Genomic DNA, 57,671 nt, shown 5'->3' with positions numbered 1-57,671 from the left:
ACCGAATGCTGACCCGGTCTGCTCGGGCTTGCGCCAGTAGCCGGCGGAGACGTTGTCGCCGTGGACCCAGATCTCCCCGACGGTGCCGTCCGCGCACAGCCGGCAGGTCTCGGAGTCGACGATGCGTAGCAATGGTGAGCGCGGGATCTGGTAACGCAGCAGTTCAGTCCCACCGGGTTTGCGCACCGCCGTGTTCTGGCTCAGCCGGTTGGCGTCGAACTCGACGGTTTCGGGCGCCCGCTCTGCGCCACCGCTGGCGACGAACACCGTCGCTTCGGCCAGGCCATACGACGGCACGATCATCTCGGGGCGAAACCCGTTGGGCGCCAGGCGTTTGTTGAAGCGGGACAACGTCTCGGGGTGAATCCGTTCAGCGCCGTTGATCACCCCGACGACACCGCTGAAGTCGAGGTACTGCAGCTCCTCATCGGTGGTGCGGCGTGCGGTGAGATCGAAGGCGAAGTTGGGCGCACCCGACCACGCCCTGGGCTGGCGGGCCATGGTCTCCAGCCATCGCGCCGGGCGGGACAGGAACGCCAACGGGCTCATCAGGTCGGCCGGGTGTCCGCTGAGGATCGGCGCAGCGATCCCGAGTATCAGCCCCATGTCGTGGTAGAACGGCAGCCACGAGACCAGCGTTGTCCCCGGCGGGAACTCCCCGCCGTGGTGAGGCATGTATTCGGCCATCAGCTGCTCGAAGTTGGCACACACATTGCGATGCGAAATCATCACGCCCGCGGGCAGCCGGGTCGAGCCCGAGGTGTACTGCAGGTAGGCGACGTCCGGCCCGGCAGTGACCGGGGCGCCCAATGGCTGATGGGCGTCCAGGTCGAGCATGTCCACGGCGATCACGGCGATCACGGCTGCGCCGTCGTCGACGTACTGCGCGGCGATATCGGCCACCGCGGCGGTCGTCAGCACCACGGCGGGCGAGGTATCAGTCACCACGGCGCTCACGCGTTCGTCGTGGGAACCCGCCACTGGCACCGACAGCGGAACCGCGATGAAACCGGCCCACATCGCGCCCAGAAACCCGACGACGTAAGGCAACCCCTGCGGAGCGATGATCAGCGCCCGGTCGCCGGGAGAGCCGTGCCTGCCGAGCTCCTCGGCCACGTTGACGGTGCGCCGGTAGAGTTGCCCCCACGTGACGCGGTCAGCGATACCGTCGGCGTCCTGGTCGTAATCGGTGAACGTGAACGCGACGTCGTCCGGAGTCGAACTCGCCCGCTCACGCAACACCGACAAGAGTGAGACATTCGACATGGCGACAGGTTACTCAACCGTTAATATGTTCGCGCCCTGGCAGGGCTAAGGACCATCTGTGAAAAAGATCGCGTAGGGACGACGCCGGGCAATGACGGGCCTGACGTGCCATGATTGGGAGCAAATGGGCAATACCGAATTGAGTTCGAGTTCGCTGCGTGAGGCGTTCGGCCACTTCCCGACCGGTGTCATCGCGATCGCCGCCGAAGTGGGCGGAACCAGGGTGGGACTGGCCGCCTCCACCTTCGTCCCGGTGTCACTGGATCCGCCGCTGGTGTCGTTCTGTGTGCAGAACACCTCGGAGACCTGGCCCAAACTTCAGGACCTGCCGACGCTGGGCATCAGCGTGCTCGGCGAGGCGCACGACCAGGCAGCCCGCACGCTCGCCGCCAAGACCGGCGACCGCTTCGCCGGGCTGCAGACCGAGTCACGCAACGGCGCGGTGTTCATCCACGGCACCAGCGTGTGGCTGGAGAGCGCCATCGAGCAGCTGGTGCCGGCCGGCGACCACACCATCGTCATTCTCCGCGTCACCGACATCACCGTGCACGACGACGTTGCGCCGATCGTGTTCCATCGCAGCGCATTCCGCAGGCTGGGCAGCTAGCCCAGTCTGACCGGCGCCGTGGCCGTCAGGGCCGCTCGGCGAGTTCGTCGCGATAGCCCGCGATGCGCCTGTCGAGTTCGTCGGCGTCCTCGGACCGGCCCTCTTTTCGGGCCAGCTCGGCGCGCGCCGACAACTCGCGGATCGCGGTGCGAATCTCGTTGATGCTGTGGGAGGTTCCCATGTTTGGGAGGCTACCCACATGCCAACGAGCGTGAACCCTCTACCGAATACTGGCAGTGGATTCACGCTCGTGGAAAAGGCGTCTACTTCCGTTTGAACAACTTATTGCCGAGCCACACCACCGGGTCGTACTTGCGGTCGACCACGCGCTCCTTCATCGGGATCAGCGCATTGTCGGTGATCTTGATGTGCTCGGGGCACACCTCGGTGCAGCACTTGGTGATGTTGCAGTAGCCCAGACCGAAGTCCTCCTGGGCCATGTCCTTGCGGTCCAGCGTGTCCAGCGGGTGCATGTCAAGCTCGGCGACGCGCATCAGGAAGCGCGGGCCGGCGAACTCCTGCTTGTTCTCCTCGTGGTCACGCACCACGTGGCAGACGTTCTGGCACAGGAAGCACTCGATGCACTTGCGGAACTCCTGCGAGCGCTCGACGTCAATCTGGGCCATCCGGTACTCACCGGGCTGCAGATCCTTCGGCGGCGCGAATGCTGGGATCTCGCGGGCCTTTTCGTAGTTGAACGAGACGTCGGTGACCAGGTCGCGAATCACCGGGAAGGTACGCAACGGGGTGATGGTGATGGTGTCGGTCTCGGCGAACGTCGACATCCGGGTCATGCACATCAGCCGCGGTCGGCCGTTTATCTCCGCAGAACACGAACCGCACTTGCCTGCCTTGCAGTTCCACCGCACCGCGAGGTCCGGGGTCTGCTCGGCCTGCAGGCGATGGATGATGTCGAGGACGACCTCACCCTCGTTGACGTCGACCGAGTAGTCCTGAAGGCCACCGCCCTCGTCGTCGCCGCGCCACACCCTCAGCTTCGCCAGATAGCTCACTGCGTCCTCCGTCCCGGATGCTGCGCCAATTCCTCTTCGGTGAAGTACTTGCCGAGTTCTTCGACCTCGAAGACCTCAAGCAGATCCTCGCGCATCGGCGGCTGAACTTCTTTGGTGACCGTCACATCGGGCACCACAGCGTCGCCTGCGGTCCGGCAGACCAGCAGCGTGCGCCGCCACTCGGGATCCATCTGCGGGTAGTCGTCGCGGGTGTGACCGCCACGGCTCTCGGTGCGTGCCAGTGCGGCCTTGGCCACGCACTCGCTGACCAGCAGCATGTTGCGCATGTCGATGGCCAGGTGCCAGCCCGGGTTGAACTCGCGGCCGCCGCTGGACTCGATGTTGTGGTAACGGACCTTGAATTCCTCGATCTTGGCCAAGGCCTCGTTGATCTCGGGTTCGGTGCGGATGATGCCGACGAGGTCGTTCATCGTCTGCTGCAGCTCAGCGTGCAGGGTGTAGGGGTTCTCCGGCTTGGCTTCGCCTTGCGGGCCCTTGAACGGCTCGAGCGCCAGTTCGGCGGCGGCCGTCACGGACTCCTCCGACACCGCCGGCCGGCTGGACAGCGCCCGCACGTAGTCGGCGGCGCCGAGCCCGGCGCGACGGCCGAACACCAGCAGATCCGACAGCGAGTTACCGCCCAGACGATTGGAACCGTGCATACCGCCGGAACACTCGCCCGCGGCGAACAGGCCGGGGGTGGCCGCGGCGCCGGTATCCGGGTCGACCTCGATTCCGCCCATGACGTAATGGCAGGTCGGTCCGACCTCCATCTCGTCCTTGGTGATGTCGACCTCGGCCAGCTCCAGGAACTGGTGGTACATCGACGGCAGACGCTTCTTGATCTCCTCCGGCGTCATGCGGGTGGCGATGTCGAGGTACACGCCGCCGTGCGGGGTGCCGCGGCCGGCCTTCACCTCGGTGTTGATGGCGCGGGCCACCTCGTCGCGGGGGAGAAGGTCAGGCGTGCGGCGCGCGGAGTCGTTGTCCTTGAGCCACTGGTCGGCTTCTTCCTCTGTCTCGGCGTACTGGCCCTTGAAGACCGAGGGGATGTAGTCGAACATGAAGCGCTTTCCTTCGGAGTTCTTCAGAACTCCGCCGTCACCGCGCACACCCTCGGTGACCAGGATGCCCTTCACCGACAGCGGCCAGACCATCCCGGTCGGGTGGAACTGGATGAACTCCATGTTGATCAGCGCCGAACCGGCCCGCAGCGCGAGCGCGTGGCCGTCACCGGTGTACTCCCAGGAGTTCGAGGACACCTTGAACGACTTGCCGATACCGCCGGTGGCCAGCACGACCGCGGGCGCCTCGAACAGGATGAACTTGCCGGTCTCGCGCCAGTAGCCGAACGCGCCGGCGATTTTATCGCCGTCCTTGATCAGCTCGGTGATCGCGCACTCGTGGAAGATCTTGATCCGGGCTTCGTAGTCGCCGAGCTCGGCCTTGTCCTCCTGCTGCAGCGACACGATCTTCTGCTGCAGGGTGCGGATGATCTCCAAGCCGGTGCGGTCACCCACGTGGGCCAGCCGCGGGTAGGTGTGGCCACCGAAGTTGCGCTGGCTGATCCGGCCGTCTTTGGTGCGGTCGAACAGGGCGCCGTAGGTTTCCAGCTCCCACACCCGGTCGGGGGCTTCCTGGGCGTGCAGCTCGGCCATCCGCCAGTTGTTGAGGAACTTGCCGCCACGCATGGTGTCACCGAAGTGCACCTGCCAGCTGTCCTTGGTGTTGACGTTGCGCATGGCCGCCGCGCAGCCGCCCTCGGCCATCACGGTGTGGGCCTTACCGAACAGCGACTTGCTCACCACGGCGACCTTGAGGCCCCGTTCGCGAGCCTCGATGACTGCGCGCAGACCCGAGCCGCCGGCACCGATCACGACAACGTCGTAGGAATGCCGTTCGACTTCAACCGTCATGTGTCCTCACTCAAACTATGTGTATAAAACTGCTTGTCAGCCAATGAATCTCAGGTCAGAGATAGTGCCACTGGCCACGAGCATGACGTAGAAGTCGGTGAACATCAGGCTGCCCAGGGTGATCCAGGCGAACAGCTTGTGGCGGGTGTTGATCTTGCTGATCTGGGTCCAGGCCCAGTAGCGAACCGGGTGCTTGGAGAAGTGCTTGAGCCGGCCGCCTGCGATGTGGCGGCAGGAGTGGCAGGACAGGGTGTAGATCCACAGCAGCACGACGTTGGCCACCAGGATGACGTTGCCCAGCCCGAATCCGAAACCGCTGGCGGTCTTGTCGGAGTGGAAGGCGACGATGGCGTCGTAGGTGTTGATGATCGAGATGATGCCGGCGATATAGAAGAAGTACCGGTGGGTGTTCTGGATGATCAGCGGAAGCCGGGTCTCCCCAGTGTATTTCGCGTGCGGCTCGGCCACGGCGCAGGCGGTCGGAGCCTGCCACACCGAGCGGTAGTAGGCGCCGCGGTAGTAGTAGCAGGTCAGCCGGAACAGCAGCAGGAACGGCAGCGACAGCAACGCATAGGGCAGTAGCGACAGCACACCGGTGTCGGGCAGGATCTGCGGCCAGAAGTCACTGGCCTCCCCACACGCCTTGCTCAGACACGGTGAGTAGAACGGCGTCAGGTAGTGGTACTGCGGCACGAAGAAGTGGTCGCGCTGGAACGCCCGCACCGTCGCGTAGATGATGAACGCGGCGAAGCCGAGGTCGGTGACGATCGGTGACTTCAGCCAGTTGTCGGTCCGCAGCGTGCGCTGCGAAATCTGGGCGCGACCCGGTGAGAAGACGCCGGTCGCAGGGCGGTTACCCGCAGGTGCGCTCATCTACTGTGATCCCCTTCGCATGAACTGTTCGGAGGGTACCTAGATCACGGCACCCGGTAAAAAGCGGGTCAGTGACGGTTGTGCCCGCCGACACCCTCGTCATCGACGTCGCGCCAAAAGGCGCTGTCGTATGGAGTGTCCGGGATCGGGATCTTCTCGCCGGACACCACAATGGTTTGCTGGCTCAGTTCGAGCTCATTGGCATCTATATCGAGAAGCTCGACGTCATTGAGGATTCGCTCGGCGTCGTTGACTATTCGGCGCATTGCCGGGGAGTCGCCGTACTTCGACTTGAGAGACGTCACGCACCGCCGCAATCCGCCGATGAGATGGTGCAGTTCGGTCAATTCGGTGGTGGTGGACAACGGACCTCCTCGAGGCTGAAGGTGTTACGGATCACAGTACGACACCCGATGTTAGCCACGTCCTGAAGGAAACGTGAGACAAGTCACGTCCGGTAAGAGTCTCGACAGCGCCGTGTTGCACCACCCAACCCACAGATGAACAGAAGGAGTGCTGCCATGACCGACCACACCATCCTTGCCGACCGCGCCGAGGTGTTGTTGGCGCTACATCAGCCCGGTAATCCCGTGGTTCTGCCGACGGTCTGGGATGCCTGGTCGGCCAAGCTCGCCGTCGACGCCGGATTCCGCGCGCTGACCGTTGGCAGCCACCCGGTCGCGGACTCCATCGGCAAGCCCGACAACGAAGGTATGACGTTCGACGACCTGTTGGCGCGCGTCGCCCAGGTCACCGCGGCGGTCGACGTCCCGATCTCGGTCGACATCGAATCGGGTTACGGGCTGGCGGCCGCGCGCTTGATCGACGGCCTGCTCGGCGTAGGGGCGGTCGGCCTCAACATCGAGGACACCGTGCATTCCGAGGGCGGCCGACTGCGGTCCGCGGCGGAGCATGCCGAGTTGGTGGGTGCATTGCGCGCTGCCGCCGACGCGGCCGGGGTCCACGTGGTGGTCAATGCCCGCACCGATCTGTTCCTGCGCCAGGACGGCGATGCCTCCGATCGGGTGGAGCGTGCCATCGCCCGGCTCGCCGAAGCCGCCGCCGCGGGTGCCGACGTCCTCTATCCGGTCGGCCGGCATGACGACGACACGCTGCGCCGGCTGGCCACCGAACTGCCACTGCCGATCAACGCGATCGCGCTGCCGGAGTCCGACGACCCGGCCACGTTCGGGCCGCTCGGTGTGGGACGCATCAGCTTCGGACCGTTCTGGCAGGCCGCACTGGCGGTGCGGGCGCGCGAGATCCTCGGCCGCTGGCAGTAGTTACGCCCCGGCGTGCACTTCCGCGGTGTCCGCGTCGCTGGCCGGCGATGTGGGCGGCGTTGTCTGCGGCGCCCGGAAGTGGTTGTTGCCGCGTGGGTAGACCACCTGGGGCCACCAGAACCAGCGGCCGAGCAGGGTCGCGATCGAGGGCATCAGCAGTGACCTGACGATGAAGGTGTCGATCAGCAGGCCGATGGCGATCGTCGACCCCATCTGGGCCAGCACGGTCAGCTGGCTGAACATCATCCCCGCCATCGTCGCGGCGAACACCAGCCCGGCCGACGTCACCACGCCGCCGGTGCCGGCCATCGAGCGGATGATGCCGGTCTTGAGCCCGGCATGGATCTCGTCTTTGAACCGTGAGACCAGCAGCAGGTTGTAGTCGCTGCCAACCGCCAGCAGGATGATGACCGACATCAGCATGACCAGCCATTGCACCTGGATGCCGAGGAGGTTCTGCCAGATCAGCACCGAGATACCGAAGGACGCGGCGATCGAGCTGCCCGCGGTGCCGACGATCACGGATGCGGCGACCACGCTGCGCGTCAGGATCAGCATGATCATGAAGATCAGCGTCAACGACGACACCACCGCGATCAGCAGGTCATACCGCGCGCCGTCGGACATGTCCTTGTAGGTCGCCGCGACTCCGCCGAGATAGACCTTGGCGTTCGACAGCGACGACATCTTGAGCGCCTCCTGGGCGGCCTTGCGCTCGGCGTCGACTCTGGCGATGCCGTCCACGGTCGCGGGATCGCCTTCGTGGGTGATGAACATTCGGGTGGACTTGCCGTCCGGCGACATGAACATCTTCAAACCGCGCTGAAAGTCCGGATTCTGGAAGGCTTCCGGCGGCAGGAAGAACAGGTCGTCGTTCTTCGCCTGGTCGAAGCTCGAGCCCATGGCCAGCGCGGTGTCATTACTGGCCTGCATCTGGTCGAGCAGTGCCTTCTGATTGTTGTACGACGCCAGCGCGAGGTCCCGGCTGACCTTCATCGACGCAATCGTCTGGGGCAGTAGGGCGGTCAGCTGCGGCGCGAGGCTGGCCAGCTGGTCGGTATTGCCCTGCACCGCTTGAGTTTTGTCGGTCACCTCGTCGATGCCGTCCAGGGAATCGAACAGGGATTTCGTCGCCGAACAGAGCGGGATGTCGAAGCAGTGCGGTTCCCAGTAGAAATAGTTGCGCAGCGGCCTGAACTGGTCGTCGAAGTTGGCGATGTTGTCCCGAAGCGCCTTGGTGGTCTCCAGCAGGTCTGCCGACTTGGCCGCCGAGTCCTGGGTGAGCTGAGTCTGCTTGAGCGACAACTGGTACTGCTTCTCCAGGATGTCGAGAGAGGTGTTCATCGCGTCGACGGTCTTGAGCTGGTTGGCCAGTTGATCCTGCTGGAACGGCAGGTTCATGTTGGTGGTCTGGCCGGCGACACTGGTCTGGAACGGGATCGAGCTGTGCTGGATCGGAATGCCCAGCGGCCGGGTGATGCTCTGCACCATCGCGATGCCGTCGGTATGCATGACGTTGCTGGCGATCTTGTTGAGCACCAGCATGTCCGCGGGATTACGCATGTCGTGATCGGCCTGGATCATCATGATGTCGGGGTTCATCCGGGCCTGGGTGAAATGCCGGTCGGCCGCGGCGAATCCGATGTTGACCGGCGCGTCCGTGGGCATGTAGTAGCGGTCGTTGTAGGCCGGCTTGTAACCCGGGATCGCAACCAGGCCGAGCAGCACCACCAGTAGGCTGGCGACGAAGATCGGTGCGGGCCAGCGCACCACCGCGGTGCCGACCCGGCGCCAGAACCGGCTCTGCGGCGGCCTTTTCGACTCATAGAGCCCCACCCGGCTGCCCAGGTAGAGCACGGCGGGGCCGAGCGTGACGGAGATCGCCACGACCACGAGCATGCCGATCGCCACCGGAGCTCCCATGGTGGTGAAGTACGGCAGCCGGGCGAAGCTCAGACAGTAGGTCGCTCCCGCGATGGTCAAGCCGGATCCGACGATGACGGGTGCGACGGATTTGAACGTGGCGTAATAGGAGTCGTCGCGGTCCAGGCCCATCCCGCGGTCTTCGCGGTATCGGCCGAAGATGAAGATGCCGTAGTCGGTGGCCGCCGCGATGGCGAGCATCGTCAGGATGTTCCCGGCGAAGGTCGTCAGCCCGAAGGCGTTGTTGTAGGCGAGCACAGAGACCACACCGCGTGCAGTCAGCAGCGCGAGGAATGTCAGGAACAACTGGATCAGCGTGGTCCGGATTGAGCGGTAGACCACCAGGAGCATGACCGCGATCGCGATCAGCGTGATCAAGGTGATCTCGGCGAGACTGGCGTTGCCGATGACGTGGGTGTCGTGGGTCAATGCGGCCGGGCCCGCCACATAGGCCTGCACCCCGGGGGGCGCCTTCGTGCCCGCGATGACGTCGCGCACGGCTTGGACGCCCTCGTTGGCCAGGGTCTGACCCTGCTCGCCGGCGAGGTTCAGCATCACGTAGGCCGCCTTGCCGTCGGCGCTCTGGGCACCCGCCGCCGTCAGGGTGTCGCCCCAGAAATCCTGGATGTGCTGGATGTGTCCGGGATCCTCGCGCAGCTTGCGAATGATCTCGTCGTAGTAGGCATGCGCCTCGGGGCCCAGCGGCTGCTGGCCCTCGATCACGACCATGATCGTGGCGTTGGAGTTGAACTCCTGGAAGTCGGCACCCATCTTCTTCATCGCGATCATCGATGGGGCGTCGTAGGGAGCCATCGGCGCCGCGTGCATCTCACCGACGACTTCCAGCGCGGGTGCGAGCATGTTGACGGCGACGGCGGCGGCGATCCAGAAGAGGATGATCGGCACCGCGAGGATGCGGATCAGGTGCGGCAGCGCCGGGCGCTTCTGGTTCGCGCCGGGTTCGGTGGCGATGGTGTGGGTCATGCGGACTTCACCAGGCAGTAGGTCTGGGCATTGACACCATCGGCTGATTTCTCCTCGCGGACAACACCATTGACTGTCACTCTGCATCCGATCTGATCACCGTCGGTCTGTGCCATCAGGCTGGCGCTGACGGCGGGAAGGGTGGTCGACAGGGTGACCGACCACGGTAGTGGAACGCTGACCGTGTGCACGTTGGCCTCCGGATCGAAGTAGCTGATCTGGGCGGTGGTTCCCGGCGTGCCGTAGACGTCGTAAACCAGCACCTTGGGGTTGAACTGGACGATCTCGATCCCCGCACCCGCGCTGGCGTTGAGATTCTGGGATGCGAACATCTTGTGCAGTCGGGACACGACAAGCCCCGAGACCGCCAGCACCACGATCAACACCAGCGGAATCCACAACTTCTTCAGGCCGCGGACCACCGGAACCGCCTTCATCTCAACACCTTTCGATACCTTCTGCTAGAGAGTCGGCCGTCGGACCTACTCGGTCTCCATCGTGGGTCCCGCGCAGTCGTTCGCCGCGCTGTCGGCGCTGGCGGCGAGCTTGTGGATGATGGGCAGTACCACCTGGGCCGAATGCCACAGCGTGCACTGCTCCTCGGGGGTCAGGGTGGCAAGCAACGTGGTCAACCGCTGCCGGCGCTGGCGACGTCGCTGGTCGAGCAATGTCCTTCCGGCGTCGGTGATGTCGATCAGGGCGGCCCGGCCGTCGCCGGGGTCGGGCAGCCTGGTCACCAGTCCGGCGCGTTCGAGTCGCTGGATGAGTTGGGTCATCGAGGGCTGGCTGATTCCTTCACGGGCGGCCAGGGTGGTCAGCCTGATCGGGCCCTCGCGGTCGGTCCGGTTCAAGGTGTACGCCGCAGTGGTGCTCAATTCGGCGCGGTCGGCGAGGAATCGGGCGGTGAGATCGATGGCGTGATCCAGAAGCTCACCGACGCATTCGCTGACATCGCTGTCGGTTAGCTGGATACCCACCAGGAATCTATATCACGGGCGTTATATAGCTGCAATAGCGGCCCCGCCTGCGGTTTCACAGCGACTTGCCAGCAACACGGCGCTGCTGCGGAAGCCCCTGATCCGTCTCTCGAACGCGTCGAACCGGCAGTTTGCGGCGGCAATCGTACGAAACATGCTGTTGTGCAATCACTGTCAGGACCCAAACTCAGGGTCTATCGCGATCCAGCCGGAATTCGTCAGCCGACGATATATATACCGCACTATGGAGCTGGCGTCACCACACGTCGCCGTCGCGCCAATCGCAGGCGAGTTCGGCATTCGGGTCCATGTTCAGCTCGACCGGCAGGACGAAGATCGACCCGTCGTCGTCGGGCGTGCGGATCGGTCCGGTCGGCGTCAGCACCGACGTGGCCCCCTGCCACTGCAGCCAGCCCCGTGGCCGGTAGATCTTCTCCCCGGCGGGACTCGCGCTGAGCGCACCGACCTGATAGGCCCCGCGGATCACTTGTTCGATGGCGTCCATGACGGCGTGGCCCAGCCCCTGCCCGCGCCAGTCCTCGCGGACGGCCACTGCCTCGACATAACCACACCGCAGCGCGGTGCCCTGATAGAGCAGGCGTCGCTGGACCACCGCCGCGTGGGCGATCAGAGCCCCGCGATGCACGATGACGGCGTGCATGCCGCCGAGCGCATGCTCCCAGTCGGAATCGGTGAACTCGGCGAATCCGCCGAATGCCTCGGTCAGCAAGTGGTGGGCCTGCTGCCGAATGTCGTTGTCCAGGTCGCTGGTGTGAATCAGCCGGGCGGTGTGAACCTGCGCGTGCACACCGACAGCTCTACCAGTCCGCGGGCATCCCCGCTGAGATACGCGGCCGGGTCCAGTGCAGGCGCACCTTCTGGCCGGGCCGGATCTGGGCCATCGTGTCGGTGTCGGCGTCGGTGACCACCCCGATCACGGGGTAGCCACCGGTCACCGGGTGGTCGGGGCCCAGGATCACCGGTTGGCCGTTGGGCGGCACCTGGATGGCCCCGCGGGTGGCTCCCTCGCTGGGCAGCTGCCGGTCGGGCCAGCGTGGGGTCAGCGGCGGGCCGATCAGCCGGGTGCCCACCCGGTCGCTGCGGTCGCTGACGGTCCAGTCGGTGTGCACCAGGGCGTCGGCGTCGGTGAACCAGTCGTCGCGAGGGCCGGGGACCACCCGCAGTTCGATCAGGTCATCGGCGATGGCGGCCACGGGCGCCTGGTCGAGCTCGGGATAGTCATCGGTGTGCGGCCCGACGGGCAGGATGTCACCGACCTGCAGCGGCCGGGGCCCGATCGCCGACAACATGTCGTAGCTGCGTGAGCCCAGTACCGGGTCGACGGTGATCCCGCCACGCACCGCGAGGTAGGACCGTACGCCGGCGTGCGGCGCGCTCAGCGAGATCACCTCACCGTCGCGGACGTGATGAATGCTGTTGGTGCCGAACGGGACTCCGCTCACCGCGGGATCGGTGTCGGCACCTGTCACCGCGATGTCGAGGTCGCCGCCGCGGACGCGGGCCGAGAATCCGCCCAGCATCACCTCGACGGTGGCCCAGTCGTCGGGGTTGGCGACCAGCCGGTTGGCCAGTTTGTGTGCCCGCCGGTCGGCGGCTCCGGATCGGGTGACTCCCATGTGTGCGAGCCCGGGGCGGCCGAGGTCTTCGACGAGGGCCAGCGGACCGGTGCGCAGAATCTCCAGGGTGATCACATCGCCTCCTCACACCGCCCGGAACTGCACCCGCATGCCGGGCAGCAGCAGTGCCGGCTGGGGCCGGTTGATGTCCCACAGCACCGCTTCGGTACGGCCGATCAGCTGCCACCCGCCGGGCGACTGGCGGGGATAGACGCCGCTGAATTCTCCTGCCAGACCGACTGATCCGGCGGGGACTTTCGTGCGTGGCTCGCTGCGCCGCGGCACGTTCAGCCGTGCGTCACCGTCGATCAGATAGGCGAAACCTGGTGCGAATCCCCCGAATCCGACCCGCCAGGGTGTCGCGGTGTGCGCCTCGATGACACCGGCGATGTCCAGGCCGGTGTGACGGGCGACGTCGACAAGGTCGGCGCCGTCGTAGACGACGTCGATCACTACGTCGATGTGGCCGTCCCGCCCAGCGGACTCGCCGGACTCGTCGATGGCGAGCCTGCTCAGGTGCTGCCGCGCGGTGCTCTGGTGGCGCGGCCCGGCGAGCTTGACCAGCACGGTGCGGGCACCGGGCACGATGTCGAGCACACCGGTGATCTGCGCGCGGTTCAGTGCTGCGGTCAACGTCAGCACCTCGTCGGTGGACTGGCATTCCAGCAGCAGTGCGTGATCGCCGTAGTCACGGATCGTGTTGGACACCATCAGATCTGTCGTCACACTCATTCGCCGACGGTAGATCCGTCTTCGGTTGGGGTTCGCGGGTTTTGGAGCACTGCCAGAGCTGCCTTACCAAAGACTCAGAGCTGCCAGATTGCCCATATTTATCGCGGCCGTCACACCATGGCGGTGTAGGTGGGTTCGTGTCGCTTGATGTAGGCGATGACGCGATAGGTGACCGGCAGCATGACCACCTCGACGGCGGTCTTGTAGATCCAGCCCAGCGCGGTGTAGGTGGCGAAATCGCCGAAGCTGGTGATGCCGATGGCTCCGGCGGCGATGCTGCAGAACACCAGGGTGTCGCCGAGTTGGCCGGCGAAGGTCGAGCCCACCAGCCGCGCCCAGAGGTGTTTCTCCTTGGTGCGTTCCTTGATCTTGACAACGGTCCAGGCGTTGATGGTCTGCCCGACGATGAATCCGGCCAGTCCGGCGACGATCAATTGGGTGTAGGCGTGCACGACGTTCTCGAAATGTTCTTGATTGGTGTAGAAGTCGGCGGCAGGCAGGTAGATCGTGACCCAGAAGGCCAGAGCGGCCAGGCCGTTCATCGCGAAGCCCAGGATGATGGCGCGCCGGGCGGCCTTGAAGCCGTAGACCTCGGAGAGCACGTCGCCGATCACGTAGGTCAGCGGGAACACGATGAATCCGCCGTCGGTGATGATCGGCCCGAACGCCACACCTTTGGTCGCGGTCACGTTGGAGATGATCACCAGGGCGGTGAAGACGGCGACGAGGACCGGATAGTAGCGAGAGCCGACCTGTGCGAAACCCGGGATGGGTGCGTCCTGTCGTGCGGCGTCGGTCTGGCTGCTTGTCACGGGTGTTATCCAAGCATGCTTCGCTCAGCCGAGCGCGCGCGAGAGCAGCGGCGGCAACTGGTCGGCCACCACGGGATAGGACAGCGGCGAGGCGAAGGCGATCGCCCCGGCCAGGTCTTTGCCGGTGAACACGTTGCGGTTCTTCCTGGTTGCGCCCAGTGCGGCGACGCCGGGATCGGCCAGCAGTGCGGCCTGGTCGGCGTCACTTTCGGTGGACCAGATGAGTACGTCGGCGCCGTCGAGGGCCTCGCCCAGTTTGTCGCGCGGGATTGCGGCGCGGTGGTCGTCGACGGCGAACGCGCCGAGGCCGTCGGGAATCTGGAAGCCCATTTCGGTCAGGAATTCGGTGCGCCACCCGGGCAGGGTCGCGGTGAGGGTGCCGCCGTAGAAGCTGCCGGCCAGCAGCAGTGCCTTCTTGTCTTTGAAGCCGGGATTGCTCTTGGCCACGTCGGCGAACCTGGTGTCGACGCCCGCGATCACCTGCTTCATCTTGTCGGGTTGGAACACTGCGGTGCCGACGGCGGTGGCCTGGTCTTTCCAGGGTTCGAAGAAGGCGTCGCCGCCGGATTGGGCGATGGTGGGTGCGATGGCGGTGAGCTTCTGGTAGGTGTCCGCATCGAGTCCGGCGTTGATGGCGACGATGAGGTCGGGTTTGAGTTTGGCGATCGCATCAACCTGAATCCCGTTGTCCAGGTTGAGTACAACGGGTTGTGCGCCGCCGAGTTTGGGCGCGGCCCAGGGCCATACGCCGAAGGGCTGATCCCCGAACCAGTTGGTGACGGCGATCGGGACGACGCCGACGGCCAGCAGGTCGTCGGCCTCGGTGAACCCGGCGCTGACCACCCGTTTGGGCGGCGCCGTCAAGGTGGTCTCGCCGAAGATGTGTTTGACGGTGACCGATTTGGGAGTGGAGCCCCCGGAGCCGTTCGTCGAACATGCCGTGGCGAACAGCAATCCGGCCGCTCCGGCGACTCCCAGGAATCCACGCCTGCTCAAGTGCGTGCCCACGGCGCGACATTAGCTCAAATGCAGGGTCGGACCGGACTCAAGTGGGTCGATGGTGACTCGATCAGGTGACGACCAGGGAGATACCCAGTCCGATCATGGTCGCCGCGATCACGCCGTCGAGGATCCGCCAGGTGACCGGGGTGGCGAACAGTCCGGCCAACCGGCGTGCTCCGAACCCCAGGGTGGTGAACCACACCAGGCTCGCGCTGGCCGCACCGACGCCGAACAGCCATCGGCCCTGCGCGTGCTCGTTAGCGATCGTGCCCAGCAGCACGACGGTGTCGAGATATACGTGCGGGTTGAGGAAGGTCAGGGCGAGGCAGGTCAGGAGCACCGAGATCAGCCGGGCCGGCCCGTCGGGGGTTGCAGTCATCGTCGACGGGCGCAGGGCACGACGGACGGCCAGTGCCCCGTAGCCGAACAGGAACGCCGCGCCGCCGAACTTGGCGATCGTGACGGTTTGCGGATGGGCGGTGATGAGGGCACCGACGCCGGCGATGCCGGCTGTGATGAGCAGCAGGTCGGAGATGGCACAGACGCTGACCACTGCCAGAACGTGTTCCCCCCGAATGCCCTGTCGCAGCACGAACGCATTCTGTGCGCCGATGGCCGCGATCAGAGTCATGGCGGTCACGAAACCGATGAGCAGGGGTGAGGTCACGTCCTCGACGCTAGGGACGCCCACTGGTGAAGTCCACCTAAAGATTCTTCATCAGAGTTAGAATTACTAATGTGGCGATCGACGGCGACCAACTGGTGGCTTTCGCCGCGGTGGTCGAACTGGGCAGCTTCGACGCGGCCGCCAACCGGCTGCACGTCACCCCGTCGGCGGTGAGTCAGCGGATCAAAGCTCTGGAGCAGCGCGTCGGCCAGGTTCTGGTGGTGCGCCGGAAGCCCTGTGCGGCAACCGAGGCCGGCGTGCCGCTGCTCCGCCTGGCCGCCCAGATGGCGTTGCTCGAGTCCGAGGCCCTGCGGGAGACGGGCGCCGACGGTCAGGTGGCCCGGGTGTCGATCGCCGTGAACGCCGACTCGATGTCGACCTGGTTCACCGCGGTGTTCCAGGCACTGCCGGAGGTGCTCCTGGACGTCCGGATCGAGGACCAGGACCTCTCGGCGCGCCTGCTGCGGGAGGGAACGGTGATGGGTGCGGTCACCACCGAGCGGACTCCGGTGGCCGGCTGTCGCGTGCGGCCGCTGGGAGTGATGCGGTACGTGCCGGTGGCCAGCCCCGGCTACGTCGAGGGTTACCTACCCGGCGGATTCACCGCCCGGGCCGTGGCCGGCGCCCCGTCGATGGCGTGGAATCGTGACGATGCCCTACAGGACATGTTGATTCGCAAGGCTTTCCGTCGGGATATCGACCGGCCGACGCACTACGTTCCGACTGCGGAGGGATTCGGCGCCGCGGTTCGCGCGGGCCTCGGGTGGGGGATGTTTCCGGAGATGCTGGCCGCACCCGACCTTGCGGCGGGCTCATTCGTCCGGATCAGCGACGAGCACCTCGACATCCCGCTGTTCTGGCAGTGCTGGAAGCTGGACAGCCACTTGGTGCGGGTGATCACCGATGCGGTCGTCGCGGCCGCCGATCGGTCCGCCCAGCCTGTTCTTGCCAAGCGGCCGCCCACTGCTTAATCTGAACAGGTGTCCGGAAAAACGTCCGCCGAGGTTGTCGACCCGCCGGTCCGTCGACGCAAGAACCTGCGGTCTGAACAAAGTATCCGCAAGGTGCTCGATGCGACGGTCCAGGAGCTGACCGAAGTCCCCTACAGCGATCTGACGGTGCGCTCGGTGGCGGCTCGGGCCGGTGTCTCACCGACGACCGCCTACACCTACTTTCCGTCCAAGGAGGCGTTGGTCGCCGAGGTGTACCTGCGGTTGCTGCTCGACGCCCCGACGTTCACCGACGTCAACGACAGCGCCGCGACCCGGGTCAAGGCGCAGCTGCGCAGCCTGCTGCTGCTGATGGCCGACCGGCCCTATCTGGCCGACGCCTGCACCATCGCGATCATCGCCGACGACCCCGCGGTCGCGGCGGTCCGAATGAAGATCGCCGGTGAAGTCGGTCGGCGGATCAACGCCTCACTGGGGCCAGGCCATCCGCCCGTGATCGCCGCGACGCTGCACATGGTCTTCTCCGGAGCATTGCTGCATGCCCGCTCGACACCGGGTGGTTACGGCGCGATGACCGGAGCGTTGGACGAGGCGGTGGATCTCGTGTTGACCCAGTCCGGCGAAAAACTCTGAGGCAGTGGGACTCTCATGACATCTGGACATCCGCTCGACCGCTTCGCCGGATCATGGGCGTTGGTCACCGGTAGCGCCCGCAGCGAGGGGCTGGGTTACGCGCTTGCCCGTCAACTGTCCCAGCGCAGGATCAATGTGGTTCTGGTCGACGTCCTAGACGAGGATCTTCTGGCCAGGGCCGCCGAACTGCGTCAGGCATACGGCATCGAGGTGCGGCCGATCGCCGCGGACCTCGCCGAACTCGCATCCTACCCGCGAATCCTGAACGCGCTCAGCGATATCGACGTCGATGTGCTGATCTGCAACCACATGTTCACCCCCAAGGACACTCCGAAGATCCTCGACATGGATCTCGATGTGCACAACGCGATGATCGACATCAACGCCCGGGCCTACGTGAATCTCATTCACCCGCTTGCGAACCTGATGGTCACTCGGGGAACGGGTGCGGTGGTCATCGTGTCCTCGGCCGCCGGGCTGACGCCTACGCCGTACACCGGGGCCTACGCCGGTAACAAGGCCTTCCAGATCGCCTTCGGCGAGGCGCTCTGGTTCGAGTTACGCAACACCGGGGTAGAGGTCCTCGTGGTATCGGCGGGCCTGATGAACACCCAGGGCGACGCGCTGTCGAAGTACCCGAAGTGGCAGATCGCCGATCGCGATGACTGTGCAGCAGAGATACTTTCGGCCATCGGGCGCAAGCATATGGTGACCCCGGGCCGGGCCAACCACGTGTTCACGCTCATCAACACCCGCCTGATGAGCCGGCGCCGTGCGGTGGAAACCGTCGGCAGGTTCATGGTCAAGGGGCTCGGGAAGTAGCTCTCAGATGTTGGTCGCCGCACCGAGCGAGACGGCGGTGATCGTGGCGACCAAGGTGTCCTCGTCGGTGTCGATGTCGCCCTGCAGCCAGCCGGTGATGAGCTCGGTGGTGGCGGTGACCAATGCCCGTGTCGCCAGCACCCGGTCCACCGAGGGCTTCGGCTTGCCCGTCATCGGCAAGCCCTGCGCCGCCATCAGATCGGTGATCTCTCGGACCGCGCGCTGTTGGCGTGCCCGCAGCCGGGGAAATCCGGGTGACTCCATGTAGAGGCGTGCATCTGAGGGACTGGAGGCCAGCAGTCGCAGTGTGAGGCGAACCGAGCGGTTCACCCGCTCGTCCATCGGGGCCGTGCGCACCACCTCGGCCGCGCCGGCGTGGATCCTGGTGTACAGATCGTCGGCGTAGGCGTCGAGCAGATCGTCCTTGGTCGCGAATTCCTTGTAGAAGTAGCGCTTGCTCAGGGCGGCCCGCTGGCAGACCAGGTCGACGGTCAGCGGGGCGACGCCGACCTCGGCGACCAGCGTGCGTGCGGCGTCGAGCAGCCGTTTGCGGCGCTCCTGCGAGCGCTGCTGCGCGGTGAGCCCGCCGTAGGTGCGGCCGTCGACTGCCATGGGTCCATCCTTGACCATTTGTGGTCCCGGTCATAATCTGGAACGAGTTCGTTCTAGATTACATCCGATCACCGCCCGGCGAGGAGCAACAACAGATGACCACACGGATCATGGACCCGGCCGGGCGCGTGCTGGCCGACCCGACGTCCTACACCGACGAGAAGCAGCTGCACGAGGCGCTGACTCATCTGCGTGCCCAGGCCCCGGTGTCCTGGGTGGACGTCGACGGCTTCGACCCGTTCTGGGGGATCACCAAGCACGCCGACATCATGGACATCGAACGCCAAAATGACCTGTTCACTAACGACCCGCGGGCGGTGTTGCTGCCTGCGGCGCTGGATGCGCAGATGCGGGCGGACCGTGCGGCGGGCGCCGGGCTGGCCACGCTGATCCACATCGACGATCCGCATCACCGCGATCTGCGCAAGATCGGCGCCGACTGGTTCAAGCCGTCGGCGCTGCGGGTGTTGAAGGCGCGCTGCGACGAGCTGGCCAAGCGGTACGTCGACCTCATGGTCGAGAAGGGGCCGGAACTCGACTTCGCCCAGGAGATCGCGGTCAACTACCCGCTGTACGTCATCCTGACGCTGCTCGGCCTTCCCGAGTCGGACTTCCCTCGCATGCTCAAGCTCACCCAGGAACTGTTCGGCAGCGAGGACTCGGAGTTTCAGCGCGACATCGACCAGGAGGCACTGCTGGCCACCCTGATGGACTTCTTCGCCTACTTCGCCGCACTTACTGCCTCGCGCCGTGAAACTCCGACCGAGGACCTCGCCTCGGCGGTCGCCAACGCGACGATCAACGGCGCGCCGCTGTCGGACATGGACACGCTGTCCTACTACGTGATCGTGGCCAGCGCCGGGCATGACACCACCAGCGCGGGCATCGCCGCCGGGCTCCTCGAGCTCCTGCGCAACCCCGGCGAATTGGCGCGGCTCAAAGCCGATCCCAGCCTGATGGGCACCGCGGTCGAGGAGATGATCCGTTGCGCGACGCCGGTGCGTGAGTTCATGCGGACCGCACAGGCCGACACCGAGATTCGTGGCGTGCCGATCGCCAAGGGGGAATCGGTTCTGCTGTCCTATGTTTCGGCCAACCGGGACGAGGACGTATTCGTCGACCCGATGCGATTCGATGTGGGCCGCGACCCGAACAAGCATCTGTCGTTCGGCTATGGCGTGCACTTCTGCCTGGGCGCCTCGCTGGCCCGTATGGAGATGAACAGCTTCTTCTCCGAACTTATCCCGCGGATCGAGTCCATCGAGCTGGCCGGGGAAGCTCAAATCGCCGCCAGCACTTTTGTCGGCGGCGTCAAGCACCTTCCGATTCGGTACTCGCTGCGCTGATCTCGACGGCATCTCCGACGCGGATCGTCCCGGAGGTCAGCACCCGGCACGCCGAGCCGGCCCGGCGTCGTAACGCCGCCGCCGCCCCCGGGCCGACGCTGTCGTCGAGTAGCCGGCACGGTGCCGCCACCCGGACCACCTCCAGTTCGGTGTCGCCGATCCGCAGCCGGGTACCGGGCCGGGTGGGGATCTCGCCGGTATCCACGGTGATGTTGCGCCGGGTGGCACCAGGGTCGAACGCGTAACCGAGATCGGCCGCCGCCTGGTCGAGGAACTCCTGGGACTGGATGGTGACCTGCCGGTTCCGTGTGCCGTGGTAGCGGTCGCCGACCAGACCCTTGCCGGCCTCGGCGGCCACCGCGTCGACGGACTTGACCGGAAGCCGAGTGCCGGGGGCGAGATGGATGGCGAGGACTTTCACGACCGGAGTTTATCGGCGGTGTCGGCGTGGCATGGTTGTCCGCATGGCTGAACTCGCAGAGCGGGCCGGAAACCCCGCGCCTCGCACCCTCTTCGGGCATCCCATCGGTCTGGCGAACCTGTTCGGTGTCGAACTGTGGGAGCGCTTCTCGTTCTACGGGATGCTCACCATCCTCGGTTACTACCTGTACTACTCGGTGACCGAGGGCGGCCTGGGGCTGCCGAAAGCGACCGCCACTGGCATCGTCGGCGCCTACGGCGGCCTGGTCTACCTCTCGACGGTGCTGGGCGGCTGGATCGCCGACCGCGTCCTCGGCATGGAACGCACCGTCTTCTACGGCGGGGTGGTCGTCATGTGCGGTCACATCGCCCTGGCGATCTTGCCCGGGCTGACCGGGGTCGCCGTGGGCCTGGTGCTGATCGCCCTGGGATCGGGGGCGTTGAAGGCCAACGCGTCCTCGCTGCTGGGCACGCTGTACGACGAAGGCGATCCGCGCCGCGACGGCGGGTTCACCCTGTTCTATCTGGGGATTAATCTGGGCGCCTTCATCGGTCCGCTGATCACCGGCCTGCTGCAGACGAATCTCGGCTTCCACTACGGGTTCGGTGCTGCCGCGATCGGGATGGCGCTCGGGCTAGCCCAGTATGTCGCGTTCCGGCGAAACCTGGGCGAGCACGGCAGGACCGTGCCACATCCGTTGTCGCGCAAAGATTTCGTGCGCACCGCCGCCGCGGTCGGGGTGGTGCTCGCGGTGGTCGTCGTCGCGTTCGCCGTCGGTGTGATCACCTTGGCCAACCTGTCCCAGGTCACCACCGGCATCATCGTTGTGGCGTCGATCGCCTACTTCGCGTTGATGCTGAACAGCCCGCGGGTCGATGCACTCGAGCGCACCCGGGTACGGGCGTTCATCCCGCTGTTCATCGCCAACGCGGTGTTCTGGTCGCTGTTCCAGCAGATCTTCACCGTCCTGGCGGTGTACTCCGACGAGCGGATGAACTGGTCGATCTTCGGCTGGACGGCGCCGTCGAACTGGATCGGCTCGATCGAGCCGGTCTGGATCATCCTGCTGTCCCCGCTGTTCGCGCTGATGTGGACCAAGCTGGGCCGGCGCGCACCGACCACACCGCGCAAGTTCGCCTACGGCGTCATCGGGATGGGCGCGGCGTTCCTGCTGTTCCTGCCGATGGCCGCCACGAGCGGGCGCAGTGTGCCTGCACTGCTCGTCGTCGCCATCATGGCGGTGTTCGCCGTCTCGGAGCTGATGCTGTCTCCCATCGGGCTGTCGGTGACAACTCAGTTGGCGCCCAATGCCTTCCGGGCCCAGATGATGGCGCTGTACTTCTTCTCGGTCGGCCTGGGAACGTCGATGTCAGGTGTTCTCGCGAAGTACTACGACGCCGAGCACGAGGTGGCCTACTTCGGCATCCTGGGGCTGGTCGCGATCCTCGTCGGTGTGGTGGTGTGGGTGGTGGCTCCTCGCATCAGCCGCCTGATGGAGGGCGTTCACTGAAGGCCGAGCAGCCGGGCCCCGCACGCGGACCCTAGGCCCGCGTGACCGACGGTCCCGACGCCTCGTACCGGCCCGCCTCGGCCGCTGACAGCTCGGTTCCGGTCACGATCGATTCGAAATCCGACACCTCGGCGAACCGGCAGAAGCTGTTCGCGCCAAACTTCGAATGGGCCGCGACGAGGATGCTGCGGCGGGCCACCTTGACCGCCGTGTGCTTCACCGCCGCCACCGCGGGATCGGGTGTCGTCAGGCCATGCTCGATCGAAATACCGTTCGTGCCAAGGTATGAGACATCGAGCACCAGGCTGCCCAGCATGTCGGTGGCCCAGTGGTCGACGGTGGCCAGGGTTCGCCCGCGTAGCCGGCCGCCCAGAAGCAGCACCGTGACCGTTTGGCTGTGCGCCAGCACCTCGGCCACCAACAGCGACGAGGTGACGATGGTCAGGTCCCGCTCGGCGAATCGTTCGGCGATCAGCCGTGGCGTGAAACCCTCGTCCAGATAGACCGTTTCGGCCCCGTGCAGCAACTCGGCCGCGGCGGCGGCGATGCGGTGTTTCTCGGCCAGGTCGGCCTGGCTGCGGTACTCAACGGTCGACTCGAAGGCCACCGTCTCCAACGGAATCGCCCCACCGTGCACCCGCTTGATCAGTCGCCGGCCGGCCAGCACCTTCAGGTCGCGCCGGATCGTCTCCGTGGCGACGTCGAGTTCTTCGGCGAGCGAGGCCACCTCGACGCGACCCCGGGTGCGGGCGAATTCGACGATGCGGCTTTGGCGGGTTTCGGAGTCCACCTCGACATTCTCACTTGCCGGGGCCGGCGAGTACCTCCCGGACCTCTTCGGGTGTCTGGGCCGCGCGCAGCCGCGCCACCTCGTCCTTGCTGAGGAATACCCCGGCGATCCTGGTCAGCAGGTCCATATGGTCCTTGCCGGCACCAGCAATGCCGACTACGAACTCGGCCGGCTTACCGTTCCAGTCGATCGGTTCGGCATAGCGCACGAACGAGATACCGGACCGCTTGATCGCGGATTTGGCGTCGTTGGTGCCGTGCGGAATGGCCAGGCCGTTGCCCATGTAGGTCGACACCGAGGCTTCGCGTTCGTACATCGCCTCGACATAGGCCGGTTTGACTGCGCCTGAGGCGACCAACAGCCGTCCCGCCTCGCCGATCGCACCATCGCGGGTGGTCGCTGTCCCGGCCAGCACGATGGCTTCCATGCTCAGCACATCCTCGGGCGGTGAGTCACCGGACGGCTCGACCACGGCGGGCTCGGTGCCGTTGCCGGCGTGGCCGAGCAGTTCCACGATCTCGTCGTACTGTGGCGCGTTCATGAAGTTGTCCACCGAAACATGCACGGCCGACGGGGTTTTCTGCTTGGCACGCGCCGTCAGGTCCTGGTGGGTCACCACCAGGCCGTAGCTGTCGGTGAGATTGGCGATCGACGCGTTGGTGACCTTCACGTCGGAGAATCCCGCGGCCTGGACCTTTTTGCGCAGCACCGACGCGCCCATGGCCGATGAGCCCATGCCGGCGTCGCAGGCGAACACGATCGTGGTGATCGGGGCGCTGCCCGCTGAACCCAGCAGGGCGGCAGACACGCTCGACTTCTTGCCCTTGAGCGCCTCCATGTCGGCGGTGGCTCCCCCCAGGTCGCCGTCGTCATCCGAGCGGTCGGTCTTGAGCAGCAGGGCGGCCACCGCGAATGAGACTGCGGCGGCGCCGAATACCGACAGCGTGACACCGAGGAAGCTACCGCTGGCGGTTTGGGCGTAGACGGCGATGATCGAGCCCGGGGCGGCGGGTGCGCGCAGGCCGGAACCGAACAGCACGTTTATGAAGATGCCCGTCATGCCGCCGAGAATCGTGGCGACGATCAGCTTGGGTTTCATCAGGACGTACGGGAAGTAGATCTCGTGGATCCCGCCGAAGAACTGGATGATCGCAGCGCCCGGAGCCGATGCCCGCGCGGCACCCCGCCCGAAGGCCATGTAGGCCAACAGGATTCCCAGACCGGGTCCCGGGTTCGCCTCGAGGAGGAAGAGCACCGACTTGCCGGTCTCCAGCGCCTGAGTGGTGCCCAGCGGGGTGAGCACGCCGTGGTTGATGGCGTTGTTGAGGAACAGTACCTTGGCGGGCTCGATGAAGATCGAGGTCAACGGCAGCAGGTTGTGGGCCACCAGGAAATCGACGACATGCCCAGCGCCCTTGGAGAATGCCGTCACGATGGGGCCGATCCCGAAGAAGCCGAAGACCGCCAGGATCAGCCCGATGATGCCCGCCGAGAAGTTGTCGATGAGCATCTCGAAGCCCGGACGAATCTTGCCGTCCCACAGCGCGTCGATCTTCTTGATCACCCAGCCGCCGAGTGGGCCCATGATCATCGCGCCGAGGAACATCGGGATGTCCGAACCGGCGATGACGCCCATGGTGGCGATGGCGCCCACCACGCCGCCGCGGATCCCGTAGATCATCCGGCCGCCGGTGGCGCCGATGAGGATCGGCAGCAGGTAGGTGATCATCGGCGCGACGATGCCGCCGTGGGCGAAGTCACCCCAGCCGCCGATCTTGGCCACCCAGCCGTCCGGGCTGCGCAGTCCCTCGAACAGGCCGGTGAGCCAGCCCGCCTTGATGAACAGCGCGGTGATCAGACCCCAGGCGATGAACGCGCCGATATTGGGCATAACCATGTTCGACAGCGACGTGCCCAGCTTCTGCACGTGCACACGCGCGCCGGTCCGTGGCTTGGCTTCGGTGGTTGTCACTGATGGCCTCCGATCTGGGGTCCCGTGATGCGAGTCACATCGTTTCACCAGTAAAACCCACAAATGGGCACCGTGGCAAGCAAACGGGCATAAATGGGCAAAAATAGTAGTGGTTTTATGCCCGTACTGGGTTAGAGTGCTGTGTGACGCACTCGACCAGCGGAAGGACGACCACGATGAAAGCCCTGCGTTTCTACGCGCCGGAGGATGTCCGCCTCGAAGACGTGCCCGAACCCCAGTGCGGTCCCGACGAGGTCAAGATCCGGGTGCGCAACTGCTCGACGTGCGGCACCGACGTCAAGATCTTGCACAACGGTCACCAGAACCTGACTCCGCCGCGGACCATCGGTCACGAGGTCGCCGGCGAGATCGTCGAGGTCGGAGCCAAGGTCAACGCGACGTACGGCAGCGACTGGAAGGCAGGCGATCGTGTTCAGGTGATCGCCGCGGTGCCCTGCGGCGAGTGCTACGAATGCCGCAAGGGCTGGATGGCGGTATGCCAGAACCAGACGTCGGTCGGCTACCAGTACGACGGCGGATTCGCCGAGTACATGATCGTGCCCAGCCAGGTGCTCAAGGTCGACGGACTCAACCGGATTCCCGACAACGTCGGCTTCGACGAGGCGTCGGCCGCTGAACCGTTCGCGTGCGCCATCAACGCCCAGGAACTGCTCGGCATCGAAGAGGGCGACACCGTCGTCGTGTTCGGCGCCGGCCCGATCGGGTGTATGCACATCCGCATCGCCCGCGGTGTGCACAACTGCGGGCCGGTCTATCTGGTCGACGTCAACGACAGCCGCCTGAAGATGTCGGCCGACGCCGTGCACCCCGACGAGGTCATCAATGCCGCCGAGGTCGACGTCGTCGAGAAGGTGATGGAACTGACCGGCGGACGCGGTGCCGACGTCGTCATCACCGCCACGGCGGCCAACATCACCCAGGAGCAGGCCATCGCGATAGCCGCACGCAACGGCCGCATCTCATTCTTCGGTGGCCTGCCCAAGACCAACCCGACGATCACCTGCGATTCCAACGTCGTGCACTACCGCCAGCTGCACATCCACGGCGCCAACGGGTCCGCCCCGGAACACAACAAGCGCGCACTCGAATACATCTCCACCGGTCAGGTGCCCGTCAAGGACCTGATCACCTGCCATATCGCCCTCGACGACGTGCTTGACGCATTCGGCATCGTCAAGAGCGGTGAGGCCATCAAGGTGACCGTCGAGCCGTAGGGCACCAGCCGTTGAGTGAGTACTGACGGGTCAGGTATCGGCTGAATTGCCGACCTCAGTACTCACTCAATCTGTAGCGCCGCCGCGCAGGTACACCGTGGTGGTGTGGGTGAAGAACTCGCGGGCCGCCTGCCCCTGTTCTTTGGGGCCGAGGCCGCTCTTCTTGGCGCCACCGAACGGGACGTGCGGGTCGGCACCCGCCGACTCGGAATTGATGTGCAGCACACCGACGTCGACGAGCTCGACGGCCTGCAGTGCACGGGTCACATCCTGGGTGAAAACCGCTGCGGACAAGCCGAATTCGCTGTCGTTGGCCAACGCGAACGCTTCCTCGGCATCGGCGGCGCGACGCAGTGCGACAACCGGGCCGAATAGCTCCTCGCCCCAGATGTCAGCGCCGTCTGCGACTTCGACGATCGTCGGTGCCACGAAGAAGCCGTCGGCGAGCAGTCCGTCCCGGTAGGGCACGCCGCCGGCCAGGACGCTGCCGCCCTGGGTCACCGCCGAGTCGACGCCCGCCTGAATGCTCTTCTGCGCCGACCCGCTGATGACCGGACCCATCTGGGTGGTGTCGTCGATCGGGTCGCCGACGGTCAAGTCGCGCGCCCGCTCAGCCAGATCGGCCACAAATCGGTCTGCGATCCCATTGGTGACGATCAAACGTGATGTGGCGGTGCATTTTTGGCCGGTGGAGCGAAACGCGCCCAGCATGACCTGCTCGAGGGCCAGCTCCACGTCGGCGTCGTCGAGCACCACGGCGGCATTCTTGCCGCCCATCTCGGCCTGCACCGGCACGCCCCGCGCCGCCGCTGCGGCCGCGATTCGCCTGCCCACCCCGGTGGAGCCGGTGAACGTGATCGCGTCCACGCCGTCATGGTTGACCAGCCGGTCGCCGATCGCCGACTCGCCGATCACGACGTTGAGCACGCCCGCGGGTAGACCTGCGTCCTGCAGCGCCTCGGCGAGCCGGATCGCCAGCAGCGGAACGGTACTCGCCGGTTTCCAGACGACCGTGTTGCCGTACACCAGGGCGGGGGCGATCTTCCAGGCCGGGATGGCGATCGGGAAGTTGAACGGGGTGATCACCGCGACCACACCGATCGGCTTGCGGGTCACCAGGATCTGCTCACCCGTCCGCGGTGAAGCGAAAATCTCGCCGGCGGATCGGTCGCCCTCATTGCCGTAGTAGCGCAGAATCTGGGCGGCGCGCCGTACCTCGCCGACCCCCTCCGCCCGTGTCTTACCCTCTTCGAGCGCCAGCTCGAGGCCCCAGTCCTCGGCATTGCGCTCGACCACCGCTGCGGCGTCGAGCAGGATCGCTCCCCGCTGGTGGATCGGGGTCGCCGCCCACGCTCGCGCCGCACCGCGGGCAGCCGCGACCGCCTGGTCCAGGTCGGCGTCGCTCGCGCAGACACCCTCGGCGACAACCACACTGGGCCGTGTGGGGTTGATGCTCGTCAGCTCCGAGCCGCCGCCGCGATGCCACTCCCCGGCAATGAGATGCCGGAGTTCCACAGCTGCGGTCATATCAGCGGAACGCGGCGTGACCGGTGAGTGCGCGACCGATCGACAGCAGGTGCATCTCGGAGGTGCCTTCGTAGGTCAGCACCGATTCGAGGTTGTTGGCGTGCCGCAGCGGCGAGTACTCCAGGGTGATCCCGCTGCCGCCCAGCAGGGTTCGGCATTCGCGGGCGATGGCCAGTGCCTCACGCACGTTGTTGAGCTTGCCCAGGCTGATCTGTTCGGGCCGCACTCCCTCGGCGTCCTTCATCCGGCCGAGATGGATCGCCAGCAGGGTGCCCTTGCCGAGTTCGACGGTCATGTTGGCCAGCTTCTCCTGCGTGAGCTGGTAACTCGACAGCGGACGATCGAACACATCGCGGGACTGGGTGTAGGCGATGGTGGTCTCCAGGGCGTCCCGGGCCGCGCCGAGCGAGCCGAAGACGATGCCGAACCGAGCCTCGTTGAGGCACGACAGCGGAGCGCCCAGGCCCTCGGCGAGCGGCAACTGCGCCGAGGCCGGCAGCCGGACGTTGTCGAGCACCAGCTCCGAGGTCACCGACGCCCGCAGCGACAGCTTCTTGTGGATCGCGTTGGCGGTGAAGCCCGGCGTGTTCGTCGGTACCAAGAAACCCCGAATGCCGTCGTCGGTCTGCGCCCACACCGTGGCGACGTCGGCGAGGTTGCCATTGGTGATCCACATCTTGGTGCCGTTGAGCACCCAGTCCGCGTTGTCTCCGGCGCCAGAGCGCCTCGCGCGCGTGCGCATACCGGCCGGGTTGGAGCCGAAGTCCGGTTCGGTCAGCCCGAAACAGCCAATGGCATCCCCGGCAGCGAGCCGGGGCAGCCACTCGTTCTTCTGCTCCTCCGAGCCGTATCGGTAGATCGAGAACATCGACAGTGAGCCCTGCACGGAGACGAAGCTGCGGAACCCGCTGTCGCCGGCCTCCAGCTCCATGCAGGCAAGGCCGTAGCTGACGGCGTTGGTCCCCGCGCAGCCGTAGCCCTGCAGGTGCATCCCCAGCACGCCCATCTCACCGAACTCCTTGGCCAATTCCTTTGGCAGGGTCGCCGATTCGAACCAGTCCTCGACGTTCGGCCGCAGCCGGGTGTCGACGAACTTGCGCACGGTGGCGGCGATGTCGCGTTCGTCGGAATCGAGCAGACGATCGATCGCGAACAGCTCGAGCGGAGCGTAGGTGTCCTTCTTGGGCGGTGCTGTAGTGGTGCTCATGATCATCCGATCCGGATCAGCTTCTTGTTGACGAACTCGTCGATGCCGAACCGGCCCAGCTCGCGGCCGTAACCGGACCGCTTCACGCCGCCGAACGGCAACTCGACACCGTCGGCGCCGACGAGGTTGACGAAGACCATTCCGGCGTCGATCTTGTCGGCTACCCGCTGGGCCTGCTCGCTGTCGGTGGTGAACACATACGAGCCCAACCCGAACGGGATGTCGTTGGCGATCTCGAGGGCCTCATCCTCGGAGTTGGCCTTGAACACCATGGCGACCGGACCGAACAACTCCTCGCGGTAGGTGGGGGAGTCGGGGGACACCCCGGTGAGCACACCGGGCGGGAAGTAGGCGCCCTTGCGTTCACCGGCCGAGACCAGGTTGGCGCCGTCGGCCACCGCACGGTCGATCTGCTCGGCCAGCCGCTTGGCGGCACCCAGCGAAGACAGCGGCGCCAGTTCGTCAGCGGTGTCGAGGACCTTCTTGGTGAATTTGTCCAGGAACTCGTCGTAGAGGTCGGCGGCCACGATGAACCGCTTGGCGGCGTTGCAGGCCTGCCCGGCGTTCTCGAACCGTCCGGCGATCGCCGCTTCGACGGTTGCATCGAGGTCGTCGGTGCTCAGCAGGATGAACGGGTCGGAGCCACCGAGTTCGAGCACGACCTTCTTGAGGTTGCGGCCGGCGATCTCGGCGACCGCCGCACCGGCGCGCTCCGAACCGGTGAGCGAGACGCCCTGCACCCGCGGATCGGCGATCGCCTGCGCGATCTGCTCGTTGGTGGCATAGACGTTGACGTAGGCGCCCGCGGGGAAGCCGGCGTCGTCGAAGATCTGCTGGATGGCTTCGGCGGACTCCGGGCACTGCGGCGCGTGCTTGAGCACGACGGTGTTGCCCAGGGTCAGGTTCGGTCCGGCGAAGCGGGCCACCTGGTAGTAGGGGTAGTTCCACGGCATGATGCCCAGCAGCACGCCGACCGGGCCGCGCTTGATCACCGCGCTGCCTTCGCCGTCGAGCAGGTCGATCGGCTCGTCGGCGAGGAACTTCTCGGCGTTGTCGGCGTAGTACTCGTAGATCGCGGCGCTGAAGTCCACCTCGCCGAGCGCCTGGTCGAGCTGCTTGCCCATCTCGCGGTGGATGATCTCGGCGAGCTTCTCGCGGCGCTCGGTATGCAGCTCGGCGACGCGCCGAATCAGGGCGGCCCGCTCCGCCACCGTGGACGTCTTGGACCACTCGCGGTATGCCTTGGTGGCAGAGGCCAGTGCCTGCTCGATCTGCTCGTCGGTGGCGGTCGGATACTCCCGCACGACGTCTCCGGTCTTGGGGTCGACCACTGCGTACAGACTCATGTCCCGTCCTGGTGTTTAGTAGTGTAAAACTACAGAAGTTATATACCGCTAAACTTTGACTGCGCAAGGCCCAGCGGCCGACGAGCGAAGGTGAGGTGCCCCGCATGTCCCGCAATGCAGCCGCTGCTGACGACGTCACGGACAGCACCGACGGGTGGATGACCCGGCTGGGACCCAAGCTGCGCGCCCTGCGTAAGGATCGGGAGCTGACGCTGGAAGCCGTCGCCGACCGTGCCGGTCTCACCAAGGGCTTCCTGAGCCTGGTGGAGCGCGGCCAGACCACCATCTCGGTACCGAACCTGCTCAAAGTCTGTGACATCCTTGGTGTTTCGCTCGGCTCCCTGTTCGACTACCCGGAGTCTGCGGTGGTGCGTGACGGCCGTGGCGCACCGGTCGAGATGGGCGGCAGCGGGATTCGTGAATACCTGTTGACGCCGCAGACCGAGCCGAACCTTCAGGTGATGCGCTCGGTGCTGCAGCCCGGCGGCGGCACCGGCGGCGGGTACACCCTGGACTCGGAGACGATCTTCGTGTTCGTCGTCCGTGGCTGCCTTCGCCTGCTTGTCGACGGCCAGGAGTCCTTGCTCGAAACCGGTGACAGCTACACCTTTTCGGCCCGCGCGGTGCACTCCTGGGACAACCCGGGTGACGAGGAGTCCGAGGTGCTCTGGTCGATCGTGCCGCCTATTCCGCGGGCGGCCGCTGCGCCGAGCTGAGCAGATTCGGTCCCGTACTGCACGGTGACGTGCTGTACTGGCACAATTGAATCCCTCAGGGGGAGGTTGTCACATGGCCAAGCCGGTCAAGATCTTGCGCCGCAAAGACGGCGAACAGGCTGTCGCGGTAGACCAGCGCGTCCGCGTCCACGTCGACTCCGATGACGAAACCCGCGGCGTCGTGGTCGAAGACTTCGGCGATCTCGCCGGGCAGAGTGTCGATCTGGGCGATACGCATATCGCTGACGCCGCCCGCCGCTGGGCCGTTCTCACCGACGGCGGGACGTTGGTCTTCGTCGATAGCCACCAGCTAGCGCCCGAGTAGCACCGCCGCCAGCGCGCGGCATACCGCGCCGATATCCCGCCCCGCCTTCCACACCGTGCGGTCGGGCCGAACCACGGCCGCATCCGCATTCCCGCTCTGGAGCCATGCGCGCAGCGCAGATCCTGGCTCGGCGATGAGAACCTCTGCGCCGCAGCGCTCGACGTCGGCCCGTTCGGCGTCGGTGAGTTCACGATCGGTGACCACCGTGAAACCGGCGCCCAGGATGTCGTCGAGCCGCTTGCCGTTGGGCGTCATTGCATTGGGGCACAACATCCCACCGAGCGACGTTCCGCCGAGGGCATGTGGCCGCACATCGTGGTGCACCAACGCCGACCGGCGCAGCCGGGGCGTCTGTGAGTCGACGACTCGCTCCCGCAGTCCGGGCAGAAGATGCATTCGCGGAACCAGCTTCCGGCGCAACAGATCACCGACGTCGCCACCTGCGGTCATCGCCCGGCCCACCATGAGTGCGAGACCGATCATCTTGCGGGCGTGAGGTTTCCGTTCACGCTCGTAGGTGTCCAGCACAGCGGCGGGCAGGGTGCCGTCGAGGACCCCGGCGAGCTTCCAGGACAGATTCATGGCGTCGCGCAGCCCGGCTCCCATTCCTTGTCCGACGAACGGGGGAGTCAGGTGCGCGGCATCGCCGAGCAGAAAGATGTTGCCGCTGCGCCAGCGGTCGGCGATCTTGGCCCGGAAGGTGTACTCGGCGACACGGATCAACTCGAGCTCGTTGTCGGCGATCTGGCCGACCCATGGCGCGATGAGGGGTCGTAACGCGGTGATCGCCCGGAAATCGTCCGCGGTCTCGCCCGGTAGCAGACGAAACTCCCAGCGATAGCGGACATCGCCGATCTGCATGAAGGTGCCGGCTCGATGGGGATCACACAGTTGATGCACGCCGCCCCACTGGCCGAGGTCGGCGGTGGTGGCCACGTCGGCGACCAGCCAGCGTTGTTCGAAGTTCAGGTCCCGCATCCGCGCACCGATCCGCGACCGCACCAGGCTGTTGGCCCCGTCGCAGCCCAGCACGTAGTCGGCCTCGACGGTGTGAGTCCCGCCGTCGACACGGTCGGTGTAGGTGACGCGGGCGCGGCCCGACCGATTGTCGTCGATGTCGGTGACCTCGACGTTGCCGCGCAGGGTGGCCTGCGGGTAGCGCTCCAGGTTGGTGCGCAGCAGTGCCTCGAGCTCGGGCTGGTCGAACATGTTGGCTTCGGGATGGCCGTGTCTGCTGTGCGCGGGGTCGCGCTGGAATTCGGTGAGCACGGTGAACCGGGGGTCCAGGAGCCGCAGACCGAGTGCCGGCCGAGAGATCTTGGCGAACTCCTCGGCGATGCCCAGCCGGTGCACGATGCGGTAGACCTCGTCGTCGAGGTGGACGGCCCGCGGCTGCGGGTAGACCTCGGCCCACCGGTCCAGGACCAGGGTCTCGACGCCGTACTGGGCGAGCAGGGTAGCGGCGGTGACTCCGGTCGGTCCGGCCCCGACGATCACGACCCGCGGTTGCTTGGCCTCGTTCATCACCACTCCCTCAGTAACTGACGAAATCGTCACATGCGTGGGCGGTCTCAGTCAAGTCTTTCTGATGAAATCATCAGTAGTGAGTCTTCGCTGTAGGATCAGCGCCGTGGCTGAGGATTCCGAACCGTCGATCAATCGGCTTGAACGGCGTAAGCAGCGCACCCGCGCGGCCCTGATCAGGTCGGCGCAGGCCTTGATCGCAGCGGGCCGGCTCAATGTGCCGGTGCTGGAGATCACCCAGGCCGCCGACGTCGGAATGGGGTCGTTCTACAACCATTTCGAGAGCAAGGAGCAACTGTTCGAGGCGGCTGTCGTCGACGTCCTGGACAGGCATGGCGCCGTGCTGGACCGCCTGACGGCCGATATCGACGATCCCGCCGAGGTCTTCGCGTGCAGCTTCCGGCTGACTGGCCGATTCTTCCGGGAACGCCCGCAGGAGAGTCGCATTTTGCTGGCCAACTGGGGTGCGTTGTTGTCCTCCGACCGCGGCCTGGCTCCCCGCGCGTTGCGCGACATCAAAGCGGCGGTGTCGGCCGGGCGTTTTCACGTCGAGGACCCGGAGCTGGCGCTGACTATCGCCGCCGGTGCGATGCTGGGCCTGGGCTACCTGCTGGAGGCCAAGCCGGAGCGCGACGCCGCGGCGACGGCCGACTCGGTGACCGAAGGCGTTCTCCGACTGTTCGGGATGTCGGCCGACAACGCTCACACCGTGTGTGCAATGCCGTTGCCGGACATCGAATTTCAGGAGTAACGCACCGTCATTCGTTGCGTCCCCAGGTCGATCGCACCGTCGTCGGTGCCCACCGACGCCTCGATCACGTCCCCGTCGTGAAGATACTTGGGGTTCTTGGCCTGAGACTTGAAGAACGCCTTCCACTTGACCGCGGGCGGCAGCAGTGCGCCGATCATCCCGACGAGCTTCGGCGGTGCGCTCAGCGCGGTGCCCACCGGGGTGCCGGTCAGGATCAGATCGCCGGCCGCGAGGTCCTGGAATCGGCTCAGCGACTGCAGCGCCTGCACCGGCCCGTACAGCATGTCGCCGTCGACGAGGGCGTTCTGGCGCTGCTCACCGTTGACCCGCAGCCGCAGCCGCAGCTGCCCGAACCGCTTGAGCTCCTGGGCATTCAGCAGCACCAGCGCGGGCCCGGTGGGTGTGAAGCTCGGGTACGACTTGGCTTCGTAGAACTGGGTCTGCGGAAGCTGGATGTCGCGCGCCGAGATGTCGTTGGTGATCACCAGGCCGGCGATGTAGTCACTCAGGTTCGACTCGGAAATCGATGTGCCGACCGGGATGTCGGTGCCGACGACAAGACCGATCTCCACCTCGTAGTCCAGGAACTTGACGTGGGCGGGTTTGATGACCGGCGCGAACGGCCCACTGATCGAGGCCGAGGACTTGCGGAAGAAGGTCAGCGGAATGGTCTTCGGATCCATTCCGGCGTCTTCGACGTGTGAGGCGAAGTTGGTCATCTGGGCCACCACCCGGCACGGGGTGGTGATGGGGGACAACAGTTCCAGACCGGCGATGTCCACCGTGTCCGTGCCGGCGGCGGCGGTGTCGATGGCGGCGCGGTCCCGCAGGAGTTCAGCGGTGCTCTGCGCGGTGCTGTCGATCTTGACGGCGCCCGCGGGCGTGGCGACCCACCAGGCGTCGGCGGTCCGGAGGACGGAGGTGGTCATGAGGAGACAACTTTCAGAAGGCCGATCAGGCGGGTGATGTCGAACTCGTTTTTGTCGCGGAGCGCGCTGAGCATCGAAACAGCTTCGTGGCGAGCGTTTTTGGGGTTGGTCCCGAGAAAGTCGTTGGTCGCAGGCGGTCCCCACTGCGCCAGGCCCGAGGCGGTGAACGGCGCCCACCCCGGCTCCATGGAGTTGTCGAACACGTCGCCGTCGGCGTAGTGCTCCACCAGGAAACCGTCGGGGTCGCGCCAGTAGTCGAACAGCTGGCTGCCCTGGATGTGCCTGCCGATTCCCCACGAGCGGACGTAGCCTCGCTCGAGCAGGTACTCACCGCCCGCGGCTAGGGCGTCGAGGTCGGCGACCTGATAGGCGGAGTGCACGTAGCGGTTGGCAGGTCCGAGCGCCATGGCCAGGGTGTGGTGGTCGGTCGGGGTCGAACCGCGGTCGCAGCGGATGAAGCTCATGGTCGGTCCGCGGTGGCGCTGGCCGGGAAAATAGAGGAAGTCGCTGACGATCAGCCCGAGGTGCTCCAGATACCAGTTCAGTGACTCGATGTACTTCGTCGACTGCATGACCACATGGCCGAGCCGCTGCACCGATGCGGGTGCCCGAGGCGGGCGCTGGGTTGCATTGGTGCGCCGAACGTCGTGACCGAAGTTGAAGACATGCGGCTGCTGCGGTGACAGGCCGGGCAGCGGGTGCGTTCCGGCGACGACCTTGACGGCTGTGCCGGAGGGATCGGTCAGCTCGACGACCAGCCCGCCCAGCGATTCTGGCAGTGAGCGCGTCGGCGCATTGGTCCGGTCGGCGAGCTTCAAGACGTCGATCTCGTCCTGGGCTTCGAATGCCAGGCCGGTGAAGCGGGTACGCGCGCCCTTGCGGATCAGGACACAGGGGGCGCCGGCATCGGTTCCGCGCAGCGCCAGCTCGTCGGCCGTGCGGTGGGCGACATCGAAACCGAATGCGCGCGCGAACGCTTCCGCCCTGTTCAGGTCGGGTTTTTCGAACTCGAGCCAGGCCAGGCCGGCCACCTTGATGACCGGATTGCGCGCGCGGCCGGGATGCTCGCCGCGCAGTGCGCCCTGGTCGCTGTGCAGCTCGTTGTGCGCGCCCACGACGTCGCTCATCCGAACCTCCTCGATTGACTGACGAAATCGTCACATACGACGGAGTTCTCAGTCAAGTGCCGGGCGCGCACCATCGACTCTGCGGGCAGATCGCGGTCCGAGGTCCGATCGGCGATCTGTGCGCAGACTCGGCGGAGTGTGGCGGGTTAGCGGAAGAAGCGCCTGCGCGTACGCACCGGGGGCCGCCGCGAGGCATACGGCCAGGGGTTGTTGCGCTCGGGCACGGCATCGGCGCGCACCTGCTTGAGCTGATCGAGCAGATGTGCGCGCAGGCTGTGCAGATCGGGATCGGCCCAGCGGTTGACCGCCTCAATGGGATCGGCCGTGAGGTCGTAGAGCTCCCACTGGTCGTCGAGCGGGCTGGTGCGATACACCTCGCCGCCTGGACCGGTCGCTGCCAGATGGCGAACCCCGGGCTCGGTCCAGGTGCCCGGATCGTCGAAGGTGCGCACCAGCTTCCACAGATGCCCGCTGCCGCCTGCGGACTCCTCGACCTGAACCACCAGACCCTCGAAGTTCGCGGCGACATGGGCGGGAATGCGAATGCGAAGCAGGGCAGGAGGATTCACCGTCTGCCTGAGTCGGCGGCCCAGACCGGAGGCGCCGGTGTCGCCTTCGAGCATGTTGTCGCGGGTCATGATGTAGACGGCGCGGCCGTCGTCTTCGGCGGCGCCGCCGACGATCGGCATCAGGTCGCGGCCCGGCAGTGGGTGCACCTCGGTGAACGATTCGGCCAGCACCGCCGCGGTGGACTCGACATCGATACCGGCGGCACCCAGCAGCGTGGGCACCAGATCCACGTGCGAGGTCGGCGCGGTGACAACCCGTGGGCCGGTGGCGTCCTTGCCGATGCGTGCGATCACGAACGGCACCCGGGTGGCCTCGTCGTAGAGGTTGAACCACTTCTGATGCAGGCCGCCGTGTGCCCCGAGCAGGTCGCCGTGATCGGAGGTGCGCACCAGCACGGCGTTGTCGGAGCCACCGTCGGTGACCGCGCGGCGAACCCGGTCGATCGGTGTGTCGACCTCGGCGTGCAAGCGGTAGTAGAGGTCACGGTATCGCTGGGCGTTGCCGTCGTACATGTGCTGGATCGCGGCGGCCGGGCCGTAGCCGGAGTAGTAGGCCTCGCGGAATGCGATCTGGGCGGCGGGCTTGCTCTTGAGGTCTTCCTCGGATGTCGGCGCGGCGGGCACCGGCGGCGGGTCCAGCGGTGACGGCTCTTCCAACGGGGTCTTGCGCACCCAGGTCGGGAACAACACGATGTCGTGCGGGTTGACGAAGCTGGCGACCAACAGGAACGGCCGCAGCGCGTCCGGGTCGCCTGCGCGGCGCCGGGCGTAACGATCTTTGAGCCAGGCCACCACCCGGTCGGCGATCAGCGGGTCGCGACGGGTCCCACTGTTGGCGAGTCCGGCGCCGTGCGGCTCGGGCCCCACCCACCCTGAAAATCCATATGGTGCAAGGGGATCGGCATCGAGATAGCGCTGGACTGCCGCCTGGTCGACGACGCCGTCGTCGTCGTTGGTCGCCAGTGGCGCGCCTTTGTCGCCGATCAGGTCGGCATGGGAGATATGCCACTTGCCGTCGTAGTGGGTGTCGTAGCCGGCGGCGCGAAACCAGTTGCCCAGTGTGGGTACCTCGCCGGCGCGAAGCCAGCGCATCCGGGTGTCGTCGAATGACTTGCCGATGCCGTCGGTCTGCGTCACCCCGTGCAGATCGGGGTATTGGCCGGTGAAGATGGTGGGCCTGCTGGGTACGCAGGCCAGCGAACCGGTGTAGTGGTGAGTGAAGCTGACCCCGTTGTCCTCGAACCACTTTCGTCCGGTCAGGACGCGCTGTCGCCAGGCCAGGATGGCATCGGATTCATACGGTGGGACAGCGCGTTCCTCGTCGGTCATGACGATGACGATGTCGGGGCGGTCAGACATGGGAGCGCTCCATTCGTGTGGCGAGGCCGGCGAGCATCGCGTCGAGCTGTTTGGCCGAGAAGCGGGTGACGGCCTGCTCGGCAAGCCGCTGCAGTCGGTTCTGTCCGATCTCGATGGTTGCGGTCACGGTCACGACGGTGCCGCCGGCGGCCGCAGACAGCGTCCAGCGGTTGTTCACGCGGCGCAGCTGACGGGGCAAGCCTTCGACGTCGTAGGCCAGTGCGTGTGGGGGGTCGAACTCGGTGATGCGTTCGACCAGGGTGTCGCGCCCGACCTGGACCCGCCGTATGGTGCCGACCCCGACGTCCTGCGTGGTCGGGCTGAGCAGACACGAATGGTCGGCGATGTTCGCCCACGCACTGATCGCGCCGAAGTCGGCGAGGACATCCCAGATCGTCTGCGCCCCGGCCGCAATGGTCCTGGTGCGACTGATATCGGCCACCACGCCATCCAACCGCATCGGGGCTCGGCTGTCAGCGTCCCGTCGCGTTGCGGTAACCGCGGACGGCCAGCGGACCGAAGATCGCGACCAGCGACACCGTCCACCCGAGCGTCTGCACCACCGGCCACAGGATCGGACCGCCGTGGGCCAGGCCGCGCATCGCCTCGATCGCCGGTGACATCGGCTGTAGCTGCACCACCGGTTGCAGCCAGTCCGGGAACACCGCGAGCGGCACCATCCCGGTGTTGAAGAACAGCAGCAGGAAGCACAGCGACGACAGGCCGGTGACAATGTTCTTGCCGTTGGCCCGTACCGCGACGGTGACGATCAGCGCGCCGAAGCCGACGACCACCAGCACCGGGCCGAGCAGGAAGCCGATCGCCGCGAGTGGACCCTGGGTGAACCGCATCCCCATCGCGACACCGACCGCGGTGATGACCATCGTTCCGGCCAGCGCCCGCCCGGCCTCGGCCAGCAGCCGTCCGCTCAAGGCGCTGGCCCGGTGCACCGGCAGCACCCACAGTCGGCTCAGCAGTCCCGATTGGCGCTCGTCGGGAATCGCGATACCGGTGCCGATCGCCCCGAACAGGACGCCGGCCACCGCGCACATCGGGACCAGACCGTAGAGGCTGTCGTTGCCGGTGAGCGACAGGATGGACTAGCCGATCACCATCTTGTACACGACGAGCAGGAAGGTCGGGAAGACGATCGCCTGCACCAGCACGACCGGCTCGCGGCGCCACCGGGTGAGCAGCCGCCCGGCGTGCAGACCGCTCTGAGTCATCAGTGTCGTCACGTCGCCCTCCGCTGCATGCGCAGTGCGATCGATCCGAACACGATCAGCAGACCGGCGCACCACGCCACACTCACGCCGATGCCGACCCGCTCGCCGGATGCGAATCCCCGCAGCGTCGCCGAGATCTGCGAGACCGGCTGGTTGCGGACGAAAGGCCCGAGCCGGCTCGGAAACGCCGACGCCGGTGCGATCCCCGTCGAGAGCATCACCAACAACAGCTGGGGCACCAGCAGCACCTGGCTGGCCGCCTCGGCGCTCTGCGACACCGCGCCCATCGCATCGGCGCCCAACGACAATACCAGCGAAAGTGCAAGGGCGAGAACGACGAACGCGACCGTATAACCGGGAGGGCCGCTGAAGCGGAACCCGAACAGGTACCCGGTGCCGATTGCGGCCGCGAGTGCTGCGCCCGCCCGGATCAGCGAGGACAGCATCCGCGCGGTGACCGGTGCGTACTTGGCTAACGGCAGCGAGCGCAGCCGCACGCCCATCCCGTTGAGGTGGTCGCGGGCTGAGCGGTCAGCCGTGGTCATGGCCGTGAAAATCATTGCCTGAACCACGATTACGGGCAGGATGTACTGCGCGTAGCTGACCCCGCCGGTGTCGATCACGTACCGCAAGGTGATGTTGAAGCACACGAAGAAGGCGACCGGTCCCAGGATGGAGAACACCAGATCGCCGTCGCGGAGGGTGCCCAGCACCGACCGTTCGGTCAGGGCGGCCAGTGCCGTCACGCGTTCACCCCGGCGCCGGTCAGGCGGAAGAACACCTCGTCCAGTGACGGGCGGCGCAGCGAGATGTCGGCCACGGCGACGTCGAGTGGCTCGATCCGGCGGAAGACCTCGGCCAACGTCGCCAGCCCGTCGGGGGCCGGCAGCGATGCCGAACTCTCGCCGATCTCGAGGCCGACCATACCGCTCAACGCCGCGGCGATGCGGGCCAGATCACCGGCGGCGACCGGGGTGACTTGGCAGAAGCTGCCGCCCACACGGTGTTTGAGTGCTTCCGGGCTGCCCTCGGCGATCACGGTTCCGTTGTCGATCACCACGATGTCGTCGGCCAGGGCGTCGGCTTCCTCGAGATACTGCGTGGTCAGCAGCACGGTGATGCCGTCATCGCGAAGGTCCGACACCAGTGCCCAGACGTCCTGCCTGCTGCGCGGATCCAGGCCGGTGGTCGGCTCGTCGAGGAACAGCACGCTGGGCGGGACGACCAGTCCGCAGGCGATGTCGACCCGGCGGCGCATTCCGCCGGAGTACTTGCCGACTCGGCGGTCGGCGGCATCCGAGAGCGAGAACTGGTGTAGCAGCGCGTCGGCTCGCTGCCGGGCCTGCTCGCGGCGCAGCCCACGCAACCGGCCGAAGAGCACCAAATTCTCACGCCCGGTGAGCATTTCGTCGACGGCCGCAAACTGGCCCGTCAGTCCGATCGCTTCACGGACCTTCGCACCCTGCGTGACGACGTCGAACCCGGCCACCCGGGCGTGCCCCGATGTGGGCAGCGACAAGGTCGACAGGATGTTGATGGTGGTCGTCTTCCCCGCGCCGTTCGGGCCGAGAAGGCCCAGAACCGAGCCGGCGGCCACGCTGAAAGAGACACCCTGCAGGGCGGGCGGCGAGGTGCGGCTGAAGGTCTTGGCGACGTCGACCACTTCGATGGCCAATTCGGACATGACCAGAACTATGGCATGCCTAACCTAATTTGTGTGGGCTACGCTCTGCCCCGATGACCGAGGTTGTGCTTGCGCGTGCGCTGACCGATGTGCCCGCCGACGTGGCGGCCGTGCCGGGGCCTCCGGTGCCGGTGGTCGACCCGCCGTTCACTCTGCGCGTCGCGACGCCCGGGGATGCCGAGATGGTGGCCGAGTGGATGAACCGGCCGCATCTGGCGGCCGCATGGGAGTACGACTGGCCGGTCCAGCGGTGGCGCAAACACCTTGTGGCACAACTGGACAGCGCGTACTCGCTGCCGGTGATCGCGAGCTTGAACGACGCCCCCGGCGCCTACCTCGAGGTGTATCGGGCGGCAAAGGACTCGATCTCGGCGTGCTACGACGCCGGGCCGCACGACCTGGGGCTGCACGCTGCGATCGCCGATCTGACGCTCATCAGTAGAGGGTTCGGGCCCCTGCTGCTGCCGCAGATCGTCGCCAGCCTGTTCGCGGTCGACACGCACTGCGCCCGGGTCATGTTCGACCCCGACCACCGCAACACGGCGGCCCGCCGGGTGTGTGAATCCGTCGGCTGCCGGTTCCTTGGCGAGCACCAGATGCCCAACCGGCGGATGGCGCTCTATGCCTTCGACCGGCCCACCGGCTGAACGTAGACATCCGGCCTGACCATTTCTTCGGGCTTAGGTTAGGCATACCTATTGTTACTTAGGTTAGTCTCAGCTAATCTCCGTCGCGGTGCCAATCGGCAATCCCATGAAGAAGGAGATTTCGTGCAACGAGCCCTACGCCTCAACTTCGCCGAGGCTGACGTCCTGTCCGGTCCTGCCGACCCGACCCGCCGGGCCAACAGGTTCTTGGTCGCCGGAGCGGCGGTGGTCACTGCCGGCGCTTTGTTCGCAGGCCCGACCGTGCACAACCTGCCCACCGAGATCCAGCATCGCGCAGTACAACTCACCGGGCTCGCGGCGAAGGCCACCGACTCGCCCATCGCGGTGTACTCCGAAATCCTCTCGGACACCTTCGACAACGTCGCGGCACTTAGCCAGGCCATCCTGGCCGACCCGTTCCCGCTGCTGTCGCAGGTGATTCGCAACCAGCTCGGCTACGCCGAGGAGATCGGTGGCGCGATCGCCGGGATTCCCGCCGGCTGGCAAACCTACGTCACGGGTCGCGGTGCGACGTTTCTGGCGAGCCTGCAGACCTCGCTGAATGCGGGCGATGTCGGTGGGGCGGTGAACTACCTGAGCAGTTTCGTTCTCTACGGTCTGCAGGCCACGGTCTCACCGGTGCTCAACACTCTGCTGACCTACACCCCGCGCGGCAGCACGGTTGCCAACCCGGGCATTCCTCAGCAGATCGTCCAGAATCTCGCCAATGCCGTTGGTGTGCTGCTGTCCTCGACCGTGGTGGTCAGCAACATCTTCCAGTCGATCTACGGAACGGCACTCAGCACCGTGGCCGCAGCCGGCGACGGCCTGGCCGGCCTGGCGCAGTCGGTGTCCACCGGTGACGTGGAAGGCGCGATCAACTCGCTGATCAACCTGCCGGGTCTGATCGTCAACGGATTCCTCAACGGCTGGCAGCATCCGCAGTCGGCGGCGCCGTTCCCGGCTCTGCTGACCTTCGTGCCGGTCGCACCGCCGACGGATCCGGCCAACGGCGTCACCAGGACCGGCGTGTCGATCGGGCTTCTGGGTCGACTGCTGGTGACCATCCCGCAGGCGATCGCCGCCGCCATCACCCCGGTCACCACAACCGCCAGCAGCGCGGCGCCGGTGGCTGCCGTGACCGCAGCCGCGGCGACGACGGCAGAGACGGTGCCCACGACGGCGGCCACCACCGAGACGGTGAGTGCCGGTGAGGTTGCCGAAACCAGTGGCTCCGAATCCACCGACACCGCTGCCACGCCGACAGATTCAGTGGCCACCAAGCCGACCACCTCGGCCAGGTCGGCGACCACCAGCACCCGTCCCAGCCGGGCCTCTGCGACCGCCGACGCGGCCGACAGCATCGGCGGCGAGGTGAAGAAGTCGGTCGGTGGTTCCCGCAAGGCCGCTGCCAAGAAGCCGACGGCGACATCGTCGGATTCGGGGTCGGATTCGGCGTCAGGCTCGGCGTCGGAGTCGGCGTCGGCGTCGGCGTCCAAGGGTGCCGCTTCGTCGGACTCCTCGGAGTAGAGCCGCATGGGCAAGGCCGGGCCTCCACGGGGAAGGCCCGGCCTTCGCCCCGGCCGAGGGGCAGTAGCACCGCAGACGTTAGGACCTTGCCGCATGACCGACGTGACCCTCTCACCACCAGCGCAGGCCGCGACAGCCGGCTGGGATGGCTTGCCCGCGGGGATGGACCCCGCCGACGTGGTCGCACACCTTGCCGCCGCGGGGCCCGAACAGGACGGGACCGACTACCTGGTCTATGAGCGACACGGGTCTTGGACGATGGCGATCGGTGTCCGGACGGCCATCGAGCTGGATCGCGATGAGTGCCGAATCATCAACGGGGGCAACGTCGTCAGTCAGCGGTGGAGCGGCCGTCCGGCCGACGCACTGGCCTGGGCGCTCGATGCCGCCGGCTCGGACGGCGACCCGGCATTCGGGTGGATCGCATTCGAGTTGGGTGCCCACCGCTTCGGGCTATCCGGTCGGTTGCCTGACCGGGCGCCGTTGGCCCGGATCTTCACACCAAACAGCCGAGTGACCATAGCGGCGAGCGGAATTCAGGTCTTCGGGAGCGACGAACGCATCCGCGCGGCGGTCGCCGATCTGCGGCCCGGCACCTACGGCAGGACGGGGCCCGTGGACGTCCGCAACGACCACAGCGGCTATCGCGGCCGGGTGGCGACGGCGATCGGCGAGATTCGCAGCGGCCGCTACCAGAAGGTGATCCTGTCCCGCACGGTGGACGTCGGCTTCGACGTCGACTTTCCGGCGACGTACCGGCTGGCCCGGCGACACAACACCCCCGCCCGGTCATTTCTGATGCGACTGGGCGGTTTTCGCGCGGTGGGGTTCAGCCCGGAACTCGTGACAGCCGTCCTCGGCGACGGTGCGGTGATCACCGAGCCACTGGCCGGCACCCGCGCGTTCGGTCGGGGCAGCGCTGATGACCGGCGGGCCCGCGAGGACCTGACCTCTGATGCCAAGGAGATCGTCGAGCACGCGCTGTCCGTGCGGACGTCCCTGGCCGAGCTCACCGAGGTCGCCGACCCGGGCAGCATCGCGGTCACCGACTTCATGACCGTGCGCGAGCGCGGCAGCGTTCAGCACCTCGGATCCACGGTCGCCGGGCGGCTGCGCCCGCCGTTCACCCGGTTGGACGCCCTGGACGCGCTGTTCCCCGCCGTCACCGCATCGGGCATCCCGAAAGCCGAGAGCATGGAGGCGATCCTGCGCCTCGACGAGATGCCGCGCGGGCTGTACTCGGGGGCGGTCGTGATGATCACTCCCGACGGCGGTCTGGATGCTGCCCTGGCGCTGCGCACCGCCTACCAGGTAGGTTCCCGCACCTGGCTGCGGGCGGGCGCGGGGATCATCGCCGCGTCCACACCGGAGCGCGAATTCGAGGAGACATGCGAGAAACTCGCCTGCCTGGCCCCGTATCTCGTGCAGAAGATTGACCCCGGTCAGCTCTGAAGCTGTCCGACGATGGCCCGCTTGTCGACTTTGCCGACCGCGGTGGTGGGCAGCGACGCCAGCGGCACGACGGTGTCGGGGCGGCAGTGCACGGCGACTCCACACGCATCGAGATGAGCGTTGATCTCGGTCAGCGACAGGGGATCGCCGATGACAACGATTGCGGCGCAAATCTTCTCACCAAGGTAGGGGTCGGGGAGGCCGACGGCGGCCGCGGCGGTGATCCGGGGATGGGCCAGCAGGTGGCTCTCGAGGTCCAGGGCGGACACCGTCTCGCCCGCACGGGTGATGACGTCCTTGACCCGGCCGGTGACCTCCAGATAGCCGTTGGCCAGGCACCGGACCCGGTCACCGGTGCGGTAGAAGCCGTCCGGAGTGAACGCCGTCCGATTGTCCTCGTCGGCGCGGAAGTAGCCGTTGATCGTGTAGGGCCCGCGGACCAGCAATTCGCCCGGCTCTCCGGCCGCGACAGGCATGCCGTCGTCGCCGAGCACCCGCAGTTCGTCGTGCGGTGACAGCGGCCGACCCTGGGTATGCTCGACCAGCTCGGCGTCGTCGCCGATTCTGGTGTAGCACAACAACCCTTCAGCCATCCCGAAGACCTGTTGAACCCCGGGCGTCAGGGTGCTGCGGATGCGTCGGGCATCGCTGGCGGTCAGCTTGGCGCCGCCGACCTGGAGCAGTCGCAGCGTGCGCGGGCGGTTCTCCTCCCATTCGCAGGCGTGTGCCCACAGCGTGGCCAGGGCGGGGACCAAGGCGGTGACGGTTACGCCATGGCGGGCGATCGCGGCGAATGCCGCTTCGGGGCTTGGGTCTGTCGTGAACACCACGGTGGCACCGGCACTGATGGCGCCCAGCAGTCCCGGGCAGGCCAGCGGAAAATTGTGGCCGGCAGGCAACGCGGCGAGGTACACGTCGGCGGGGGTGAGGCGGCACAGCTGCGCGCTGGCGGTTGCGGTGTAGACGTAGTCGTCGTGGGTGCGCGGAATCAGCTTGGGGGCGCCCGTCGTTCCGCCGGAGACCAGCAGTAGTGCCGGTGCGGACGGATCGGGCTGCCACTGGGGAATCGGTCCGTTCGTCGCGCACAGCTGCGACCACGGGACATGGGGCCCGGCGTCACCCTCGACGATGATGTGCCGTAGCTGATTGTCCCCGTTGGCAAGTCGCTCAGCCATGGATCGATAGTCGAACCTCGGGTCGCTGCCGACGACCATGGCCGTCGCCCCGCTGACCCGCAGGAAGTGCGCCAGTTCCGCGTCGCGGTGGCCCGGCAGGCACATCACCGGAACAGCGCCCGCCCGCAGCAACCCGAACAGTGCCACTGCGAACTCGCAAGTGTTCGGCAGCTGCACCAAAACTATTTGACCGCAGCGGATTCCAAGAGCACGCAATCCCGCTGCGGCTGAGTCAGCGCGCTGATCGAGCTCGGCGTAGGTCAGGCCGGCGTGCTCATCGACGACGGCCGGGCGGTCGGGCCAGTTCGACGCGGCGGCGCGCAGGATCTCGTCGAGGCCATGCCCCCGCCAGTAGCCGGCCGCGCGATAGGTGGTTGCACGAGCGGACGGGAAGGGGACGAATTCGGTCATTGGCGCGCTCCTGACGTAGGCCTGGCGACACAGTGAAGATAGGGTAGCCTTCCCAAAGTTAGGTCAGGCTACTTTGGTAGGGGAGGCGACGGTGACGGTGGCTCGAGCGCAGGTCGCGAACAGGGTCGCCGAGGTTCTCGGGGTCGACGCGGAGGCCCTCGATCCCGACGGTGACCTGATCGCGCAGGGCCTCGACTCCGTTCGGATGATGTCCCTGGCGGGACGGTGGCGCCGCGAGGGGCTCGACGTCGATTTCGCCAGACTTGCCGCAGCCCCGTCGATCACGAACTGGGTGGAATTGCTGGCCGGTGCAGATCCGGCAGAGCAGGCGCCTGCGATCCCGCCGGTGCCGCACGGAGAGCCGTTCCCCATGGCCCCGATGCAGCACGCGATGTGGGTCGGCCGTGACCAGAGCCAACAGCTGGGCGGCGTAGCAGGCCATCTATACGTCGAATTCGACTGTGGCGAAATCGATCCCGATCGGCTGCGAGGCGCCGCCACCCGGTTGGCCGCGCGGCATCCGATGCTGCGGGTGCAATTCCTGCCCGACGGTACCCAGCAAATCGGTCCCGTCCCCGCGACCTACCCGGTCCATGTCGAAGACCTACGCACCACACCCGAGGACGCCGTTGCCCGTCGGCTCGAGGCCATCCGTCAGGCCAAATCGCACCAACAGTTGCACGGCGAGGTGTTCGAGCTCGCGCTGAGCCTGTTGCCGGGCGGCCGCACCAGGTTGCACGTCGACCTCGACATGCAGGCCGCTGACGCCATGAGCTACCGCACCCTGATGACCGACCTTGCCGCCCTCTGCGCCGGGGCGAACCTGACCGACCTCGACTACACCTATCAGCAATACCGCCAGCAGCTTTCACGCCCGCAGGCCTTCGAGGCCGATCGCGCGTGGTGGCACAGCCGACTCGCCGACCTGCCGGAGGCACCCGCACTACCCCTGATTCCACCCGGGCAGCAGAACGACCCGTGCCGCACCGCGCGCCGCTGGCACTGGCTACCCCCGAAGACCCGCGACGGCTTGTACGAGCACGCCCGCCACCGCGGCGTGACCCCGGCGATGACGCTGGCGGCCTCGTTCGCCGACACCGTCGCAGGCTGGTCGGCTGACCCCCGATTCCTGCTCAATGTCCCTATGTTCGGCCGTGAACCACTGCACGCCGACGTCGACAAGCTGGTCGGCGACTTCACCTCGTCGCTGCTGCTCGACGTCGACCTGGCCGCGGCCGCCACCGCGACGCAGCGGTCCCGCGCCCTGCAACGCACCATGCACGAGGCCGCCGGGCACTCCACCTATCCGGGGTTGTCGGTGCTGCGGGACCTGAGCAGGCACCGCGGAGCACAAGCGTTGGCGCCCATCGTGTTCACCAGTGCACTGAGCCTCGGCGAGCTGTTCTCACCCGAGGTCACAGCGCAGTTCGGGCCCGCGGTGTGGATCATCTCGCAGGGGCCGCAGGTACTCCTCGACGCTCAGGTCACCGAATTCGACGGTGGCATCCTGCTCAACTGGGACATCCGCGAGGACGCCTTCCGGCCCGGGGTGATCGACGCGATGTTCGGCAGGCACGTCGAGGAAGTACTGGCGTTGGCCCGCGACGAGGCTGCATGGGACGCCCCCCGCAGGCCACGGCTGCCCGAGTCCCAGCAGGCAGGCCGGCAGGCCGTCAACAGCCGCGTCGCCGAGCCGAGCGGAAAGATGTTGCACGACGGCTTCTTCGAACTCGCCGCGCACCAACGTGACGCCCCTGCGGTGATCGCTGGTACCGGCACTCTGACGTACGGGCAGTTGCTTCGACAGGCGCTCGCGGTGTCCGCTGCGCTGCGGTCCGCCGGTCTCGACGGCGGGACCGTTGCGGTGCTGGGACCCAAGAGCGCAGAACAGATTCCGGCGTTGTTGGGAATCCACGCCGCAGGATGCGCCTACCTGCCGATCGGCGCCGACCAGCCGCCCGAGCGGGCTCAGCGCATACTGGCGGGCGCCGAGGTGGATTTCACGCTGTTATGCGGCGGTGAGCCGGTCGACGTGGCGGGGCCGATGATGACTTTGCACGAGGCCATCGCCCGCGGTGACGGCACGGAAACCTCTGTGCTGACAGGTGATCCGGAGCGGCTGGCCTATGTGCTGTTCACCTCAGGGTCGACCGGTGAACCCAAAGGCGTCGAAGTCACCCACGATGCCGCGATGAACACCGTCGAGTTCATCACCGACCACTTCGGCATCGGGCCGGCCGATCGATGCCTGTCGGTGTCGACGCTGGAGTGCGACATCTCGGTCCTGGACATCTTCGCCACGCTGGGCACCGGCGGCACGATCGTGGTGGTCGACGAGGAGCATCGCCGCGACCCCGACCACTGGGTGCGGCTCATCGACAGTCACGGCGTCACCGTGCTGCACCTTCTGCCCGGCTGGCTGGCCATGCTGCTGGAGGTGGCGGGGCCGCTGCCCACCGTGCGGGTGGTACCGGCCGGCGGGGACTGGGTCACTCCCGCGATGGCACGACGGTTGCGAGCCTGCGCACCCGCAGCCCGGTTCGCCGGTCTGGGCGGGGCCACCGAGACCGCCATCCACAACACCGTCTGCGAAGTCGCTGATGTTCCCGGGGAGTGGACCGCGATTCCGTTCGGCAAGCCGCTACCCAACAACCGGTGCCGCATCGTGGCACCCGACGGCGGCGACTGCCCGGACTGGGTGGTCGGTGAACTCTGGATCGGTGGACGCGGACTCGCCCGCGGCTACCGGGGCCGGCCCGACCTGACGGCGCAGCGGTTCGTGCACCATGACGGCATCACCTGGTATCGCACCGGAGACCTCGCCCGCTTCTGGCCCGACGGCACGTGTGAGTTCGTCGGCCGGACCGATCACCGGATCAAAGTCAGCGGATACCGGGTGGAACTCGGTGAGGTCGAAGCGGCGCTGACCCGGGTATCCGGTGTGCTGGGCGCTGTTGCCGTCTCCGTGCCGGATGCCACCGGCACCCGGGAGCGGCTCGGTGCCGCCGTTGTGCTCGCCGACGAGCGTGTGCACGTCGACACGGTTCGCGCTGAGCTCGCCAAAGCGCTTCCACCGCATATGGTTCCGCACCGCATCACACCCATCGGCCAGATTCCCTACACGGTCGGCGGAAAGGTGGACCGGGGCAGCGTCGCGCGCCGCCTGGCGTCGTTCGCCGAGACCGCGACGGCCTACCGGCCCGCGTCGAATTCGTTGCAGGCAGCGGTGGCCGTGATCGTCGAGGGAGTCCTCGACCGGTCCCGGGTCAGCGTCGACGACGACTTCTTCGCACTCGGTGGTGACTCCGTGCTGGCCACCACCGTCGTCGCCCGGATCCGGCAATGGCTCGACGTCCCGGCGGCGGGCGTCGCCGACATCTTCGCCGGGCGCACCGTTGCCGGCATCGCCGAGCGCCTCGGCTCCCTCGACCCGCACCGCCGGCTCGAGGAGATCGCGCAGGTGTACCTCGACATCGCCGCGATGGACACCGCCCAGGTGGCCGCGGCACTCGCCAGCTGATCCCGGTGCGCCGCACCACCATCGACTCCAGGAGAGGACCATGAGCGACACCCTCGAGGCTGAGCGGCTAGAACTGTTGCGCCGCAGGCTCACCCAGCGTGGCCTGCGCGCGCAGAACCCGACTATGGACCCCGCGGTGATGACCGACGGCCAACGCCGCATGTGGTTCGTCCACTCCGTCGACAGCACCGGCGCTTTGCTCAACGTCTGTGTGTCCTACCGCCTGACCGGTGACCTCGACCCGGCCGGGCTTCATGAGGCGATCAACCGCGTCGCCGAGCGCCATGACGTGCTGCACAGTACCTACCACACCGGTTCCAACGGCGAGCCGCAGATCACCCTGCGGCACAACCTCTTACCCGACTGGAGCGAGCACGACCTCTCCGGCCTGGGGCAGCAGGCACGCCGGCTGAGACTGGAGGTCATCGCCCAACGGGCGTTCAGTACCCCGTTCGACCTCACCGCCGACGCGCCGCTGCGGACCACGTTGGCACGGCTGAGTCCCACCGAACATATTCTGCTGCTCACCGCCCATCACATCGCTTGGGACGACGCGTCATGGCGGGTGTTCTTCGCCGACCTGACCCGCGCCTACCAGGGCATCGCACTCGACCCCCCGCCACAGGCACCACCCGCGCTGCCGGGGCAGGACAACGCGGATCTGGACTACTGGCGCACAGTGTTCGCCGATCCGCCGGAGCCGCTGGAACTGCCGGGTCCACGGGGGTCGGTGGTGCCGCAGTCGTGGCGAGCAGACCGGCGCACCGTCCGACTGAGCGCCGAGACGGTAGCGGCAGTGACCACCCTCGCCCACAAATCCGGTGCCACGCCGTATACCGTTCTGCTGGCGGCATTTTCAGCACTCCTGCATCGATACACCCACGCCGAAGACTTCCTGGTCGCCGCACCGGTCCTCAACCGAACGTCCGACGATGTCATCGGATACCACGGAAACACCGTGGCGATGCGCATGCGCCCGAGTCGGTGGACGACCTTCCGCGAACTTGTCGACGCTGCCGGTGGGGCCACCCGCGGCGCCTTCGCTCACCAGCGGGTCAACCTCGACCGGGTGGTGCGGCAACTCAATCCCGACCGCCGCTACGGAGTGGAGCGGATGGCCCGCGTCGGGTTCGGCATGCGCGAGCCCGACGGTAACGGTTTCTGCCCGAGCGGTATCCGGTGCGAACGCGCCGACCTCCGCGGCCAGTACGCCCAATTGCCGCTGGGCGTCATGGTCGAGTTCGCCGATGACGGGGCGCTAGTGGAAGCCGAGTACCTCACCGAGGTGCTCGACGACGACCTGGCCCGCCGTCTCCTCGACAGCTTCTCCGTGCTGCTCTGCGACGCGCTGGCCCGACCGGACAGCAGCCTGGCGGATCTGCAGCTCCTCGGCGCCGAGGAGACGGCCTGGCTCGACCAGATGTCGCGGGGTGACGAATTCATCTGCCCACCCGATACTCTCGGCTCGTTGATCGCCCTGCGGGCGGCCACGCAGCCGGACGAGACGGCAGTCGTCTACGAGGGTCGCCACTACAGCTACCGCGAGATCAACGCCGAGGCCAACCGCATCGCGCACCGGCTGATCGCTGCGGGCATCGGGGCCGAGGACAGCGTCGCCGTCCTGCTGGGCAAGTCACCCGAGCTGGTGACCACCGCGCTGGGCATCGTCAAGGCGGGTGGGGTCTACCTGCCCGTCGATCCTGAGTATCCCGCCGAACGAATCGCGCACATCCTCGCCGACGCCGATCCGGTCATGGTTGTCCGGGAGCCGATCCCGGGAACCGACACCTTCCCGGCCACCGACCCCGCTCCCGCTGACCTCGTCCGGCCGCTGACTCCTTCCAACACCGCCTATCTGATCTACACCTCGGGATCGACCGGACTGCCCAAGGGCGTCCCGGTGCCGCACGGCCCGGTCGCCGACTACTTCCGGTGGTTTGAGCAGGAGTACGCCATCGGGCCCGGCGACCGGCTGCTCCAGGTCGCCTCACCGAGTTTCGACGCGTCCATCGGCGAGATCTTCGGCGTCCTGGTCCAGGGTGCCCGGCTGGTGATCCCCCGCCCCGACGGGCTGCGCGACATCGGCTACCTCACCGACCTGTTGCGCCGCGAAGCCATCACGGCCATGCACTTCGTCCCGTCGCTCCTGGCGTTGTTCCTGTCGCTACCCGGTGTGGAACAGTGGCGCACGCTGCGCCGGGTCCCGATCGGTGGTGAGGCCCTGCCCGGCGAACTGGCTGACAAGTTCCACGCCACCTTCGACGCACTGCTGCACAACTTCTACGGCCCCACCGAGACCGTGCTGAACGCCACCCGGTTCAAAGTCGAAGGCAGGCAGGGCAGCCGAACGGTGCCGATCGGCACGCCGAAGATCAACACCCAGATCCATCTGCTCGACGACGCCTTGCGGCCCGTCCCGGTCGGTGTGATCGGCGAAATCTACATCGGTGGAACACATCTGGCCCACGGATACCATCGAAGGCCCGCCCTGACCGCCGAGCGCTTCGTCGCCGACCCGTTCACACCCGGTGGACGGCTCTACCGTTCCGGTGACCTGGCCCGCCGCAACAGCTCCGGTGACCTCGAGTTCGTCGGCCGCGCCGACGAGCAGGTGAAGATCCGCGGCTTCCGCATCGAACTGGGTGAGGTCGCGGCAGCGATCACCGTGGACCCCAGCGTCGCCAACGCGGTCGCCGTCACCGCCGAACTGCCGCAGCTCGGTAAGAGCCTGGTGGCCTACCTGACGCCGGTGGCCGGGGAGACCGTGCAGCTCGACCGGGTCAAAGCCCGCGTCGCCGCGGCGCTACCCGACTACATGGTTCCGGCGGCGTATGTGGTGATCGACCAGATACCGGTCACCGCCAACGGTAAGCTCGACCGCTCGGTCCTGCCCGATCCGGACATCGGACCGGTGGCTCGCTACCGGGCGCCGGCCACCGCGACCGAACACGCCATCGTCGCGCTGTTCGCCCAGACCCTCGGAGTCGACGAAGTCGGCTGCGACGACTCGTTCTTCGACCTCGGTGGCCACTCGCTGTTGGCGACTAAGCTTGTCGCGGCGATCCGCGCCGCCACCGGGGCGGAACTCGGCATGCGCGAGTTGTTCGAACGCGGAACCCCGGGAGAGATCGCCGCACTGGTCGATTCCCGGCGGCAGACGCCGGGTGCGGCGAGCCGGCCCGCGCCCGTCGCGCACGGTGACGCGACCGAGCCGTGCGCCCTGTCGGCGGCGCAGCTGCGCAGCTGGTTCCAGTACCGGCTCGACGGACCCAGCCCGGTCAACAACGTGCCCTTCGCCGCTCGCCTCACCGGACCGTGCGACTTCGATGCACTCGCCGCCGCGGTAGGTGACGTGATCGCCCGACACGAGATTCTGCGCACCGTCTACCGGGAGGTCGACGGCGTCGCCCACCAGCTGGTCGAACCGGCCCGACCCGTGGAGGTCCGGCGCCTCACCGGCAGCGGCGAGCATTGGCTGACAACGCAACTCGATGCTGAACGCACCTACTGCTTCGACCTGGAAGCCCAGTGGCCGATCCGCGTCGCGGTTCTCAGCACCGGCGAGAACGCCGTGCTGTCGATGGTGGTCCACCACATCGCCGCCGACCACTGGTCGGCCGGTGTGCTGTTCGACGACCTGCTCACTGCGTACCGGGCGCGGCGCGAAACCGGAGCCCCGCCAGCGTGGGCTGCGCTGCCGCTGCAGTACCGTGACTACGCCGCCTGGCAGGCGCAGCTGCTGTCCGACCCCGAACTGACGGGCACGCAGCGGGACTACTGGACCAGACAACTCGACGGCCTGCCGGAGGACACCGGACTGCGGCCCGACCTCCCGCGCCCGCCGGTGGCCGGCGGGGCCGCGGCCTCGATACCGCTGCGCATCGACGCCGGAACCCGGCAGCGTCTGGTCGCACTGAGCCGTGAGCTCGGCATCACCGAGTTCATGGTGCTGCAGGCGGCGGTCGCGGTCGTCCTGCACAAGTCCGGCAGCGGTGACGACATCCCGCTGGGCACCCCCGTCGCCGGCCGCAGCCACACCGAATTCGATTCTCTGGTCGGATTTTTCGTCAACATCCTGGTGTTGCGCAACGACCTGTCGGGCAACCCCACGCTACGCGACGTCATGGTGCGGTCCCGGGAGATGGCGCTGGCCGCCTATGCCCACCAGGACCTCCCGTTCGACCGGGTGGTCGACGCCGTCAACCCGGTACGGTCGCTGTCGAGGAACCCGTTGTTCGGCGTCGTGGTGCACGTCCGCGAGGAACTGCCCGAGAACCAGATCATCGACACCGGACCCGGCGGCGACACCGTATTCTCTGCGCTGGAGCCGATATTCGATATCGCCCATGCCGATCTGAGTGTCAACTTCTTCGTCGGCGACGACGGCTATCGCGGCCACGTCATCTACCGCACCGAGCTGTACCACCCGGCGACCGTGACACGGTTTACCGGCTGGCTGCGCCGCGTGATCGACGCCTTCGCCACCGGTCCCGACACCCCGCTGCGTGACGTGGTTCTGCTCGACGACGCCGAACAGGACAGCATTCTCGCCCGTAGCCGTGGCCCCGCCTCACCCGCCAGCAGGCCGAGGACCGTCCCGCAGCTTCTGGAAACGAATCGGCCGCCCGATGCGAGCCGGGTCGCCGTCCGATGCGGCGACCTGCAGATCGACTACGCCGAACTGCATCGCCGCGCCGACCGTTTCGGCCATCTTCTCGCGCGCCACGGTGTCGGCCCCGGATCGCTGGTGGGCATGTCGATGCGTCGCGGCATCGACATGGTGGTCGCGCTGGTGGGGATCATGAAGGCCGGCGCCGGTTTTTTCCCACTCGATCCCGGCTATCCGGCAGCCCGCAAGCAGCTCCTGCTCGACGACGTCGGGCCTGCGGTCGTGGTCGCGACGGCTGAGGCCGCCGAGACGATGCCTCCGGCAGCCGGGGTCACCGTGCTCTCGATCGACGACGCGGCGATCCGAGCGGAGCTGGACCGCACCGATCCGCAGGCACCCCTTCCTGCCCCGCATCCCGACGACCCGATGTACCTGATGTTCACCTCGGGCTCGACAGGCACACCCAAGGGCGTGGTGGGAACCCACCGGGCCATGAGCACCAGACTGTCCTGGCAGGTACGGCACTACCCGCTGCCCGGACAGGACATTCGCCTGGCGCAGGCGCCGATGACCTTTCTGGAAGGCTGTATCGAGACGCTGGCAGGCCTGGCCGCCGGTGCCACCCTGATCCTCGCCGACGACGCCGAACACCGCGACGCCGAAGCGCTGGCGGCAATGATCGAGCGGCATTCGGTCGAACAGGTCACCGCCGTCGCAAGTCTGGCCGCTGCGCTCGTCGACTGTGCACCCGGCGCGCTCCGCTCGCTGCAGCGCCTCGTCTGCTGCGGTGAGCCGGTCAGCGCCGCACTGCTGGATCGGCTGAGTACCTGCCTCGGACCTGAGCACCCCGGTGAGCTGCTGAACGCGATCGGCGCGACCGAGACCTCCGGGGCATTGGTACGCGGCCCGCTGCAGGTACCTGTCCCGAAAATCGGTGTGCCGATGGAGGGTTCGCAGGTCTACCTGCTCGACGACGCGCTCAAACCCGTCCCGGTCGGAGTTGTCGGCGAGTTCTACTACGCCGGAGAGCAATTGGCGCGCGGCTACTGGAAACAACCGGGCCTGACGGCCACCCGATTCGTCGCGAACCCCTATGCCCTTGAGCCCGGTGCCCGGTTCTACCGCAGCGGTGACCGCGGCCGGTGGACCGAAGACGGCAGGCTGGAGTTCGTCGGCAGAACCGACCACCAGGTCAAGGTGCGGGGGTTCCGCGTCGAACTCGCCGAAGTCGAGGCGGCCCTGAAGCAGGCCGTCGGGGTGGCGGTCGCGGCCGCTCGCACCTGGGACGGCCCGGGCGGTACGGCCCTGGCCGGGTACGTGGTCGCCGATTATCCGGTGGCCGATCCCGCTGCCTTCACCGCCGCGGTGCGGGCCTCGGTGGCCGCCGCATTGCCGGGTTACATGGTGCCCGCGACGATCTCGGTCCTGGAGACGATGCCGAAGACCGAGTCCGGCAAGCTCAATCGGCCCGCCCTGCCGCGGCCCGAGGTGCACACGACGGGGGAGCGTGAACCGGCCAGAAGCCCCACGGAGCGGGCCGTGGCCGAAGTGATGGGCGATCTGCTCGACGTCGCCGGGATCGGACGCGCCGACGAATTCTTCGCCCTCGGCGGCGACAGCATCCTCTCGGTGCAACTGGCGTCCCGGCTGCGCGCCAGGGGATTTCACGTCCAGCCGCGGACAATCTTCGAGCACCCCACCGTCGCATCGCTGGCCGAGACGATCGACGCCACCCACCAGGCCGGTGAGACCCACGACATGCGGCACCAGCCGATGACGGTCTCGGGCCTGTCAGCCGGTGATCTGGACACGCTCACCGCGTTATGGTCACAGGACCGGCAGTCATGACGGGCACCGACATCGAGGACGTCCTGGCACTGTCGCCGCTTCAGCTGGGTCTGTTCTCGCACACCACCCTGCTCGGGCCCGGCGCCGAGGACCCGTATGTCATCGCGATGTCGGCCGACATCACCGGCCCGCTCGATGTCAGCCTGCTGCGGGATTGCGCGGCAACGATGTTGAGCCGCCACCCCAACCTGCGGGTCAGCTTCTGGCACGACGACCTGCCGCGGCCCGTCCAGATCGTGCCGGCCACCGTCGACGTGCCGTGGCGGCAGGCTCGTGCCTCGGCCCACCAGGCGCCGGGGATCGAAGAACAGGAACGGGCAAGGCCGTTCGATCTGGCTCACGGTCCGTTGATTCGCTTCCTGCTGATCGAGCTACCGGAGCAGCACTGGCGCCTGGTCATCACCGCACACCACATCGTGATCGACGGCTGGTCACTGCCGGTGTTCATCGGCGAACTGCTTACGCTGTACCGCCATGGCGGCACCCCTGACGTTCTCGCGCCGCCCCGGTTGTACCGCGACTACATCGGCTGGCTCGCCGGGCGGGACCCGCGCGCCGACGAACGGGTGTGGCGCCGCCACCTGAGCGGCTTGCCGGGGCCGTCACTGTTGTCACCCGAGCTCGGCGGCCCTGGGGCCGGCCTGCCCGGCCGCACCGAGATCACGCTGCCCGTGGAGGACACCGAACACCTCGCCGCCGCGGCTCGCGCCCGTGGGCTCACCCTCAACACCGTGCTGCAGATGGCGTGGGCGCTGATCCTGTCCCGGTTGACCGGCCGCGACGACGTCGTCTTCGGTGTCACCGTCTCCGGTCGCCCCTCGGAACTGACCGGTGTGGAAACCATGGTGGGCCTGTTCATCAACACAATCCCGCTGCGGGTCCGGCTGGACCCCAGTCACACTGTGGCCCAGCACTGTTCGAGCCTGCAGGGAGAGGCCGCCGAACTGCGCGACCACAGCTACCTGACCCATGGCGAGCTGCGGTCACTGGCGGGGGTCGGCGAGATGTTCGACAGCCTGCTGGTCTACGAGAGCTTTCCACCCGGCGACGTCGTCGGTGGGCAGGAGTTCACCGCAGGCCCGGTGACCTTCCGGCCTACCGGCATGGAGAGCCTGACCCACTTCCCGGTCACCGTGGCCGCTCACCGCAGCGGCGCGGGCCTGACGCTGATGGTCGAGGTCACCGACGGAGCGCTGGGGTCGATGACCCCCGACGTGCTCGGCCGGAGAATCCTCTCGACGATGCGCAGCCTCGTCGACAGGTGGGACGCGCCGCTGGGCCGGGTCAGCATCGCGGTCGACGACGGGACCGCCGACCGGGCCGTGGTAACACCGCCGGCCACCCGAGTATGCGGAGGAGTCGCCGAACACTTTGCGAAAGCCGCTGCCCAACATGCCGATTCGTTAGCTCTGCGCTGGTCGGGCGGCGAGCTGACCTACCGGGAGCTCGACGAGCGTTCCGATCGGCTGGCGGGCCTGCTCGCCGAGGCGGGCGTCTGCCGCGAGACACCCGTCGCGATCCGGTTATCCCGCGGCGGTGACTACGTGATCGCCATGCTGGGTGTGCTCAAGGCCGGCGGCATGTACGTGCCGCTTGAACCGACGATGCCGCCTGCGCGGACGCTCTCAATGATGGCCCAGTGCGGCGCCACCATCGTTATCGACGGGAACACCATGGCCGCCGCCCTGCAGGCACCGCGCCTGCGGGTACCGGCATTGCCGGACCAGGCCGCCTACGTGGTGTTCACCTCCGGCACCACGGGAGAACCCAAGGGCGTCATCGGAACTCACCGTGCACTGCTGGCCTATATCGACGACCATGCCGACCGAATGCTGCGCCCCGCAGCCGAGCAGCTGGGCCGCCGGCTTCGCATCGGGCACGCCTGGTCGTTCGCCTTCGACGCGGCCTGGCAGCCGCTGGCCGGATTGCTCTTCGGTCACAGCGTGCACATCGTCGACGAGGACGATCGCCGCGACGCCGACGCGCTGGTGCGGATCGTCGGCGGCCACGGGATCGACATGCTCGACGTCACCCCGTCGCTGTTCGGTCACCTTCGCCAGGCGGGACTGCTGGAGGCCACGGCGCTGAAGGTTCTGGCCCTCGGCGGTGAGGCGGTCGGTTCGGCCGAATGGGACGACATTCGAAAGAGCTGCGCCCAGGGAGGGCTGACGGCGCACAACTGCTACGGCCCGACCGAGGCGACAGT

The 57,671-nt window shown here is 66.9% G+C and carries 49 protein-coding genes (2 of these 49 only partly in view); 17 read left to right on the top strand and 32 right to left on the bottom strand.

From position 1 onward, the window contains the following. A protein-coding gene (locus tag HBE64_RS22925; protein WP_167107634.1) for an AMP-binding protein crosses the window boundary here: on the bottom strand, positions 1-1,266 show its 5' portion. Its footprint begins 465 nt before the window's first position; only the first 1,266 of its 1,731 coding nucleotides appear in the window; it begins with the start codon at positions 1,264-1,266; its stop codon lies beyond the left edge, outside the window. A gap of 124 nt (positions 1,267-1,390) precedes the next feature. Between HBE64_RS22925 and HBE64_RS22920 the strand changes: the two genes are divergently transcribed. Next, on the top strand, positions 1,391-1,873 hold the full coding sequence (locus HBE64_RS22920; protein WP_167107631.1) for a flavin reductase family protein: 483 nt from the start codon (positions 1,391-1,393) through the stop codon (positions 1,871-1,873). A 25-nt stretch (positions 1,874-1,898) separates the two neighbouring features. Here the strand turns inward: HBE64_RS22920 and HBE64_RS22915 are convergent, their stop codons facing one another. From HBE64_RS22915 to HBE64_RS22895, 5 genes are all read right to left on the bottom strand, one after another. After that, on the bottom strand, positions 1,899-2,054 hold the full coding sequence (locus HBE64_RS22915; RefSeq protein ID WP_167107628.1) for a hypothetical protein: 156 nt from the start codon (positions 2,052-2,054) through the stop codon (positions 1,899-1,901). Positions 2,055-2,136: 82 nt separating this feature from the next. Next, the gene (locus HBE64_RS22910; protein ID WP_167107624.1) at positions 2,137-2,886 is read right to left on the bottom strand and encodes a succinate dehydrogenase/fumarate reductase iron-sulfur subunit; all 750 of its coding nucleotides are present in this window, start codon (positions 2,884-2,886) and stop codon (positions 2,137-2,139) included. After that, entirely contained in the window at positions 2,883-4,802 is a 1,920-nt protein-coding gene (locus tag HBE64_RS22905) for a fumarate reductase/succinate dehydrogenase flavoprotein subunit (protein WP_167107621.1), read from the bottom strand. Before HBE64_RS22905 ends, HBE64_RS22910 begins: the two co-directional genes overlap by 4 nt. Positions 4,803-4,838: 36 nt before the next feature. Further along, the gene (locus HBE64_RS22900; RefSeq protein WP_167107618.1) at positions 4,839-5,675 is read right to left on the bottom strand and encodes a hypothetical protein; all 837 of its coding nucleotides are present in this window, start codon (positions 5,673-5,675) and stop codon (positions 4,839-4,841) included. 68 nt (positions 5,676-5,743) lie between these two features. After that, a complete protein-coding gene (locus HBE64_RS22895) occupies positions 5,744-6,040 on the bottom strand; it encodes a hypothetical protein (RefSeq protein WP_167107615.1) in 297 nt (98 codons plus the stop codon). Positions 6,041-6,196: 156 nt separating this feature from the next. Between HBE64_RS22895 and HBE64_RS22890 the strand changes: the two genes are divergently transcribed. Continuing rightward, positions 6,197-6,958, top strand: coding sequence for an isocitrate lyase/phosphoenolpyruvate mutase family protein (locus HBE64_RS22890; RefSeq protein WP_167107612.1), 762 nt, complete (start codon positions 6,197-6,199; stop codon positions 6,956-6,958). On the opposite strand, the gene HBE64_RS22885 is transcribed toward HBE64_RS22890, so the two are convergent. From HBE64_RS22885 to HBE64_RS22845, 9 genes are all read right to left on the bottom strand, one after another. Beyond that, the gene (locus tag HBE64_RS22885) at positions 6,959-9,865 is read right to left on the bottom strand and encodes an RND family transporter (protein ID WP_167107609.1); all 2,907 of its coding nucleotides are present in this window, start codon (positions 9,863-9,865) and stop codon (positions 6,959-6,961) included. It lies immediately after the preceding gene. Beyond that, a complete protein-coding gene (locus HBE64_RS22880) occupies positions 9,862-10,302 on the bottom strand; it encodes an MmpS family transport accessory protein (RefSeq protein WP_167107606.1) in 441 nt (146 codons plus the stop codon). Before HBE64_RS22880 ends, HBE64_RS22885 begins: the two co-directional genes overlap by 4 nt. Positions 10,303-10,347: 45 nt before the next feature. Next, entirely contained in the window at positions 10,348-10,842 is a 495-nt protein-coding gene (locus HBE64_RS22875) for a MarR family winged helix-turn-helix transcriptional regulator (RefSeq protein ID WP_243841427.1), read from the bottom strand. A 256-nt stretch (positions 10,843-11,098) separates the two neighbouring features. Then, a complete protein-coding gene (locus HBE64_RS22870) occupies positions 11,099-11,650 on the bottom strand; it encodes a GNAT family N-acetyltransferase (protein WP_167107603.1) in 552 nt (183 codons plus the stop codon). Between the two features lie 10 nt (positions 11,651-11,660). After that, positions 11,661-12,554, bottom strand: a complete 894-nt coding sequence (locus tag HBE64_RS22865) for a 5-oxoprolinase/urea amidolyase family protein (protein WP_167107600.1) — start codon at positions 12,552-12,554, stop codon at positions 11,661-11,663. 9 nt (positions 12,555-12,563) lie between these two features. After that, positions 12,564-13,211 carry an allophanate hydrolase subunit 1 gene (locus HBE64_RS22860; protein WP_167107597.1) on the bottom strand — a complete coding sequence of 216 codons (648 nt, stop codon included), beginning with the start codon at positions 13,209-13,211 and terminating at the stop codon, positions 12,564-12,566. 110 nt (positions 13,212-13,321) lie between these two features. Further along, complete coding sequence (locus HBE64_RS22855; RefSeq protein ID WP_208300533.1) at positions 13,322-14,023, bottom strand: queuosine precursor transporter; 702 nt, start codon at positions 14,021-14,023, stop codon at positions 13,322-13,324. A gap of 24 nt (positions 14,024-14,047) precedes the next feature. Next, a complete protein-coding gene (locus HBE64_RS22850; protein ID WP_208300532.1) occupies positions 14,048-15,031 on the bottom strand; it encodes an ABC transporter substrate-binding protein in 984 nt (327 codons plus the stop codon). A 61-nt stretch (positions 15,032-15,092) separates the two neighbouring features. After that, positions 15,093-15,692, bottom strand: coding sequence for a LysE/ArgO family amino acid transporter (locus tag HBE64_RS22845; protein WP_167107594.1), 600 nt, complete (start codon positions 15,690-15,692; stop codon positions 15,093-15,095). Positions 15,693-15,763: 71 nt separating this feature from the next. On the opposite strand from HBE64_RS22845, the gene HBE64_RS22840 reads away from it, so the two are divergent. The 3 genes from HBE64_RS22840 to HBE64_RS22830 are packed head-to-tail and all read left to right on the top strand — an operon-like array spanning position 15,764 to position 18,097. Beyond that, positions 15,764-16,663: a LysR family transcriptional regulator ArgP gene (locus HBE64_RS22840; protein ID WP_167107591.1), complete on the top strand. Its 900-nt coding sequence runs from the start codon at positions 15,764-15,766 to the stop codon at positions 16,661-16,663. Between the two features lie 9 nt (positions 16,664-16,672). Next, positions 16,673-17,275 carry a TetR/AcrR family transcriptional regulator gene (locus tag HBE64_RS22835; RefSeq protein WP_167107588.1) on the top strand — a complete coding sequence of 201 codons (603 nt, stop codon included), beginning with the start codon at positions 16,673-16,675 and terminating at the stop codon, positions 17,273-17,275. Positions 17,276-17,290: 15 nt separating this feature from the next. Beyond that, positions 17,291-18,097: an SDR family oxidoreductase gene (locus HBE64_RS22830; protein WP_167107585.1), complete on the top strand. Its 807-nt coding sequence runs from the start codon at positions 17,291-17,293 to the stop codon at positions 18,095-18,097. Between the two features lie 3 nt (positions 18,098-18,100). On the opposite strand, the gene HBE64_RS22825 is transcribed toward HBE64_RS22830, so the two are convergent. Then, entirely contained in the window at positions 18,101-18,709 is a 609-nt protein-coding gene (locus tag HBE64_RS22825; protein ID WP_167107582.1) for a TetR/AcrR family transcriptional regulator, read from the bottom strand. A 95-nt stretch (positions 18,710-18,804) separates the two neighbouring features. On the opposite strand from HBE64_RS22825, the gene HBE64_RS22820 reads away from it, so the two are divergent. Beyond that, positions 18,805-20,055, top strand: coding sequence for a cytochrome P450 (locus tag HBE64_RS22820; RefSeq protein ID WP_167107579.1), 1,251 nt, complete (start codon positions 18,805-18,807; stop codon positions 20,053-20,055). On the opposite strand, the gene HBE64_RS22815 is transcribed toward HBE64_RS22820, so the two are convergent. Continuing rightward, positions 20,021-20,476, bottom strand: a complete 456-nt coding sequence (locus HBE64_RS22815; protein WP_167107577.1) for an MOSC domain-containing protein — start codon at positions 20,474-20,476, stop codon at positions 20,021-20,023. The two genes, HBE64_RS22820 and HBE64_RS22815, sit on opposite strands and share 35 nt — an antisense overlap. A gap of 43 nt (positions 20,477-20,519) precedes the next feature. Between HBE64_RS22815 and HBE64_RS22810 the strand changes: the two genes are divergently transcribed. Further along, a complete protein-coding gene (locus HBE64_RS22810) occupies positions 20,520-21,986 on the top strand; it encodes a peptide MFS transporter (RefSeq protein ID WP_167107574.1) in 1,467 nt (488 codons plus the stop codon). A gap of 31 nt (positions 21,987-22,017) precedes the next feature. Here HBE64_RS22810 and HBE64_RS22805 read toward each other — a convergent pair whose 3' ends face one another. Both HBE64_RS22805 and HBE64_RS22800 read right to left on the bottom strand, forming a co-directional pair. Next, positions 22,018-22,776 (bottom strand): DeoR/GlpR family DNA-binding transcription regulator, encoded by a 759-nt coding sequence (locus HBE64_RS22805; protein WP_167107571.1) that lies wholly within the window; start codon positions 22,774-22,776, stop codon positions 22,018-22,020. A 10-nt stretch (positions 22,777-22,786) separates the two neighbouring features. Then, positions 22,787-24,673, bottom strand: a complete 1,887-nt coding sequence (locus HBE64_RS22800) for a PTS mannitol transporter subunit IICBA (RefSeq protein ID WP_243841716.1) — start codon at positions 24,671-24,673, stop codon at positions 22,787-22,789. A 251-nt stretch (positions 24,674-24,924) separates the two neighbouring features. Between HBE64_RS22800 and HBE64_RS22795 the strand changes: the two genes are divergently transcribed. Further along, a complete protein-coding gene (locus HBE64_RS22795) occupies positions 24,925-25,983 on the top strand; it encodes a zinc-dependent dehydrogenase (RefSeq protein ID WP_167107565.1) in 1,059 nt (352 codons plus the stop codon). A 66-nt stretch (positions 25,984-26,049) separates the two neighbouring features. Here HBE64_RS22795 and HBE64_RS22790 read toward each other — a convergent pair whose 3' ends face one another. The 3 genes from HBE64_RS22790 to HBE64_RS22780 are packed head-to-tail and all read right to left on the bottom strand — an operon-like array spanning position 26,050 to position 30,063. Beyond that, entirely contained in the window at positions 26,050-27,510 is a 1,461-nt protein-coding gene (locus tag HBE64_RS22790) for an aldehyde dehydrogenase family protein (protein ID WP_167107562.1), read from the bottom strand. Between the two features lies 1 nt (position 27,511). Further along, positions 27,512-28,717, bottom strand: a complete 1,206-nt coding sequence (locus tag HBE64_RS22785) for an acyl-CoA dehydrogenase family protein (protein ID WP_167107559.1) — start codon at positions 28,715-28,717, stop codon at positions 27,512-27,514. 2 nt (positions 28,718-28,719) lie between these two features. Next, complete coding sequence (locus HBE64_RS22780; RefSeq protein WP_167107556.1) at positions 28,720-30,063, bottom strand: NAD-dependent succinate-semialdehyde dehydrogenase; 1,344 nt, start codon at positions 30,061-30,063, stop codon at positions 28,720-28,722. A 104-nt stretch (positions 30,064-30,167) separates the two neighbouring features. Here HBE64_RS22780 and HBE64_RS22775 point away from each other — a divergent pair, with 104 nt between their 5' ends. After that, on the top strand, positions 30,168-30,779 hold the full coding sequence (locus tag HBE64_RS22775; protein ID WP_243841426.1) for a helix-turn-helix domain-containing protein: 612 nt from the start codon (positions 30,168-30,170) through the stop codon (positions 30,777-30,779). 73 nt (positions 30,780-30,852) lie between these two features. Beyond that, positions 30,853-31,104 (top strand): hypothetical protein, encoded by a 252-nt coding sequence (locus HBE64_RS22770; protein WP_167107553.1) that lies wholly within the window; start codon positions 30,853-30,855, stop codon positions 31,102-31,104. Here HBE64_RS22770 and HBE64_RS22765 read toward each other — a convergent pair. Then, on the bottom strand, positions 31,090-32,628 hold the full coding sequence (locus HBE64_RS22765) for a bifunctional 3-(3-hydroxy-phenyl)propionate/3-hydroxycinnamic acid hydroxylase (RefSeq protein WP_167107550.1): 1,539 nt from the start codon (positions 32,626-32,628) through the stop codon (positions 31,090-31,092). The genes HBE64_RS22770 and HBE64_RS22765 overlap by 15 nt on opposite strands. A 64-nt stretch (positions 32,629-32,692) precedes the next feature. Between HBE64_RS22765 and HBE64_RS22760 the strand changes: the two genes are divergently transcribed. Continuing rightward, positions 32,693-33,379: a TetR/AcrR family transcriptional regulator gene (locus tag HBE64_RS22760; protein ID WP_167109560.1), complete on the top strand. Its 687-nt coding sequence runs from the start codon at positions 32,693-32,695 to the stop codon at positions 33,377-33,379. Here HBE64_RS22760 and HBE64_RS22755 read toward each other — a convergent pair. The 8 genes from HBE64_RS22755 to HBE64_RS22725 form a co-directional block, all read right to left on the bottom strand. Beyond that, positions 33,370-34,308: a fumarylacetoacetate hydrolase family protein gene (locus HBE64_RS22755; RefSeq protein WP_167107547.1), complete on the bottom strand. Its 939-nt coding sequence runs from the start codon at positions 34,306-34,308 to the stop codon at positions 33,370-33,372. The genes HBE64_RS22760 and HBE64_RS22755 overlap by 10 nt on opposite strands. Further along, positions 34,305-35,435, bottom strand: a complete 1,131-nt coding sequence (locus HBE64_RS22750) for a VOC family protein (RefSeq protein ID WP_167107544.1) — start codon at positions 35,433-35,435, stop codon at positions 34,305-34,307. Before HBE64_RS22750 ends, HBE64_RS22755 begins: the two co-directional genes overlap by 4 nt. 146 nt (positions 35,436-35,581) lie before the next feature. Further along, positions 35,582-37,363 (bottom strand): sulfatase-like hydrolase/transferase, encoded by a 1,782-nt coding sequence (locus HBE64_RS22745; protein WP_167107541.1) that lies wholly within the window; start codon positions 37,361-37,363, stop codon positions 35,582-35,584. Continuing rightward, positions 37,356-37,823 carry an SRPBCC family protein gene (locus HBE64_RS22740; protein WP_208300531.1) on the bottom strand — a complete coding sequence of 156 codons (468 nt, stop codon included), beginning with the start codon at positions 37,821-37,823 and terminating at the stop codon, positions 37,356-37,358. The genes HBE64_RS22745 and HBE64_RS22740 overlap by 8 nt, the downstream gene beginning before the upstream one ends. A gap of 13 nt (positions 37,824-37,836) precedes the next feature. Beyond that, complete coding sequence (locus HBE64_RS22735; protein WP_371744029.1) at positions 37,837-38,415, bottom strand: ABC transporter permease; 579 nt, start codon at positions 38,413-38,415, stop codon at positions 37,837-37,839. Positions 38,416-38,463: 48 nt separating this feature from the next. Continuing rightward, entirely contained in the window at positions 38,464-38,601 is a 138-nt protein-coding gene (locus HBE64_RS25050; protein ID WP_371744028.1) for a hypothetical protein, read from the bottom strand. Then, positions 38,598-39,335, bottom strand: coding sequence for an ABC transporter permease (locus tag HBE64_RS22730; protein ID WP_167107535.1), 738 nt, complete (start codon positions 39,333-39,335; stop codon positions 38,598-38,600). The genes HBE64_RS25050 and HBE64_RS22730 overlap by 4 nt, the downstream gene beginning before the upstream one ends. Further along, positions 39,332-40,273, bottom strand: coding sequence for an ATP-binding cassette domain-containing protein (locus HBE64_RS22725; protein WP_167107532.1), 942 nt, complete (start codon positions 40,271-40,273; stop codon positions 39,332-39,334). Before HBE64_RS22725 ends, HBE64_RS22730 begins: the two co-directional genes overlap by 4 nt. 53 nt (positions 40,274-40,326) lie before the next feature. Between HBE64_RS22725 and HBE64_RS22720 the strand changes: the two genes are divergently transcribed. The 3 genes from HBE64_RS22720 (at position 40,327) to HBE64_RS22710 (ending at position 43,902) form a co-directional block, all read left to right on the top strand. Beyond that, on the top strand, positions 40,327-40,920 hold the full coding sequence (locus HBE64_RS22720; RefSeq protein WP_167107529.1) for a GNAT family N-acetyltransferase: 594 nt from the start codon (positions 40,327-40,329) through the stop codon (positions 40,918-40,920). A 123-nt stretch (positions 40,921-41,043) separates the two neighbouring features. After that, positions 41,044-42,450: a hypothetical protein gene (locus HBE64_RS24925; protein WP_167107526.1), complete on the top strand. Its 1,407-nt coding sequence runs from the start codon at positions 41,044-41,046 to the stop codon at positions 42,448-42,450. A gap of 93 nt (positions 42,451-42,543) precedes the next feature. Further along, complete coding sequence (locus HBE64_RS22710; RefSeq protein WP_167107523.1) at positions 42,544-43,902, top strand: salicylate synthase; 1,359 nt, start codon at positions 42,544-42,546, stop codon at positions 43,900-43,902. Here the strand turns inward: HBE64_RS22710 and HBE64_RS22705 are convergent. Then, positions 43,893-45,488, bottom strand: coding sequence for a (2,3-dihydroxybenzoyl)adenylate synthase (locus HBE64_RS22705; protein WP_167107520.1), 1,596 nt, complete (start codon positions 45,486-45,488; stop codon positions 43,893-43,895). The two genes, HBE64_RS22710 and HBE64_RS22705, sit on opposite strands and share 10 nt — an antisense overlap. Positions 45,489-45,579: 91 nt before the next feature. Between HBE64_RS22705 and HBE64_RS22700 the strand changes: the two genes are divergently transcribed. The 3 genes in view from HBE64_RS22700 to HBE64_RS22690 are tightly spaced (at most 40 nt apart) and all read left to right on the top strand, a layout consistent with a single transcriptional unit that may run on beyond the window. Continuing rightward, entirely contained in the window at positions 45,580-49,008 is a 3,429-nt protein-coding gene (locus HBE64_RS22700) for a non-ribosomal peptide synthetase (RefSeq protein ID WP_167107517.1), read from the top strand. Positions 49,009-49,048: 40 nt separating this feature from the next. Beyond that, positions 49,049-55,465, top strand: coding sequence for a non-ribosomal peptide synthetase (locus HBE64_RS22695; protein WP_167107516.1), 6,417 nt, complete (start codon positions 49,049-49,051; stop codon positions 55,463-55,465). Beyond that, a protein-coding gene (locus HBE64_RS22690) for a non-ribosomal peptide synthetase (RefSeq protein ID WP_167107513.1) crosses the window boundary here: on the top strand, positions 55,462-57,671 show its 5' portion. 2,032 nt of this gene lie beyond the right edge of the window; only the first 2,210 of its 4,242 coding nucleotides appear in the window; its start codon is at positions 55,462-55,464; its stop codon lies beyond the right edge, outside the window. Before HBE64_RS22695 ends, HBE64_RS22690 begins: the two co-directional genes overlap by 4 nt.

The sequence above is a fragment of the Mycobacterium sp. DL592 genome (assembly GCF_011694515.1).
Lineage (GTDB): Bacteria > Actinomycetota > Actinomycetes > Mycobacteriales > Mycobacteriaceae > Mycobacterium.
Note: the sequence above shows the minus strand (reverse complement) of the source record. Positions and strands in the feature narration are given on the sequence as shown.

Bases quoted from the DNA above. Each gene is read 5' to 3' on its own strand.
- HBE64_RS22920 (WP_167107631.1), top strand. From the start codon at position 1,391: ATGGGCAATACCGAATTGAGTTCGAGTTCGCTGCGTGAGGCGTTCGGC.
- HBE64_RS22915 (WP_167107628.1), bottom strand. From the start codon at position 2,054: ATGGGAACCTCCCACAGCATCAACGAGATTCGCACCGCGATCCGCGAG.
- HBE64_RS22905 (WP_167107621.1), bottom strand. From the start codon at position 4,802: ATGACGGTTGAAGTCGAACGGCATTCCTACGACGTTGTCGTGATCGGT.
- HBE64_RS22900 (WP_167107618.1), bottom strand. From the start codon at position 5,675: ATGAGCGCACCTGCGGGTAACCGCCCTGCGACCGGCGTCTTCTCACCG.
- HBE64_RS22890 (WP_167107612.1), top strand. From the start codon at position 6,197: ATGACCGACCACACCATCCTTGCCGACCGCGCCGAGGTGTTGTTGGCG.
- HBE64_RS22885 (WP_167107609.1), bottom strand. From the start codon at position 9,865: ATGACCCACACCATCGCCACCGAACCCGGCGCGAACCAGAAGCGCCCG.
- HBE64_RS22880 (WP_167107606.1), bottom strand. From the start codon at position 10,302: ATGAAGGCGGTTCCGGTGGTCCGCGGCCTGAAGAAGTTGTGGATTCCG.
- HBE64_RS22860 (WP_167107597.1), bottom strand. From the start codon at position 13,211: ATGAGTGTGACGACAGATCTGATGGTGTCCAACACGATCCGTGACTAC.
- HBE64_RS22830 (WP_167107585.1), top strand. From the start codon at position 17,291: ATGACATCTGGACATCCGCTCGACCGCTTCGCCGGATCATGGGCGTTG.
- HBE64_RS22825 (WP_167107582.1), bottom strand. From the start codon at position 18,709: ATGGCAGTCGACGGCCGCACCTACGGCGGGCTCACCGCGCAGCAGCGC.
- HBE64_RS22820 (WP_167107579.1), top strand. From the start codon at position 18,805: ATGACCACACGGATCATGGACCCGGCCGGGCGCGTGCTGGCCGACCCG.
- HBE64_RS22810 (WP_167107574.1), top strand. From the start codon at position 20,520: ATGGCTGAACTCGCAGAGCGGGCCGGAAACCCCGCGCCTCGCACCCTC.
- HBE64_RS22800 (WP_243841716.1), bottom strand. From the start codon at position 24,673: ATGGTTATGCCCAATATCGGCGCGTTCATCGCCTGGGGTCTGATCACC.
- HBE64_RS22795 (WP_167107565.1), top strand. From the start codon at position 24,925: ATGAAAGCCCTGCGTTTCTACGCGCCGGAGGATGTCCGCCTCGAAGAC.
- HBE64_RS22790 (WP_167107562.1), bottom strand. From the start codon at position 27,510: ATGACCGCAGCTGTGGAACTCCGGCATCTCATTGCCGGGGAGTGGCAT.
- HBE64_RS22785 (WP_167107559.1), bottom strand. From the start codon at position 28,717: ATGAGCACCACTACAGCACCGCCCAAGAAGGACACCTACGCTCCGCTC.
- HBE64_RS22780 (WP_167107556.1), bottom strand. From the start codon at position 30,063: ATGAGTCTGTACGCAGTGGTCGACCCCAAGACCGGAGACGTCGTGCGG.
- HBE64_RS22775 (WP_243841426.1), top strand. From the start codon at position 30,168: ATGTCCCGCAATGCAGCCGCTGCTGACGACGTCACGGACAGCACCGAC.
- HBE64_RS22770 (WP_167107553.1), top strand. From the start codon at position 30,853: ATGGCCAAGCCGGTCAAGATCTTGCGCCGCAAAGACGGCGAACAGGCT.
- HBE64_RS22765 (WP_167107550.1), bottom strand. From the start codon at position 32,628: ATGAACGAGGCCAAGCAACCGCGGGTCGTGATCGTCGGGGCCGGACCG.
- HBE64_RS22760 (WP_167109560.1), top strand. From the start codon at position 32,693: ATGAAATCATCAGTAGTGAGTCTTCGCTGTAGGATCAGCGCCGTGGCT.
- HBE64_RS22755 (WP_167107547.1), bottom strand. From the start codon at position 34,308: ATGACCACCTCCGTCCTCCGGACCGCCGACGCCTGGTGGGTCGCCACG.
- HBE64_RS22750 (WP_167107544.1), bottom strand. From the start codon at position 35,435: ATGAGCGACGTCGTGGGCGCGCACAACGAGCTGCACAGCGACCAGGGC.
- HBE64_RS22745 (WP_167107541.1), bottom strand. From the start codon at position 37,363: ATGTCTGACCGCCCCGACATCGTCATCGTCATGACCGACGAGGAACGC.
- HBE64_RS22740 (WP_208300531.1), bottom strand. From the start codon at position 37,823: ATGCGGTTGGATGGCGTGGTGGCCGATATCAGTCGCACCAGGACCATT.
- HBE64_RS22735 (WP_371744029.1), bottom strand. From the start codon at position 38,415: ATGTGCGCGGTGGCCGGCGTCCTGTTCGGGGCGATCGGCACCGGTATC.
- HBE64_RS22725 (WP_167107532.1), bottom strand. From the start codon at position 40,273: ATGTCCGAATTGGCCATCGAAGTGGTCGACGTCGCCAAGACCTTCAGC.
- HBE64_RS22720 (WP_167107529.1), top strand. From the start codon at position 40,327: ATGACCGAGGTTGTGCTTGCGCGTGCGCTGACCGATGTGCCCGCCGAC.
- HBE64_RS22710 (WP_167107523.1), top strand. From the start codon at position 42,544: ATGACCGACGTGACCCTCTCACCACCAGCGCAGGCCGCGACAGCCGGC.
- HBE64_RS22705 (WP_167107520.1), bottom strand. From the start codon at position 45,488: ATGACCGAATTCGTCCCCTTCCCGTCCGCTCGTGCAACCACCTATCGC.
- HBE64_RS22695 (WP_167107516.1), top strand. From the start codon at position 49,049: ATGAGCGACACCCTCGAGGCTGAGCGGCTAGAACTGTTGCGCCGCAGG.